This window comes from Bacillus cereus group sp. N11, from assembly GCF_016483605.1.
Taxonomy (GTDB): Bacteria; Bacillota; Bacilli; order Bacillales; family Bacillaceae_G; genus Bacillus_A; species Bacillus_A toyonensis.
The window spans coordinates 461,373-508,310 of the sequence record NZ_JAEHBN010000002.1; the positions used below are offsets into that span (position 1 = coordinate 461,373).

The following is a 46,938-nucleotide window of genomic DNA, read 5'->3' on the forward strand; positions in this document are numbered from 1 at the left end:
TGACACAGCCTGCTGTCAGTCATGCCATTTCAAGTATTGAGTCAGAATTAGATATTACGATTCTTATACGTGATAAGAGAGAAGGTTTAATTGTTACTGACGTAGGAGAGAGAATTCTTGTTCATATTAGAGAAATATTGAATGGAATTGAGAAAATTGAGCAAGAAGTTGCGATGGAGAAAGGACACGAAGTTGGGACGATTCGAATTGGGAGTTTTCCGAGCGCTTCTGCACATTTCTTACCCAAAATGATAAACCTTTTTAAGGAGAAGTATCCGAACTTAGAAGTCGTTCTTTGTGAAGGAACGATTAAAGAAGTTGAAGATTGGTTAGTATCGAGGGTTATTGATATAGGAATTGTTATTTTGCCTAATAAAGATATGGAGATTGTTCCATTAGCGAAGGGGAAAATGGTTGTTATCTTAAGAGAGGATCATCCTCTCTGTAAGAAGGACGCTATTACAATTAGTGATTTAGAGAATGAACCGATCATATTATGTAAGGGTGGATACGAACCACCCATTATTGATATGTTTAAACAAGCAAACGTACCACTTCGGGCTGAGTATGTAATTTCGACAGTTACTACAGCTTTAAATATGATTCAAGAAGGATTAGGCATTGCAATATTGGCTGAATTATCTTTAACGAATTTACCAAAAAATGTGCAAACGAGAGAATTGGAACCACAAGTATGGAGAGAAATTGCTTTAGCTGCTCCTTCATTAAAGGATTCTTCAATCGCTGTGCAGCTATTTATTGAAGAATTTCAAGCGCTATTTGCAGAATAAAAAGAGGTGTCTCATATATCATAATGGGACACTTTTTAATTTACTTATAAAAAATCTGTGAAAAGGATTGACTTATTTTTTAGTTGTAACTATAATGATTACATCGAGGTGGTGATGACGATGAAAATTAGTAGCCGCTTTTCTATAGCTGTTCATATTTTATCTATTTTGAAAAACAATCCATCTTCACTTTGTACTTCAGACTATATGGCTGAAAGTGTAAATACAAATCCGGTAGTAATCCGTAAAATTATGTCGTACTTGAAACAAGCTGGATTTGTTTACGTAAATCGCGGGCCAGGTGGTGCGGGATTATTAAAGGATTTACATGAAATCACATTGTTAGATGTGTATCATGCAGTGAACGTAGTCGAAGAAGACAAGCTATTTCATATTCACGAGCAACCGAATCCAGATTGTCCAATTGGGGCGAATATTCAAGTGGTGTTAGAAGTTATATTAATTCAAGCACAATCCGCGATGGAAGAAGTTTTGAAAAATATTTCGATGGGGCAGTTGTTTGAATCTTTACAAGAGAAAATGAATGCTTAAAATATTATCTATATTTTTTTATTATCGATGTAACTATATTGATTACAACTATAAAGGTAAGGTGTAAAAATTATGACTGTAAAAATGAAAGTATACTCAGACTTTATATGTCCGTTTTGTTTTTTAGCAAAAGGTCCATTAGATGAGGTAGTGAAAGAGAAAGATGTAGAGATTGAATGGATGCCATTTGAATTACGTCCAAGTCCATATTCAAAAATAGACCCATGGAATGAGCCAGAAAAATTAGGTTCATGGGATGCTTTCATTCTTCCGACAGCGAAGAAGTTAGGAATTGATATGCGTTTGCCACGTGTTTCCCCACATCCATATACGCATTTAGCTTTCGAAGGATGTCAATTTGCGAAAGAACGTGGACTAGGTAATGAGTATCATCACCGCGTATTCACAGCATTTTTCCAAGAAGAGCAAAACATTGAAGATATTGATGTGTTAACAAAATTAGCGGTAGAAGTAGGACTTCCTGAGGCGGAATTTAAAGATGCTTTAGTAACTCGTAAATATAAAGAAAAGCATCAAGAAGCAATTCAGCACGCATATGATGAAGCGAATATTATGGCTGTTCCAACTGTCATGATTGGAGATGAAGTCATTCAAGGGCTTGCTAGTAAAGAAACACTAGAAAGGGTCATTGATAAAGAAATTGAAAAGGATAAAACAAATTCATTTGAAGGTGTGCAATGTAATACCGATGGATATTGCTAATTCGATTGTTATGAAATAACAAAATAAATAATAAAACAAATATTTGGAGGAATTAAAATGTCAGCAACTACAACAAATTTAAAAGAAGCAATCGTGAACCGTCGTTCAATTCGTAAAGTAACAAAAAACGATGCGATTACGAAAGAAAGAATTGAAGAAGTGTTAAAAACAGCTTTACACGCACCAACATCTTTTAATATGCAAAGTGGCCGTATGGTTGTATTAATGGATGGAGAGCATGAAAAGTTTTGGGATATCGTAAAAGAAACGCTTAGATCACGCGTACCAGCAGAAAACTTTGAAGCGACTGTAGAAAGACTAAAAGGTTTCCATACAGGTGTAGGTACAGTTTTATTCTTTGAAGACCAAGCAACTGTAGAAAAAATGCAAGAAAATGCACCGTTATATAAAGATCAATTCCCATTCTGGTCTCATCAAGGTAATGCAATGTTACAACATACTGTGTGGATGCTATTATCTGATGAAGGAATTGGCGCATCACTGCAACATTACAACCCAATCGTAGATGCTGAAGTAAAAGAAACTTGGAACATTCCAGCAGAGTGGAGCTTAGTAGGTCAAATGCCATTTGGTGAACCAAATGAACAGCCAGCAGAAAGAACATTCTTACCTACTGAAGATGTAGTGAAATTTTATTAAGAAATACAATATGTAACGAGAAGGAAGCTGTGCTTAGAAACAGCTTCCTTTTTTGTATTAGTGTTAATTTATAAGCATTTAGGGAAGGAATATAACAAATAGTCAGGTGAGAAAGGAAGTAGGAAAATGAATGACGAGAAAAAATATACAGTGGTAGGTACTGATGTCGAGGAAGTAAAACGTTTAAATAAAAATTCAGGATTAACGTATAATCAAGTGAAAGAAATGTTAGCGAAGCAAATGCAAAAAAAGAAGTGATTAGATTGAAATCATTCATTTTTTCATTTAACATTTTGATTGGAGAGAGTTAAGTAAAAGATAACTCTCTTTTTTATATAACTGAGCAACTGTAAGAGTGGAGGAAGCTGGTCTCATCAAGGTAATGCAATGTTACAACATACTGTGTGGATGCTATTATCTGATGAAGGAATTGGCGCATCACTGCAACATTACAACCCAATCGTAGATGCTGAAGTAAAAGAAACTTGGAACATTCCAGCAGAGTGGAGCTTAGTAGGTCAAATGCCATTTGGTGAACCAAATGAACAGCCAGCAGAAAGAACATTCTTACCTACTGAAGATGTAGTGAAATTTTATTAAGAAATACAATATGTAACGAGAAGGAAGCTGTGCTTAGAAACAGCTTCCTTTTTTGTATTAGTGTTAATTTATAAGCATTTAGGGAAGGAATATAACAAATAGTCAGGTGAGAAAGGAAGTAGGAAAATGAATGACGAGAAAAAATATACAGTGGTAGGTACTGATGTCGAGGAAGTAAAACGTTTAAATAAAAATTCAGGATTAACGTATAATCAAGTGAAAGAAATGTTAGCGAAGCAAATGCAAAAAAAGAAGTGATTAGATTGAAATCATTCATTTTTTCATTTAACATTTTGATTGGAGAGAGTTAAGTAAAAGATAACTCTCTTTTTTATATAACTGAGCAACTGTAAGAGTGGAGGAAGCAACATGAAAAAGTGGGTAAAGATAACGTTGTCTATCGCCGGAGGTATTGTCCTATTGGTATGTGCCGGTGGATATTACGTGTATAAAAATTATTTTCCAAAGGAACCAGAGCGTATTGTATATGATAAAGACAGAGTGTTAAAGCCGATACATAAGCAGCTTAAAGGAATCAACATAGATAATGTAAAGATAAAAGAAAAAGCAGTTGTAAATGCAACTGTGGATGAACTTCAAAATATGGTCGATGATGGAAAATTATCATATGAAGAATTAACGAGTATTTATCTCTTTAGAATACAAGAACATGACCAAAATGGAATATCATTAAATGCTGTTACAGAGATTAATCCAAATGCAATAGAGCAAGCACGAAAGTTAGATAAAGAGAGGTCGTTAAATAAAAAATCGAACTTATACGGCATTCCTGTCATCGTAAAAGATAATGTACAAACTGCAAAAGTGATGCCGACAAGCGCAGGCACTTTTGTATTAAAAGATTGGGTTGCAGATGAAGATGCGACGATTGTGAAGAAGTTGAAAGAAGAGGGGGCATTTGTTTTAGGTAAAGCAAATATGTCTGAATGGGCGAATTATTTATCTTTTACAATGCCAAGTGGATATAGCGGGAAGAAAGGGCAAAATTTAAATCCGTACGGTCCAATTACATTTGATACATCAGGATCGAGTTCGGGGTCTGCTACAGTGGTTGCGGCAGATTTTGCACCGCTTGCAATTGGGACAGAAACGACGGGGTCTATTGTCGCACCAGCGACGCAGCAATCTGTAGTTGGGTTACGTCCATCGTTAGGTATGGTTAGCAGAGCTGGCATTATCCCATTAGCTGAAGCACTTGATACTGCAGGGCCAATGGCAAGAACGGTAAAAGACGCGGCAACGTTATTTAATACAATGGTAGGTTATGATGAAAAAGATGCTATGACAGAAAAAATGAAAGATAGAGATAGAATAGATTATACGAATGATTTATCAATAGATGGATTAAAAGGAAAAAAGATAGGGATTCTTTTTTCTGTAGATCAACAAGATGAAAATAGAAAAGCAGTAGCAGAAAAGATTAGAAAAGACATTCAAGATGCCGGTGCGATATTGACTGATGATATTCAGTTAAGTAGCGAGGGTGTAGATAATCTGCAAACATTAGAATATGAGTTCAAACATAATGTTAACGACTATCTTTCGAAGCAAAAAAATGTGCCTGTAAAATCGTTAGAAGAGATTATAGCGTTTAATAAAAAAGATAGTAAAAGAAGAATGAAATATGGACAAACATTAATTGAGGGCTCTGAAAAATCTGCTATAACGAAAGATGAATTTGAAAAAGTAGTTCAAACGAGTCAAGAAAATGCAAGGAAAGAGCTAGATAGATATTTAGTAGAAAAAGGATTGGACGCTTTAGTCATGATTAATAACGATGAAGTTCTTTTATCAGCTGTAGCTGGTTATCCTGAATTAGCGGTACCAGCAGGTTATGATAAAAATGGAGAGCCAGTAGGTGTTGTATTTGTCGGGAGGCAGTTTGGTGAAAAAGAACTTTTCAATATTGGATATGCGTATGAACAACAGTCTAAAAATAGACGTTCTCCTAAAATATAGAATTTAAAAATAGTTTTTAGGAAAGGATTAGATTAAAAATCAGACATTAAAAAAGAAAAAAAGGATTCTTCCAAATTAGTAAGAAAGATTGTCTATAGAAGTTCATAAAATGTAATAGTATTACAATGAATACGTTCGTTTTGTAATATATCAAATTTCCATCCATAGAAGGGGGAGGTTAAATCTTAATGAATGAAGTGAAAAATTTTTTTCGAAGTAGAGGGTTTCAACGGTTTATCGTTTTAATAATATTAGCGTTTGTATTATATGGATTAAAAAGTATGATCAATTTAATATTAATTACGTTTATACTGACATTTTTAATGGATCGGTTTCAACGTTTTATTTCAAAGAAATTGAAAGTGAATCGAAAAATTGTTATCGCATGTTTGTATATAATATTAGTTTCCTTTATCGGCACAACATTGTATAAATATTTGCCTGTGCTAACGATACAAATTTCACAATTGATTTATCAATTTAAACTGTTTTTTCAAAATCCACCGGATAATGAGATCATTAAATATGCACTTTCGACAATTAATGGAATGGAAGTATCAAAATATATAGAACAAGGTGTAGACGTCATCTATCAATCGATAGCGAATATAGGAAAGGTGAGTTTACAAATATTATTGTCTTTAATATTAAGCTTATTTTTCTTATTAGAAAAAGAGCGTATTATTACATTTACTTCTAAGTTTAAAGAGAGTAAGCTAAAGATTTTTTATGAGGAGATTGCATATTTTGGTGAAAGGTTTGCAAGGTCGTTCGGTAAAGTAATTGAAGCACAATTTTTAATTGCAGTTGTAAATTGTATCCTGACTGTCATTGCATTAATCGTTTTAGGATTTCCACAGCTTCTCGTATTAGCTGTTATGATTTTCTTATTAGGGTTGATTCCTGTTGCCGGCGTAATCATTTCACTGTTTCCACTTTGTATCATTGCCTATAACGTAGGTGGGGTTATGTACGTTTTGTACATACTAGTGTTCATTACAGTGATTCACGCTCTTGAAAGTTATTTTTTAAATCCAAAATTTATGTCTGCAAAAACGAATTTGCCTGTCTTTTATACATTTATGATTCTCATCTTTTCAGAGCATTTCCTCGGAATATGGGGGCTTATTATCGGGATACCGATCTTTATCTTTTTATTAGATGTACTTGACGTAAATAATGATAAATTGATTAAAAGCAATAAGTGATAGAAATAACCGATGTTGTCTTTTTGAAAACATCGGTTATTTCTTATTTTTTTTTTGAGGAGGTAGTTTTATAAATTTATTTGCAATTAAAGCTATAATAACAGCAGTAAAAATAAGGACCGCGATTATGCCAATCCCCATACCTGCCCATCCTCCTATAAGGAACATACTTATCGGTATTGCTAATAAGCTTAAAATAATAAGGATCAACCCGAGATTCTTATCATATTTTTTAGTTGGAAATAGCGTTCTGATGATTAAAAAGAGAAAAAGTATTAATGACGCTACAGCTAGTAAGAGGATGACAATTGTCCAAGAATCATCCATAAAATCACTCCTTTCTATTATGGATCATATTACGGTTTAGATTGAGGATGAACAATAAAAATATAAAAAAGCAATCCAATATGAATTGGATTGCTTTTTTGAATGAAATATACGATTAAAGAACGGGAGCCATTGTTTCTTTCAACACTTGAACAGAGTGATCGAATTTTAATTCTTCGTCTTCACTTAATTCTACTTCTAAAATTTCACGAACACCGCCGCGATTTAAAACAGCAGGTACGCCGATATAAACATCTTTTTGACCGTATTGACCTTCTAAGTATGCTGAAACTGTTAATACGCTATTTTCGTCGTTTAAAATAGCTTTTGTAACACGCAGAAGTGACATACCAATACCATAATAAGTTGCACCTTTGCGCTCAATAATATGGTAGGCTGCATCACGAACATTTATGAAAATTTTGTCTAAATCTTCTTGTGTGTATGTGTTGTCTTTATCAAGAAGCGTTTGTAGTTTTTGAATACCAACTGATACGTGACTCCATACTGGAAGTTCTGTATCGCCATGTTCTCCGATAATATAAGCATGAATGTTGTGTGGACCAATGTCGAAGTACTCACCTAACATATAGCGGAAACGAGCAGAGTCAAGCGTTGTACCAGAACCGATTACTCGTTCTTTTGGTAAACCAGATTCTTTCCAAGTAACGTACGTTAAAATATCTACAGGGTTTGTTGCGATTAAGAAGATGCCATCAAATCCGCTATCCATAATACTGCGAACGATTTGTTTAAAGATTTTAGCGTTTTTCTCAACTAAATCTAAACGTGTTTCACCTGGCTTTTGTGGTAATCCAGCTGTAATGACTACAAGATCAGCATCTTTACAATCTTCGTAGCTGCCTTTCCATACTCTAGTTGGAGCTGGTGCAAATGGAACAGCGTGACTTAAATCCATTGCTTCTCCTTCAGCTTTTGCTTCATTTACATCAACTAAAACAAATTCTTCAGCTACAGCTTGGTTAATCATGCAGTAAGCATAGCTACATCCAACTGCACCTGTTCCTACTAATACAACACGGTTAATACCTTTTTTCATTTCACAATTCCTCGCAATTTCATTGATTTTATTATGTAAGATAATACGTCCTACTTCTATAGATTCATATCTAGTTTATTACATTTTATAAAAGATATTCAAGTATTTGAAAATGTATCCGTTCAAATTTGCGAACAAAACATAGGAATTCAGTTAACTGAATATAATTCAGTAAAATCCTTTTTAAAAGGGGAAATGGTATGGGGAATCCATTATCGATGGAACAAATGCTTCAAATTGTTCATGAAGGGCTTGCCAAAACGAATAACCCCAAACAAATTACAGTTGCCGGTGCAGGGATTTCTGGATTAGTTGCAGGTTCTTTATTAAAAGAGGCTGGACATGAAGTAACGATTATAGAAGCAAATAATAGAATAGGTGGCAGGGTGTATACGATTCGTGAACCGTTTAGTGCGGGTTTATACTTTAATGCAGGACCGATGAGAATTCCTGATACGCATGAGTTAACTTTAGCGTATATTCGTAAATTTAAACTACCGTTAAACCTTTTTATAAATAAAACTTTTGCAGATATCATTTATACGAATCATATTCAAACGAGATTGAATGTGTTTGAAAATGATCCAAGTATACTTGAATATCCGGTTTTGGATAAAGAAAGAGGAAAAACGGCAGAAGAGCTAATGCTTGAGGTATTAGAACCAATACTAAATTATATTAAGAAGGATCCTAATAAAAACTGGTTTATCGTTGAAAAAAAGTATAAAACGTATTCGCTTGGTTCATTTTTAATGGAGTATTATTCGGATGGAGCAATAGATATGATTGGTGTACTTCTTGATATGGAAGCATATATGGGAATGTCTTTAATTGAAGTATTACGGGAAATGATTTTTTTTACTTCAACGGCGAAATATTACGAGATAACGGGCGGGATGGATGCATTACCAAATGCATTTTTGCCACAGCTAAAGGATAATATTTTTATGTCCTATAAAGTAGAAAAAATAATACAAGAAGATAATAAAGTGATGCTGCAAGTAAACCATGAACAAACGTTAGATCCATTTACAATAACAAGTGATATTGCTATTATCACAATTCCGTTTTCGGCGTTACGATTTGTAGAAGTTCAGCCATTTCATTTATTCACTTATTTTAAAAGACGAGCAATTCGTGAATTAAATTATATTGCTGCAACTAAAATTGCGATAGAGTTCAAAAGTAGATTTTGGGAAAGAGTCGGGCAGTATGGTGGGAAATCTATTACGGATTTACCGATACGTTTTACATATTATCCGAGCTATGGCATTCAGTCACCAGGGGCAGCTATCGTTATAGCAAGTTATACGTGGGCGGATGAGGCTTTAACATGGGATAGTCTCCCGCATAGAGAGCGTATTCGTTACGCATTGAAAAATTTAGCGCAAATATATGGGAATGTAGTCTATAGTGAGTTTATAACAGGGGAATCTTTTAGCTGGAGTAAGAATACGTATTCTTGCGGAGCATTTACAGCTTTTGAACCAGGCCAAGAGCTAGAATTATTTCCTTATATTGCGTCGCCGGCTGGAAACGTACACTTTGCAGGAGAACATACAACGTTGACACATGGGTGGATGCAGGGAGCGATTGAGTCTGGAATTAGAGTTGCTCATGAAGTAAATGAAAAGTGAAGATAGAAGATATATTTACAAATTGTTATTCTTTTAATAAAATGATAAATATAAATCGTAATTATTACGCTTTGAATACGTTTGAAATAAAGAAATGGATGGTTGATCAAATGAATAAAGTGGAAATTCATATATTAGGTGGTTTTTTAGGTAGTGGAAAATCAACATTATTACAAAATTTATTATTAGCGGAGAAGAAGAAGAATAGAAAAGTTGCTGTTTTAATGAATGAAATTGGTGAATACTCAGTAGATACAGATATTATTGGTAAAGAGAATGTGTTAAGAGAATTACTAAAAGGATGTATTTGTTGTACGTTAAAGGAAGAACTTGAAATACAATTGCATTCATTATATCAGCAAGAAAGACCAGATGTAATTTACATAGAAACAACAGGCGTCGCACATCCAATTGAAGTATTAGATGCATGTGTATCACCAATTTTAGCACCTTTCTTAGAAGTGAAATCAATTGTAGTCGTTTTAGATGCAGTAAGATGGTTAAATCGAAGTATATTAAGTGCAAATGTGCAACAGTTACTGCATGAGCAAATGAAATTTAGTAGTCACCTTCTTATTAATAAATCAGATTTACTAACAGAAGAAGATAAGAACAAAGTACTTGAAGAAGTGAAAGCAATAAATAATCATGCGAAATTGTTTGAAACAAAATATTGTAATATATCTTTAGATGATATAGAAGAAGCTGAATTTGTGAGTGCTGGGGAACACGAGACACTTCATGTTAAACAGCATTTACATATACAAACGATGACGTATCAATTTACGAAATCGATTGATCAAGACAAATTATATGAATGGCTTTCGAATTTACCAGATAGTATTTATCGAGTGAAAGGTTTTGTGAAATTCCATGGAGATAAATACCCTCATCTATTCCAATATTCGTTTGGCGTACCAACTTTACTGGAGCAAGATTTTGGTTTCCCGACAAACTTGGTAGTAATCGGGGAAGGGCTAGATAAGAAACAATTGGTTGAAGGGTTAGAAAGGGTAGAAAATAATTAAGTGCTTTTTATGTAGGCTGCAATAATTAACTTAAGTTAATTATTGCAGCTTTTTTTCGTGATGAATACTGTAATGAAACAGTATTTTCAATTGGATAACGGAATATATATTGATTGTATGTCCGTTTCCATTTAATAGGAAGGTGATTATAGATTTGTGCCGAATGTAGAGGATACTACAACAGTTTTCCATTATCTATCTTATAGTTTAAAAGTCATGATTACGGGCAGGGGAATTTGGCGTGTTTGATTCTATCAGAAAGTAAAGTATGGGGAGGATCACAATGTCGATGAAAAAACGTAAGTGGCTAAAAACAATGTTTACTGGTTGTGTTTTAGGTTCGTTATTAATAACGGCAGCTTGTTCAGGAAAGAAAACAAGTACAGAGGATGAAAAAACGATTAAGGTAGGGGTTCTTGCATCATTAACAGGTCCATTAGAATCGTATGGAAAGCAAACAGTGAACGGATTTGAATTAGGGTTAGACTATGCAACTGGTGGAACAGGGAAAGTGGAAGGGAAAAAAATTAAGTTTGTAGTAGAAGATACAGAAACGAAAGCCGATGTAGCGGTAAAGAAAGCTACGAAATTATTAGAAGAAGAGAAAGTTGATTTCTTAGTCGGATCGTCTAGTTCAAGTGATACGTTAGCGGTTTTACCACTTGCTGAAGAATATGAAAAAATTATGGTTGTAGAACCGGCAGTTGCTGATAGTATTACCGGGAAGAACTGGAATAAATATATTTTTAGAACTGGAAGAAGTTCCTCACAAGATGCGATTGCAGGAGCAGCAGCAATTGCGAAAAAAGATGTAAAGATTGCGACGTTTGCTCCAGATAACGCTTTTGGTCGTGAAGGGATTGCGGCATTTAAAGCGGGTGCGAAAAAATTAGGAGCAAACATTGTAAACGAGCAATACGCTGACACGAATTCAACAGATTTTACGGCAAATATTCAAAATATCATTAGCTCAAAACCAGATTACTTATTTATCGTTTGGGCAGGGGCAAATTCACCTTGGAAACAGTTGAAAGATATGAATGTGGAAGCGCAAGGTATTAAAGTCTCTACTGGTGCACCGGATATACCAGCATTAAAAACGATGGATGCATTAGTAGGAATGCAAGGTTTTTCTGTTTATTATCATGCACTTCCAAAAAATAAGGTGAATGACTGGTTAGTTGAAGAACATAAAAAAAGATTTAATGGTGCAGTACCAGATTTATTTACAGCAGGAGGAATGTCAGCGGCAATTTCCATTGTGGAAGCATTAAAGAAAACAAATGGTGATACAGATGTAAATACATTGATTAAGAAAATGGAAGGAATGGAATTTGATACACCGAAAGGAAAGATGAAATTTAGAGAGAAAGACCACCAAGCGATGCAGACGCTATATTCTATCACGTTGAAAAAGCAAGATGGTGTTGATTATCCGGTACCAGTGTTAGAGCGAGAATTAACGATGAAAGAGACAGAACCACCAGTTCAAAATAAATAGACTGAATTTTCTGTTGTTTTTGTATAAAGAGGGGATACCCTCTTTATACGTATTTCTTTCATACTGAAAGCTTTAAAGGGAGGGATTTCGTGACACATTTGTTAGAGACGAAAAATCTTTGTGTATCTTTTGGTGACCATCATGTTATTAAAGATGTTAATTTAACGGTACAAAAGGGAAAGCTCATTTCAATTATTGGACCGAATGGTGCCGGCAAGACAACGTTATTTAACTTACTAAGTGGACAAATTTCTCCGACGAAAGGTGAAGTGTATTTTAAAGGAAAAGAGATTACAAAATTATCGATTTCAGACCGAACAAGATTAGGAATCGGGCGCTCTTTTCAGCTTACAAATATATTCCCAGAGTTAACGGTACTTGAAAATGTACGTTTAAGTGTTCAATCATTCGTTCAAGATTATTACAGTTTTTTCCCGAATGTAGCTAAGTTAAAGCAGCAAACTGGAGAGGCGAGACGTCTTTTAAAAACAGTGCTACTTCATGAGAAAGAGGGGGTATTAGCAAAAGATTTAGCTCACGGGGAAAAAAGAAAGTTAGAGCTTGCTATGTTATTAGCATTAAAGACAGATGTATTACTGCTTGATGAGCCAACTGCGGGTATTTCAGTTGAGGAAGTTCCGGCTATTTTACAAGTGATTGAAAATATTAAAAAACATCCAGAGAGCACAATCGTACTCATCGAACACAAAATGGATATGGTACTAGGTTTGTCGGACCATCTTATCGTTTTATTTCATGGCGAGTTATTAGCGGAAGGGTTACCAGAAGAAATGATGAAAGATGAGCGTGTACAAAGTGCTTATTTAGGGGGATTATATAGTGGCTCTATTACAAGTGAATAATATAGAGACGTATTTAGATCAGTTTCATATTTTACAAGGGGTATCACTCACTGTTGAGAAAGGGACGATTACTGTACTGTTTGGAAGAAACGGGGCGGGAAAAACAACAACGTTGCGATCGGTTATGGGATTTCATCGGATAGCAAATGGTGAGATTTATTATGATAGTACGCAGGTCAATGGATTATCTACACATTTAATTTCAAGAAAAGGAATAGGCTATGTACCAGAAAATCAAGGGATTTTTCATGATTTAACAGTAGAAGAGACGTTCGCACTTGCGAGTGGAAAAGGAGAAGAAGTTCACGAGAAAATAGATTGGATGCTCGAGCTATTTCCTGATTTAAAGCAGTTTTGGAATAAGAAAAGTGGGCTTTTAAGCGGGGGACAAAAACAAATGTTGGCTATTTCAAGAGCATTTATTAATAGTGATGGACTATTGCTTATTGACGAGCCAAGTAAGGGGCTATCACCAATTATGATAGAAAAATTAATGGTAGCAATTTTGAAAATGAAGGAGAAAACGACTGTTTTACTTGTTGAACAAAATTTTATGATGGCTAGTCAAATCGGTGATTATTTTTACATTATGGATAATGGGCGTATTGTGCATAAAGGTTTTATGAATGAGCTGCGAGAGGATAAAGAAACATGTCATAAATATTTAGGTATTTCTTAACATTGATACGGGGGGATAGAACGTGGATGTGTTAATTAACTTATTTGTAAACGGCGTTTCAACCGGGATGCTTATTTTTTTATTAGCATCAGGTCTTTCACTTATTTTCGGCCTAATGAGCGTTTTAAACTTTGCACATGGTGGTTTATTTGCATGGGGAGCTTTTACAGGCGTTTGGTTATTTAATATGACAGGTAGTTATGTGTTAGCGTTAGTTGGAGCGGTTGCTATGGGAATGTTGCTTGGTTTTATTTTAGAACGATTTCTTATTAGGCCAGTGTATGGAAACCATGTTCGCCAGCTACTCGTTACACTCGGAGGAATGCTCGTTCTTAGTGAGTGTATAAAAATATTTTGGGGACCGAATCCAATTAGTGCAAAGTTACCGATATGGTTACAAGGTAGCTATACATTTGGAGGGGTTATATTAATAAAATACCGGTTGTTCGTTATTTTAGTTGGGATACTAATTTACATTGCTCTACTATTACTACTCAAAAAAACAAAGATAGGTCTTATGATCCGCGCTGGTGTAATGGATAAGGAGATGGTTCAAGCACTCGGCATTAACGTGAAAGCTATATTTTCGTTCGTCTTTCTATTAGGAGCAGGAATGGCAGCGTTAGGTGGATTCTTATTTGCACCATATTCAGGCGTTGTTTTCGCCGAAATGGGTATGCAATATGCAATTTTAGCTTTCATTGTAGTAATAATTGGAGGGTTAGGTAGCGTCCAAGGTTCAGCTATCGCTTCTTTAATTGTCGGATTAGCCGGAGCTTTTACAGCATATTTCATGCCAGATTTATCACTTGCAATCAATATGTTAATGTTACTGTTTTTCTTAATAGTGAAGCCAACTGGACTTGTTGGTGAAAAGGGGTGAAATGGTGAACAACACATCGAATCGAATTAAAGTATACTTCGGAGTATTTATGCTCATTTGTTTAAGTGTATTTCCGTTCGTAAATGATTCACGGAGCTTGTTAATTTTGTTCACTCAAATCTTCATCTTTGCTATTTTTGCAATGAGTTTTGATATATTGCTTGGTTATACAGGAATTGTATCGTTCGGCCACTGTATGTTCTTTGGAATAGGAGCATATGGGGTAGCACTTTTATTCGATCGGCAAGGTGTATCAATAACAAACTTTTTCATCGGTATAATAGCGGCAATTATCGTTTCAGCAATCGTTAGTTATATAATCGGCTTGCTTTCTTTACGGTTGAAAAGTCATTTTTATGCAATGTTAACGCTCGCTATTTCACAGTTGTTTTTCGTACTTGCTGAAAAATGGCGTGGGCTAACTCACGGAGGAGATGGATTTACATTTGGAGTACCAGAAATATTCCGTGATCGTTTTACATTTTATTATGTAACGTTTATATGTTTAATCAATATTTTCATTTTGCTACGTCTTTTCACAAAATCTTCAATTGGGAAAGTATTAAAGGCAATTTCACAAAATGAACAAAGAGTTGAAGCACTTGGTTATAAAGTTCTTCATTATAAAATTATCGCAAGTGTAGTGGCAGGAATAGTTGCAGCGATTAGCGGTGGTCTATTCGTCATCACATTACGCTTTGTAAATACGACTGTATTTTCAATTGAAATGACGTTAAATGCATTATTAATGACAATGATTGGAGGGGTTGGAACGTTAATCGGAGCCATTGCAGGAGCTGGTATCATTGAATCACTAAAATATTATTTATCAGAATTAGCGACGGAGTATCCGATTTTTGAAAGATGGACGATTATTCTAGGGTTATTGTATATAATCGTGTTACTAGTTTTTCCGAAAGGATTAGTTGGAACGGTTAAGCAGTTGAAGAGTGTTAAAAGGAGTAAGAAGGAGAAAAGCGCAGGTGTGGAGCAGAACGTGTGAAAAATCGATTGTATATAAAAAAAATCCCTCTTTTATATACGTTCAAGAGGGGTTTTTATTTTGAAAAAAGTTTGTAAACAAAGTCATTCTATTACTCAAATAGTTCATCAGGGGTATGCTTAATAAAGTTTCGATTCGTAAAAAAATGAACAGCTAATTTCTCTATTGGAACATTTTCAATTGTTACTAACTTATCATTTTTAATCGGTAAAAAAGCTATCCCATTTCCCTCAACGATAAATTCTTCCATAAGCGAATAAGAATCTAACTGTTGAAGTTGGCGCTGAGATAGATTGTTTTCTTTTAAAAATTGTATTGTCTTATTTCTAAAAGGGCACTTCTTGTCATTACTAACGAAGAAAAGTTCTTTTGAATAGTCAATGGTACACTTTTCTTTCGCTTTTAATAAACCTACAGAAATTGAAGTGGTGAATACTTTTTTAAACGCTGCGTCAGGATAATCCTCATAAGTTATGACCATATCAACTTTTTGTTGCTGTAACAGTGTTTGTAAGTGGCTACTACTTTCAATGTATAGTTGGTAACTCCTAAAATTTTCTTTAATGCGCATACTTAAATAATTTGTTAAAATAGATTGTGATGTCGCAATTACATAAGAAGAACCACTCGTTTTAATTTCATTTTTTGCTTCTTCTAACAGAGTTAATATTCTATTCGTGTAGTCTAATAAAATGTCACCAGAAGGTAACAATGAAACACCTTTGTTATCTCTATGTAGTAATGGTGTTTCTAACTCTTGTTCTAATTTTTTTATTCGCTCCGTTATATTCGGTTGCACATAACCTAGCTCTTTAGCAGCTTTACTAATAGAGCCTTCATTCGCTACAGTTTTAAATATGATAAGATCATTTATTTCCATTCATTTCAGCCCCTTATACGGTATCATTATAAATGATACCAAACATAATTTATACCTATTTTACGTTAGTTAGCCATCGGTTTATCATTATGTATATAAGATTGAAAGTGAGTGATAAACATGATTGGAATGCAATATAAGGTTATTTTGCCAAAGGATTATGATATAAGGATTATTAGAGAAAGGGTAAAAAAGAATGGTCATAAAACAGATGGTTTTCAAGAGTTGAATTTTAAGGCCTATTTAATTACTGAGGCAGGTAAGGACGGGAATTTCTATAATTGCTATGCACCTTTATATATTTGGAATGGTCATGAAGGGATGAACAAATTTATCTTTGAAGGGTATTACGATAATATTTTACAATCGTTCGGGTGGCAACAAATAAATATAGGTGTTCCATTCGTTGTTAATGTAAGTAATGACTTTAGAAAAAGTAGATATGTTGTTGAATATGTAGGGAGTATTTCTCAAATGGATTCATTGATTGGGGCTCAATTTAATATTTCGAATCAGAATGTCCAGAATACAGAAAATTGTATAGGGAATGTAATAGTCTATAACCCAGATAAGTGGGGATATAGTCATTTTGATTTTTATGAAGAAAAGCCTGAAATTGAAGCAATGAAGGATATTACAATATATGAAGTTCTACACATTTCACAGTAGATGTGGAATTGAAATATAGATTAATTATTTATAAAAAATCCATTTTGATTCAAGTAAAAAGGTTCAAAATGGATTTTTCTTGGTTATCTTATGTATACTCAAAACAAATTACTGCTTTTCTTAATTCTTTATTGAAGAATAAGTATATACGATCTGCACCATAAGCTTGAAAATAATATCCTGTAACAAATCCAACATACGTAAATGGATGACCATATTCATCTTTTGGCACATATAGAAAATTAGTATAGTCAAAAGATTCAAATCTTCAATTAATTTATAGACCTGATGTTATGTCTAAGGAGGAAGTAAAAGTGGAACTTAAGTAATTTATCCCGTAAAAGCCCGATGGGTGTAAACAAGGGTCTCTTATCCAAACCTATACAAGTTTTACATGAAGACGGTAATCTTGAATGAATTTACGGTACGATAAAAGAAAATAATAGGTTAGATGGTGTGAATTTCAAACATACCGTTTTGGAAAACAAAAATAAATGCATGATAAGGATTAGGCGTTGGAGCTTAATCCTTTTTTTTATGGAGATGTAGAGTATGGTAAGTAGACCTAATACTACACGAGTAATACCTTTGGTTAAGTTCAAGTAAGTTGAGTTATATAAAAAAATGTAATTATCACTTGCATTAACATCACTTGCGTAGTAAAGTGATAATAAGATAAACGCTAGGAAGTGATAAAACATGCGTGATAATACGATAGGATCGTTAATATGGTTACGTTTAATACGATTTACGAATCAAAGTAATCAAATGTCAAACGAATTTTTAAAACGGTTTGATTTAACGACAGCCCAATTTGATGTCCTTTTGCAAATACGGACATACCAGCCGTTGACACAAATGGAGTTAGCTGAAAAGGTTACTGTTACGCAAGGCGGTATTTCTCGAATGTTAACTCGTCTTGAAAAAGAAGGATATATTGTACGAAAGCAAGATTGGAAAACGAAAACCATTAGTCTTACAGAGCAAGGGGAAGCAGCTTTAGAAAAAGCATTGCCAGAGCAACTTGCATTTCAATCATCATTTTTTGATGATGTATTGAACGAGGAAGAACAGAAAATACTATACGAGTTAATGACAAAAGTTCATAAGCATAGTGAAAAAAAAGAATTACCGCAAGAGTAATTTTTTTTACAGAATCAATTGACTAATCAAGTGATAAAAGGAGGAAGCTTTATGTATACAATTCCAGGACACCACCACATTTCTATGGTAACAAAAAATGCGAAAACGAATAATGATTTTTATCGAGATGTTTTAGGACTACGACGAGTGAAAAAGACAGTCAATCAAGATAATCCTTTTATGTATCATTTGTTTTACGGGGATTTGACAGGTAGTGCAGGGACTGAACTATCATTTTTTGAAATGCCGAATGTTGGGAGAACAATTCATGGTACGAATGCGATAACACAAATAGGATTACTCGTACCTTCAATAGAGAGCCTTACATTTTGGCAGGAGCGTTTTAAATCACTTCAAGTGACACATGGAGAAATTACAACATATGCCAAGCGAGATGCACTGCATTTTGAAGATCCAGACGGTCTCCGCTTAGTACTGTTAAATAATAACGGCGAAGAAGTACCAGAATATTGGACTGCATGGAATGAATCTTCTGTAAAGCAAAATCATCGTATTTTAGGCATGGGTACAGTTGAAATGACTGTAAGGGACTTAAATAAATTATCAAAAACGTTAACAGATTTGTTTGGGTATAAAGAAGTATCTCTCTCTGAGGGTGAAGGGATATATCAATCTGTCCTAGGTCAGTCTTTCGGAGAAATTTTAGTGAAAGAGCAAGAGGGAGAAAATGAAAGACCTGGAAAGGGAAGTATTCATCATGTAGCAATTCGTGTGAAAAATGATGAAGAGCTAAACTATTGGAATGAAGCAGTGAAAGAAAAAGGTTTTGAAACGACGGGGATTATTGATCGTTTTTACTTTAAAAGTGTATATTTCCGTGAACCCAATGGGATTTTATTTGAAATTGCGACTGACGGACCAGGTTTTACTATAGATTCAGCAGTTGAAGAATTAGGAAAAGAACTTGATTTACCATCATTTTTAGAAGAGAGAAGACAAGAGATAGAAGAGAAGTTAACACCACTTGATTAAGGGAGAGAGCAACTATGGAAAAATACCGTATGGATACAAGTAAAGGAATTGAGTTTGGATTATATTCAATTGGGGATCATATTTTAAATCCACATAATGGAGAGAAAATTACTCCAGAGAAAAGAATTCATGAACTAATTGAAACAGCTAAGATAGCAGATGAAGCCGGGCTTGATGTGTTTGCTGTCGGTGAAAGCCATCAAACGCATTTTACAACGCAAGCACATACAGTTATTTTAGGAGCTATTGCGCAAGCAACGAAAAATATAAAAATTGCAAGTTCAGCAACGATATTAAGTACATCAGATCCAGTTCGAGTATATGAAGACTTTGCAACAATTGATTTAATTTCTAATGGGCGTGCTGAAATCGTAGCTGGTCGAGGTTCTCGTATTGGAGGATATAGTTTACTTGGTTATGATGTAAATGATTATGAAGAGCTATTTGAGGAGAAGATGGATCTTTTATTAAAGATTAATAAAGAGGAACATGTCACATGGAATGGGCAGTTCAGAGCACCACTTGAGCACGCTTCGATTATTCCAAGAGCTAAAAATAATAACTTACCAATTTGGCGTGCTGTAGGTGGTCCGCCAGCAAGTGCGATTAAAGCAGGACGCGCAGGTGTTCCAATGATGATAACAACACTTGGCGGACCAGCTATTAATTTTAAAGTTTCAGTAGATGCTTATCGTGAGGCGGCTGCGCAAAATGGATTTGATCCAGCGAGTTTACCGATTGCAACAACGAGTTTATTCTATACAGCAGAAAATTCACAAGATGCGCTTAGTGAATATTATCCTCATATTAATGCTGGAATGATTGCATTGCGTGGTGGTGGGTATCCGAAGCAACAATTTACAAATGCGTTAGATTACCGTGATGCGTTAATGATTGGTAGCCCGCAGCAAATCATTGAAAAAATGCTTTATCAATATGAATTGTTCGGACAGCAACGTTTTATGGCACAAATTGATTTCGGCGGTGTGCCATTTAATAAAATTGAGAAAAACATTGAATTAATTGCTACTGAAATTTTACCAGCTGTTAGAAAACATACAGCGAAATAATTTGAAAATACCGAGAATCCATTGGATTCTCGGTATTTTTTTATGTATTTATCTCGCTATTTGCGGGAAGTAAAACTCCCACCTCAAAATTAGGCTGAAGCAAAGAGGTTACATCGTCCATAAACGCTCGATTGGCGAGGGCTAATAATCAGTGGGGATGAACAAATCCCCCACTGATTAAAGTTTCACTTTATTTCGTTTGAAAAAATGACAAAGAAATGAACTTTTAGTTTAGAGAGAAGAGCCTTATTTTCTATTTTTGAATAGCAAAATGATAGGATTGAATTTTGGAAATGCATTTTTCTCTTGACAAAAATTTAGCGTTTTTTCTGGTTAGTTTCAAGGACATTTTTTGGAATAAAAGTCAAGTGTACAAAGAGGGAAGGGATACTTTTATTGATAAAAGAGTAAGTCTTACATTCGAAAAATGCATTTTAATAACGTGAAAAATATAATTCAAAAAAATACCAAAAGACATATTTCAGACAAAATGATGTCAATAATACGTCAAAAATCATCTGAATTTATTATGTAAGTATATTATACAATTCGATTAACGAATCAAAACACTACAGAAATAGTGAAAAGATAAAAAATAGCATTGAAATAGTTTGAAAAACTGAAATTTTGCATTTTTCGACAATACATACAAGATGTTTTTGTCTTTTCGCATTTCTTAATAATTGAGTTTTTTTAGATTGCTCAATTAATTTTAATTATAAAAACTATGAAGGAAGTGATTTTAGTATGGAAACGCTCGAATTGGCACGAATACAGTTCGCATCAACAACGATTTTCCATTACTTTTTTGTTCCGCTGTCAATTGGTTTAGCTTTTATTATTGCGATAATGCAAACGTTGTATGTGGTAAAAGGACAAGAAGTATATAAGAAGATGGCGAAGTTTTGGACGCAATTATTCCTTATTAACTTTGCAGTAGGTGTAGTAACAGGTATTTTACAAGAATTTCAGTTTGGTATGAACTGGTCCACATATTCACGTTTCGTAGGTGATGTATTTGGTCCATCACTTGCAATTGAAGGATTACTAGCATTTTTCATTGAGTCTACATTTTTAGGTTTATGGGTATTCGGTGAAGATAAACTACCGAAGCGAATTCACTTACTATGTATTTGGCTCCTTTCAATTGGAACAATGTTATCAGCGTTTTGGATTTTAACTGCAAGTGCATTTATGCAGTCACCTGTAGGGTATGAAATGGCAGCAGATGGTCGAGCGCAAATGAATGACTTTTTAGCGATTATTCAAAATCCACAATTATGGGTACAGTTCCCGCATACAATTACAGCAGCAATTGCAACAGGTGCATTCTTTATTGCGGGTGTAAGTGCATGGAAAATTACAAAAGGACAAGAAACTGTAGTATTTAAAAAATCGTTCCGAATTTCTATCATTGTTGGAACGATTACAACAGCGCTTGTATTGTTCTTCGGTCATGCACAAGCACAACAATTAATTAAGACACATCCAATGAAAATGGCTGCAGCTGAAGCGCTATGGAATACGAGTGAGGATCCAGCGCCATTTACAGCATTTGCGAAAATTGATACAGAGAAGAAAGAAAATTCATTTGAAATTCAAATCCCTTATATGCTAAGTCTATTGTCGTATGATAAGTTTAGCGGTCAAGTTGAAGGGATGAATCAAATTCAAAAACAATATGAAGAAAAATATGGACCTGGAGATTATATTCCTCCAGTGCATACGATGTTTTGGAGTTTTAGAGCAATGGTAATGAGTGGAACATTCATGTTACTTCTAGGAGCTTACGGATGGTTCTTATCAAGAAAAGATCGTTTAGCTGAAAAAACGTGGTATTTAAAAGTAATGGTGTATGCAATTTCTCTTCCGTTCATTGGTAATACAGTAGGGTGGATTATGACTGAAATGGGTCGTCAGCCTTGGGTAGTATTTGGTGTAATGAAAACAGAAGATGCTGTATCACCAAATGTAACATTCGGTGAAGTACTATTCTCACTTATTTCATTCACATCAATGTATTTAATTATGGGTGGAATTTGTGTGTACTTATTTGTTCGTACTATTAAGGGACATACGAATAAGAAAACGAAAAAGGATTATCAAAGCCATGATCCATTTGATAAGGAGGAAGAGTATGTTATCTCTTAATGAGTTGTGGTTTTTAGTTATTGCAATCTTATTTGTTGGATTCTTCGTACTGGAAGGTTTCGATTTTGGTGTAGGAATGGTTTCAAGGTTTTTAGGAAAGAATGATTTTGAAAAACGAGTTTACTTGAATACAATAGGACCGTTCTGGCACGCGAATGAAGTATGGCTTGTTTGTGCTGGTGGCGCTATGTTTGCGGCATTTCCGCACTGGTATGCAACTTTATTTAGTGGTTTTTATGTTCCCTTTGTATTTATGCTACTTGCTTTAATTTTAAGAGGTGTTTCCTTTAAATTCAGGGCGAAAATAGATAATCATAAATGGAAGAGTGCATGGGATTGGGGTATGTTTATTGGAAGTATGCTACCTCCTATCCTTTGGGGAGTTGCGATTGCAAACTTTATGGTAGGTGTACCTATCGATGAGAGTAAAAATGTTGTAGGTGGATTCTTACAATTACTTCATCCATTTGCGTTACTTGGTGGAGTAATGTTCCTTCTGCTATGTATTGTTCATGGACTACAATTCCTTACAATACGTACAACTGGTAAATTGAGAGAACGTGCACGAATTGCTGCAATAAAAATTGCACCATTTTCATTAATAACACTTCTTATTTTTGCTGGTATAGGGTTATGGAAAACCGATATTTTCACTGCCCATGGTACAGAATGGATTATGGTACCAATTGGAGCTTTTGTAGCACTATTAGCGTCCACTTTATTAAATAAAAGAAGAAGAGATGGTTGGGCTTTCTTTATGACGAGTTTAACAATCATTTTACTAAGTGCGAGTGTATTTATCGGTATGTTCCCACGTGTTATGATTAGCTCTTTAGGAGCAATGAATGATTTGACAATTTACAATGCAGCATCAGGAGCTTATGCATTAAAACTTATGACTTACTTTGCGATTGCTATTTTGCCTTTCGTTATTGGAAGCCAAATATGGAGTTATTATGTATTTAGACAACCTGTTAAGTCAGACAACGATTTGGAGTACTAATGAAAAGAAAAAGAGGACTTCCGTCTTATCCCGGTAGCCGTATGTTATATGTAGAGTTAACGATTATTAGTATTTTAGAAGCTTTTAGTATTATTGCGCAAACAGTGTTTTTAGCGAGAGCTATTACGTTTTTATTTAATGGAGAAACAGTGCAATCTGTGTTGAATGAAACTGTTTATTTTGGGGTCATGTTTGCAGCGCGCCACATGTTGGTTCGAATATCACAAATTTTAGTGGAACGTTTCGCTGAAAAAACAGGATCGTTGCTAAGAAAGCAATTAATAGAGGCATATTTCACGTTAGGCCCAAGATATGTTCAAACTGTCGGAACAGGTCATCTGGTTACCTTATCGATTGAAGGGATTGAAAAATTTAAAACATATATTGAATTGACAATCCCTAAAATGATTAGAAGTAGTATCGTTCCGGGATTAATTGTTCTATATGTTTTTACGCTGGATATTAAGTCTGGAATCATTTTAGTTGTAACGATTCCTATTGTAATCATATTTATGATTCTTTTAGGATTAGCAGCGCAGAAAATGGCTGATAGTCAATATGAAACATATCGTGTACTTTCTAATCATTTTGTAGATACGTTAAAAGGATTAGAAACATTAAAGTATTTAGGGAAAAGTAAACAGCACGAAGGAAAGATTGAAAAAGTAAGTAAAAGGTATAGAAAAGCAACGATGCGTACTTTGCGAGTTGCTTTTCTTTCTTCTTTTGCATTAGATTTCTTTACGAGTTTATCAATTGCATTTGTGGCGGTCGGATTAGGGATACGTTTAATAGACGGGACAATTATACTATTACCAGCCCTTACGATTTTAATTTTAGCTCCGGAATATTTTCTGCCGATTAAACAAGTTGGAGCGAATTATCATGCTACGTTAGATGGACAACTTGCAATGGAGCAAATAGAAGAGATTTTACAGCAACAAAAAGAAATAGGAAAAAAAGAATCAAATGTAGGTCTAATATGGAATTCCTCTAGTAACTTGAATTTACAAGATGTAAAAGTAAAGAGTGATGAATCTGAAAAAGCTATATTAGAGGGAATTGATTTTACTTGGAAAGGCACCGGCGCTATAGGTGTAATTGGTGAAAGTGGAGCAGGAAAATCAACGTTAATCGACGTATTAGCGGGATTTTTAACTCCTTCGGGTGGCAAGATGATTGTAAATGGTGTGGAAATTGACGGGGCTACTCGTGAAGAGTGGCAAAAGAATATTGCTTATATTCCGCAGCAACCTTATATTTTCCCGCTTTCATTAAAAGATAACATTTGTTTTTATGAAACAAATACAACTGATGAAGAAGTGGAAAGAGTTATTAATGAAGTTGGTCTTCGTTCACTCGTTACATCCCTTCCGAACGGGATGTACGAAAGAATCGGAGAAGGTGGACGTATGCTTAGTGGCGGGCAAGAACAACGTGTCGCTATGGCGCGTGCACTTTTAAGTAAAAAACCAATCATTTTATTAGATGAACCTACGGCGCATCTTGATAATGAAACTGAATTTGAAATAAAGCAATCGATGTTACGTCTGTTTGAAGGTAAGTTAGTATTTCTTGCAACACATCGTCTGCATTGGATGAAACAAATGGATCATATTTTTATTTTAAATAAAGGGAAAATTAAAGAAAGTGGAACGTATGAAGAACTGTTAAAGAAAGAGACATTACATTTTCATAGGGAAGAGAGGAGAGAGAAATGAGTAACTGGGTTAAACCTTATATACAGCAAAATAAAGGTAGAATGACTTTAACTATTTTCCTTGGGCTTCTTGGAGTTAGTTCAGGTGCGATGTTACTTTTTATTTCAGGTTATTTAATCTCTAAATCTGCTCTTAGACCAGAAAATGTAATGGCTGTATATGTTCCGATTGTTGCAACACGTGCGTTTAGTATAGGGCAAGCTGTTTTCCATTATATAGAGCGTTTAGTGGGACATGATGTCGTACTACGCATATTAGAACGAATGAGAACGAAACTATACAGAATAGTAGAACCACAGGCGTTATTTTTCCGTTCGCGATTTCAAACGGGTGATGTGTTAGGCGTACTATCCGAAGATATAGAGCATTTGCAAAACCTATATTTACGTACAATATTCCCTAGTATATTAGCACTAGTTGTATATATCATTTTCGTACTTGTTATCGGTACATTTGACTTCGTATTTGCACTGATTGCTGGTTGTATGTTAGCTATTATCGTTTTTCTTCTTCCATTCGTATCATTACTATTGATGAGGCGACATCATGTTACTTTAAAGCAGGGAAGAAGCCGTTTGTATCAACAACTAACAGATGCAGTCTTTGGATTATCGGATTGGCAGGCAAGTGGTCGAAAAGATGAATTTATTAATGAGTATGTAGAGCAAAATGATCGATTGTTAAAAACAGAGAAGAGATTGAAACGCTGGTATCATATTCGAGACAGTCTCATTCATTTAGTAGTAGGTATTGTAGTTATTTCAATGATTATATGGACTGGGAATGAAGCGGCAAGTGAACAGATTGCACCTACAGTTATCGCGGCCTTCGTATTAATGACTTTATCTGTAACGAATGCGCTTATTCCGATTTCAGATGCCGTCGATCGAATCCCATCTTATGTAGAATCTGCTCATCGTCTGAATCGTGTAGAAAGTGATAGTGTTTTACATGATGAAATGGATTTGCATGAAGATAAGGATTACGGTGCACCAAAACATGTAGATATTGAACTGAATCATGTATCGTATAGTTATCCAGACAGTAACGAGACTGTATTAAAAGATATATCGTTACAAATAAAAGCAGGAAAAAAAATTGCCATTTTAGGTAGAAGTGGGACAGGGAAATCTACTTTACTAAAATTGTTAACAGGGGCGTTAAGTCCGGTACATGGACAAGTTTTATTGAATGGTGAACAAGCGCATACGAATCTTTTATCCAAATATATTTCCGTATTAAATCAAAAACCGCATTTGTTCGATACGACAATTGGAAACAATGTGCGAATCGGTAAACCAGAGGCTAATGATGAAGAGATATGGAACGCTTTAGAGAAAGCACAATTAGCTTTGCATATCGCTTCTCTTCCAGATGGATTACAAACAAAAATGCATGAAATGGGGAAGAGATTTTCTGGTGGAGAAAGACAAAGGGTTGCTTTTGCTAGAACGCTTATGCAAGAAGCGCCGATTATTGTACTTGATGAACCTACTATCGGGTTAGATCCAAAGACAGAGTTATCTTTAATAGAAACAATGTTTTCTGCAACGGAAGAAAATACAGTCATTTGGATTACGCATCATCTTGTAGGAATTGAACATGTAGATGAAGTTATATTCCTTGATCATGGTCAAATTGTAATGCAAGGAAGTCATGAGCAATTACTTAAAGAAAATGAGAGATATCGTATGCTTTATGAGCTAGATAAAGGAATATAATTTGATTAAGTACTTATCGTAAAAATAGCTGCACCTTATGGTGTAGCTGTTTTTTGTTAAGAAATATATATTCATTTCAACGTATAGATTTATTTGGCTCAATACTGTTTTAGGATGGTAATCATTATGAATGGAAAGCTGTAAATCAAATGTCTGTATTATTGAATGTGTATATATAGGAGTGAAAAGTAGGATATTTTGTTACGAGCTTGCATAAAAGTATAAAGGTTCCATACGGTTTTAGTCATGTGATTTTGTGTCGCGTATATAAATAATATGCGAAAAGGTGGAGGAATAAGATGAGAGGTCCTTTTGAAAAAAGTAAAGAGGCGATAGATCGAATGCCATTGGTGAGTGTATTAATTCCTACTTATAATCGTCCTCACTACTTTGAAAAAGCATTATGTAGTGTGTTAGAACAAACATATCCTAACATAGAAATTATTATTGGAGATGATAGTACGAATGACGAAACAGAAAAGGTATTACAAAAATATTTGTGTAAGTATTCAAATATTAATTATATAAAAAATAGCTCAACTCTAGGGCAATTTGAAAATGCACTTATGTTATGTAATGAGGCGAACGGCGAGTATATTAACTTTTTAATGGATGATGATATATTTCATGTTAATAAAATTGAAAAAATGATGAAATATTATGTCAATGATTTAAATCATGAAATTAAGCTCGTAACATCCCATCGTCAAGTAATTGATGATGAAGAGAACGAATTAAGACATATTTATTCAACAGTACGTCTATTTGAAAATGACACAATAGTAGATGGGGTGGAATTAGCAAATAGGGTAATTGTAAATCAAAAGAATTATATAGGAGAACCTACAACGGTATTATTTCGTAAAAATGATTTGAAAGAACCGTATGGTATGTTTGATAAAAGGAGGTATCTATGCAACGTAGATATCGCCTCATGGTTATCCTTATTAAGTAAAGGAAAAGCAGTATATATAGCGGAGACACTTAGTTACTTCCGATTACATCCAGGTCAACAGTTAAATGAATCTAATAAACTTATGGATGGATTAGAAGATTTTTCACATAGTATTATAGTTGGAGAAAAATATGGTTTTTTAGCTAATGAAACAGAGTTAGACAAAGCAATAACTAATTTTCTAGACTATGCAAGAAGAATAGTTCCATCATCACTATTATATACATTAGATTTTTATCAACAAATTAAGCTAAAGAAAATTAATATAGAAAAGAAAAAACAATATATGAATTATAACTCTCATTTACCGAAAGTTAGCATACTTATTCCTGCCTACAATAAACCTCATTATTTGGAATTAGCTCTCAAAAGTGCTTTGAATCAAACATATGAAAATATTGAAATAATAATTTCTGACGACAGTACGAACGTTGAAGTTCACGCGATGATCCAACCATATTTACGTGAATATGAATGCATTACATATGTTAAAAGTGAAACCCCATTAGAAGCTGAGAACTTTAATAAATGTATAGAACTTGCAACTGGAGAGTATATAAACTTTTTATTAGATGATGACTTGTTTCATCCTGAAAAGATTAAAAGAATGATGAATTGTTTTTTTAGAATAGAAAACATTTCGTTTGTGACATCATATCGGGAACTAATTGATGAGAATGGAGAGGTTTTACCACCATCAACATTGAATATGAAAATTGCCAAAGAAACTACACTTTTTGAAGGGAAAGAATTAGGGAATTATATGTTAAAAAACTTGAAAAATGTAGTTGGTGAACCTACAACAGTTCTGTTTAATCGGAAGTTTTTTGGAGGGGAGTTTGGTTGTTTTAAGGGGAAAGCTTATTCTGCTATTCATGACATTGCAACATGGCTCGATATGATGAAGAAAGGTAGAGTCGTTTATATACAGGAACCTCTTAGTTATTTTAGACAGTATAGTGGACGAAAGCAAAAGCAGTTTATATTCATGACAATTGAGGAATGGATTGAATTAATAATAGATGCATATAATAGTGGATTTTTAAATGATGAGCAAGATTATAAAGAGTGCTTGACTTATTGTTTGGAAAATGCGGTGTTCATAATGAAAGATGCAGTAAGAGGTGGGCAATTAAATGAAATTGATAATGGAAAGATAGAGAAGGCACTAAATAAGGTAGTTACTCGTATATTTGAGAAAGAAGTATGTTATTGTCAATATTGCAATCAACAATTTGCAAAATTTTCCCCTTGGCCAGCACATTACGATTTTCCAAAATATAAATTCGAGATGTGGAATAAAGATACGGGGATTTGTCCGGTATGTGATTCGATGGATCGTGAACGGTTATATCGTGTTTATATTGAAATGGAAACTGATTTATTAAGTGGAAATGATACTGTACTTCATATTGCACCGGAAGCAAAGGTAAGAGGATGGTTTAGTCAGTATAAAAACATTACATATGTATGTGGAGATATTGAACCGAAGGATCCGTTAATGAAAGAAATAGATGTTACAAGAATTGTATATGAAAATAACACATTTGATGTGATTTTATGTAACCATGTATTAGAACGCGTTTTCGATGATGAAAAAGCGATGCGAGAGTTATATAGAATATTAAAGCCAAATGGATGGGGAATTATTCAAGTGCCAATCGTAATGAATGTAGATTCTATTATAGAGAATGAATTAATTGTAACACCGAAATTAAGAAAATTAGCTTTTGGTCATGAAGATCATGTAAGAATTTATAATCAATCAGGATTTATTCAACGATTAATGAATGCAGGATTTAAGGTGGAACTGTATAACGTAGCTGAAAAACAAGGAATGAAAAGCGCTAAGAAATTTGGGTTATCTGAAACAGATATGCTCTATATTGTCCGAAAATGATAGGCAAGAGATGTGTATTGAGGGGGAGTGATATCCCCCATCTACAGGGGGAAAGGACCTTTAAAACAACGTTTTGAAGAAGCGTTCATTCTTTAAAAAAAGAATGAATGCTTCTTATTTTAATTATAGAGCAGCGTGTATCGTATTTTTAGGTTTTAAATTTAGTTGACCAAGGCAATACTGAGCCATAGTGAATGTAAAGTTGGAGGGCGAGTGTATATGTTTGATGAGGATGGGATTGTTTTAATTATGGAACCAGCTGATGAAAGAAACTTGAGGAGATTTATTTTTACAGTGCCAAAGTCAGTTTATGAAAAGAAGGGGCTGTCATTACACTATGGAACAGCTATAGGACAAGGATATATGGATATAATTGAAGATATTATTAGCGTACATATAGAAATTGATGTTGTAACAATAATAGGGCATGTAAGTGGGTAAATTGCTATTTGAAAAAAGGTTATAAGCAATTAAGCTAGAAGTTATGAAGGGAAGCTTACAGACAATTATAAAGACGAAGGGAGTCTAAAATGAAAATAAAATCAATTTTATTAGTATTGATAGTTTCAATTGGTTTAATAGGTTGTTCGATAGTAGAGGAAGGAAAGAACTCATTAGATTATGCTCAAAAGGCAACAGACTATGTGAATGAAATAAGCGCATTTGCAAATGAAGCTCCGGCGTTAGCGGAAAAGGCTGTTAATGATAAAGAAGCCCGAAAAGAATTGGAAGCGAAGCTAAATGAAATTAAACAAGATATACCAGCTTTTAATGAATTAACACCACCAGATGTTGCGAAGGATCTTCACCAACAAATCGTCGGATATAATGAAAAGTTAAATACATTAATTGATACGTCTATGAAGAAGGTAGAGGAAGGGAAAATTGATGTAGAGCAATTTAAAAACTCTGAGCTTATGCAGACGATGGATCAAGTGCGAGATTTGAAAGATAAGATACAAAATTTAGGTCAATAATGAAAAGCTCCGTTTTTCATAAACGGAGCTTTTCATTGTTTTCTAACGGTAAGTTCATTATATTTTCTTCCTATAATATAAGTGTGCTTAGACCGTCCATTTTTCTAAAATATGTATCGTTTTATTGGTCGCATCCAGCTTAATTGGAATACCTATGGGCATAGTGATCATTGGATGCGTATGACAACAATCAAAGTCAGCTAGAAAAGGGATTCTTTGATTTTGTAGTACTTCTAATAGTATTTCGTAAGGTTTTCGATTCGTACCGCAATCATCAAATTGCTCATGTTTTCCAAGAATGATACCAGAAACTTTATCAAATACTCCGTTAAGTTTAAGTAAGGAAAAGCTTCTTTCAATAGTAGCTGCATCTTTTGAGCTATCTTCAATAAATAGAATATCACCTTCTTGAATAGATGGCATATAAGGACTGCCCCAAATTCCTTGTATTGTATTTAAGTTCCCGCCAATCATACGCCCAGTAGCTTGTCCATTCGTTATAGAAATCCAATTATTTGGTCTAAGTTCTTTTTCTTTCACTTTTTCTTCCCAATTAATAAATTCATCTGACCAAAATAACGGTTGCTTTATATTGTAAGGAAGAGGTTGATCGTTTAGTAATGTTTCTGAAAAATATTTGTATGTGTCATCTACAAAAGGCTCAAATTCTCCAAAAGAAGGAACGAGTGCAGGACCGTAAAATGTAGGAGTTCCTGTTTTTGCATAAATTCCTAGTAATAAAGCTGTTACGTCTGAATAGCCAATCATTATTTTAGGGTTATTATGAAAAGCATCATAATCGATATAAGGTAATAATGAATTGGAATTCATCCCACCAATTGTTGACATGATACAAGAAATATTTGGATTTCTTATCAAATCATTTAGTTCATCAGCACGCTCTTGTATGCTGCCAGAACGATAATAATCATATTGATTTGTAAGTGAACCTTCCAATATATGAAACCCTTTCTGTTTTAAGTAAGATTTTGCTCGTTCAAACCTTTTTGGGGAAGTGTAGGTTGCTGGTGAAGAGGGCGAATAAATCCCAATAGTATCACCGTATTTTAATGGTTTTGGAAGTATCATTTGTATGAATCCTTTCTATTAAATAGTTTGTTTATGGATTTATCATTGAATATTCTTATATTTCAGTATTCATAGTGTAACATAAATAGATTGAAATAATAATTGTTGTATATGAATAAATATACTTTTTACCTTGACGATATGCAGGAATTGTTGTTATGGTTGACTGTGAGTGTATAAAAGGTTTGCTAAAGGAGTTTTGAAATGAATCGGTTGAAATGGGGAAGAGTAACAATCCTATTAGTCATTATTTTAGGGATATGTTGGTTCTTATTCCAAGGAACTCAAAAGAGTACAACAAATGTAGAGGGACCACCTTTACAAGTGGCAGAGCTACCTAAAACTGGGTTAACTGAAAAAGTAGTTCCGTCAAAGTACATCCCACCAAAAGTTGATGCAAAAGCAGCTATGATTATCGATGCGAGTAATGGAGATGTTATTTATCAACATAACGAAAATGAAGCTTTTGCGCCAGCTAGTATGTCTAAGATGATGACAGCGTACCTTTTATTAGAGAGTGTACATAATGGGAAAGTTCGCTGGGAAGATCCGGTGAAAATGAGTGAGAAAGCAGCGCAAACAGAGGGTGCGAGAATCCCAGTCCAAGTGAATGACACATTGACTGTGAAAGACTTGTACCATGCATTAATGATTGAATCAGCAAATAATTCGGCGGTGGCGTTAGCAGAACATATGGCAAAGACGGAGAAAGATTTCGTTCAACTTATGAATGCAAAAGCGAAACAGTTAGAAATGTCGGAACATGCTAAATTCGCAAATGCATCAGGGCTACAAGAGCCTGATGGAAGTGAGACTAAGATGACAGCTGCCGATGTAGCAAAACTGGCGTATCATCTTATAAAAGATTATCCGGAGATATTAGAAGTGACTCACTTACGTCAAAGTCAGTTAGCATTTAATAATATTAATGTTATCAGTACAAATGACATGCTAAACAAAAATAATAAAAGTTTATATATAGAAGGAATAGACGGATTAAAAACAGGATTTACAGATAGTGCAGGGTACTGTTTTACAGGTACTGCAAAACAAGGAGATACTCGAATTATTACAGTAGTCATGGGGACTTCAAGTAAAACAAAACGTTTTACAGAGACGAATAAGTTAATGTCATATACATTTGGATTAGTTAATTAAGTAAAATGCTAAGTTAGAACATTACATGAGGAAGGCAGTTTATTGTTACTTATTTTTAGTAACGATAAACTGCTTTTTTATTTAAAACACGGGAAGTAAAAAGGTAAAAAATGTGAGAGTTATTATTTGAGTTTATCAATGTTTGTTGATAGTATAAAGTTATAAACTTATTAATAATAAGTTTGAAGGGGCGTTGTATGATGTATACATATGAAATAGCCTCAATTGAAAATTGGAGGGAATTATGATGGCAAAAGATTTTTACTCAGCAATTGAAGACAGAAGATCTATTTATGCAATTAGTAAAGAGCAAGTAGTTTCTGATGAGAAAATTCAAGAAGTGATTTATCATGCTGTAAAACATACACCTTCAGCTTTTAATTCTCAAAGTGCTCGTGTTGTTGTTTTATTAGGAGAACAACATGATAAATTATGGGATCTTACGAAAGAAATGTTACGGAAAATTGTACCTGAAAATAACTTTGCACCTACAGAAGAAAAAATGAATGCATTTAAAAGTGGTTATGGAACAGTTTTATACTTTGAAGACAGTGAAGTAGTGGAAGGGCTTCAAGAAAAATTTGCACTATATAAAGAGAACTTTCCAACTTGGTCACAGCAATCCTCAGGGATGTTACAATTTGCAATTTGGACAGCTTTAGAAATTGAAGGATTTGGTGCTACATTGCAACATTATAATCCGTTAATTGATGAAGAAGTAAGAAAAGAATGGGATGTTCCAGAAAACTGGAAACTAACTGCGCAAATGCCATTTGGTAAACCAGTAGTACTTGCTGGCGAAAAAGAGTTCCAACCATTAGAAAATCGTGTGAAAATTTATAAATAAGGTAGAAATAATAAAAGGTGAACAGGGATACGACCTGTTCACCTTTTATTATCCCGCATTAACGGCGCGCAAACGCCCGATTGATGAAGGATAATAATTAGTGGGAGATGCAAAAAATCCTTACTACTTATAAAGTTTCACTTTATAAGTAGTAAGGATTTTTTTGTTGGCTATTTTTCATCTGATTTTTCAATTCTTTTTTACGTGTTTCAATAGTTGATATTTTTTGTAATGTTATAAATGAAACGAACTGAATAGAGGCGTAGTATAGTTCTATATTTTTGTTTATGTGATCGTCTATTATGTTTTTCACAAATGCACCTCCTTGTTCATTATTAGTAAGAATACAATTTGGAATGGTGGAAGTCGGCAGTCCTTAAATTCCCATTGTACATCTCTTTGTTGATAAGAGTTTCATATTATATGGCTATATAAATAATAACGGAAATATTTCGAAAATTCCATAGTTAGTAAAAAATAGTCAATGGAGTGTGTAATTTCTTTAACATAGAATGAGGTTTTGAGAACCAAATCTTACAATTCGTCAAATTATTTAAAAAACATAAATCGTATAGGGAATTAGTTTTCTGAAAATATTATACTATTGATTAATTAAGTAATTTTTGCCATGATAAGAGTACGCTTCATGTAATTCATTTTATCAAGAAAACACATAGTTTGTTTTGTATTCGTTAATAAATTTTTTTATTGGATAGAAAATAAGTATTCTATATTGAGATAATGAATGGAATGTCGAATTTTCATGCAATACATAAGAAATTTGAAGAAAATCGTTGCAAAATTACTATGTTTAATGATAAAGTTCACATGAAGTTCACACGGAATTCACTTCATGCATTTAAAATGAACTACGTGTGAAAAATAAAACTCTTGTTAAAAAATGGAACTTGATGAATATTTTACTTTGATAATATTGTAAAGTATTAAGTTTATATGTTTTTTTAAGAGGATAGTAGGGAAAGGAAGTAAAGACAACTTATGAAAAAAGTAATTGCAGGTTTAGCAGCAGCTTCAGTAGCAGGTGTTGCAGTTCCAGGTATGGATTCTGCTCATGCACAAGTTTCGAACGAAGCGCTAAAAGAAATTAATGGACAAACTCAAACACAAACTCAAACGACTGTAACTGAAACAAAAAAAGTAGAAACAACTTCTGAATTAAAATACACAGTAACTGCTGATGTATTAAATGTTCGTTCAGGTGCTGGTACAGGACATAACGTTATTTCTAAAGTAAAACAAGGTCAAGTACTACAAGTAATTGGACAAGAAAACGGTTGGTTCAAAGTAAGTGTAAACGGCCAAACAGGTTATGTAAGTGGTGACTTCGTAACAACTGGTGGTAACAAAGGAACAACTGTTCAACAAGGAACAGGTACTTACACAGTAAACGTTTCTTCACTTAACGTACGTACAGGCCCAAGTACTTCTCATACAGTATTAGGTTCTGTAAATAAAGGGAAAACAGTACAAGTTGTAGGTGAAGTACAAGATTGGTTTAAAATCAACTTCAACGGTGGAACTGGATACGTAAGCAAAGACTTCGTAACAAAAGGTGGTTCTGCTGTATCTAACGAAACACAAAAACCAACTACAAACAACAACAACAATACTACTACAGTTCAAACTGGTGGTTCTTATGTTGTTAACACTGGTGCTTTAAAAGTACGTACAGGCCCAGCTACATACAATGCTGTAATTGGTGGGGTAACAAATGGTAAAGTATTAAACGTTACTGGCGCAGAAAATGGTTGGTACAAGATTAACCATAATGGCCGCACAGGTTACGTAAGTGCAGACTATGTTAAGTTTGTAAAAGGTGGAGTGACTGGTGGTAACCAAGGTTCTAACCAAGGTTCTAACCAAGGTTCTAACCAAGGTTCTAACCAAGTACAAAAACCAACAGCACCTACAGGTGGAGATACGTCTTCAATCGCTGGATTCGCTAGATCTTTAAATGGTTCACCATACAGAACTGCTGGTACAACACCTGCTGGTTTTGACTGCAGTGGATTCATTCACTACGTATTAAATCAAACTGGTCATAAAGGCGCTCGTCAAACAGTTGCTGGATACTGGAGCTCTAAAACAAAAACTAGTAATCCACAACCAGGTGATTTAGTATACTTCCAAAATACTTATAAATCAGGTCCTTCTCACATGGGTGTTTACTTAGGAAACGGTCAGTTCATTAGTGCAGAAACTGATGCAACTGGTGTACGTATTAGTTCTGTAAGCAACTCTTACTGGAGCAAGCACATTTTAGGTTACACAAAAGCATACTAAGAAAAAGTATTTTATACTTTTCGTATAGAGAAAAGGCTTTCCAAGGAAACTTGGGAAGCCTTTTTATAGTTGAATAAATTGGAAGTTTAGTAGTTTTTATTTTAACTTTCCATTTAAAAATCGATCATATAAGTCATGAAAATAGTTAGGACGAAATAAGTTTGCAGCATGTCCTGCTAAAGGTATTTCCTTATATAGAACGTTTGGCAAAATAGATTTTAAATCAAATAGGCAAGATTTATAGAGATGATCTTGTTCACCCATTACCCATAATATAGGGTGGGGAAGTGATTTTAATTTAGATTTTAAATCGAATTCTAACCGGTGTCGTAATGATTGGGCAATTATGGATGAATGTAATTGTAATCCGAAACGGTAGTAAATATTTCTTGAAATGACTGCGAACGGATTCGCTTTTAATATGCCGCTTGGAAAAATAGTATTTGCGTATTGAGAGAGCCATTTAGAGTATTCGTCTCCTCGCTTCTCCCAAAATTTTTGAAATACGTTATATAAAAGGGATGGATTATTATAATGTCCACCAATATGACAAATGCTTAATACCTTTTCCGGGTGCATTTGTGCAAAAATAGTGGAGATATAACAGCCATAGCTTAAAGCGCAAATATGAGCCTCTGTAATACCTTCTTTTTCATATAATTTCAATAATTGATCTACGAGGCGCTGTAATGAAAATTCAATAGCTTCTCCTTTATCGTCGCCGTGACCTAATAAGTCATAAGTTATAATGTTGTAGGAGGCAGAAAATCGTTTATGCTCTTTTTTGAAGGCGCGACGATTGCCAACTAAGCCGTGAATAAAAATGATTGTTTCCTTTTCAGAATGTATATTTGTTTGCAAAAAGGATACTCCTTTCAATAACTGGAGATTTATATAGTATTTTAAATTAGTTATCTATAATTCACATACAATAATATTAAGTACCAGGTAATAATATCAGATGTTTATATCTGTTGTAAAGATGAGTTTTTATGTATATTTTGTAAAACTAGAAAAAGTGTGTTTACATTCAGTTTACATTTGTACTGTATTCTAGTTTTAGAAAGAGCAGTTTGGCTTAACACGAGGAGATGAACAGGAATGGAAGTTAGAAATGAAATGAAGAAAAAAGGAAGTTGGAGGCAGTTTTTACGCCTTATTCGAGATACAAATCCTCCGAAAGGGATTCTTGTTTTTGCATTGTTAATGAGTTTGCTTTCTACAGGAGCGAGTTTATTTATTCCGATGTTAACAAAAGGATTAGTAGATAATTTTTCGCTTTCGTCAATTAGTACAGGACAAATTGTTGGGCTAGTTGCCTTCTTTGTCATGCAAACCATTGCTGCAGGATTGTCTATTTATTTACTAAATTATATTGGGCAGAAGATTGTAGCTGGACTGAGAGAACGTTTGTGGAAAAAGGTGCTTGTTTTACCAGTATCTTATTATGATCAAAATAGAACAGGCGATACGATTAGCCGTATGACAAATGATACAGGTGTTGTGAAAACATTAATTTCTGAGCACTTGTCAAATTTATTAACAGGCGGTATTTCAATTGTTGGATCATTAATTGTATTATTTGTTTTAGATTGGAAAATGACAGCTTTACTCTTAACGGTTATTCCGTTATCTGTATTAATTTTAGTTCCTCTTGGACGAAAAATGTATAAGATTTCAAAAGCGCTTCAAGATGAAACAGCATCTTTTACAAGTGTGTTAACACAGGTGTTATCAGAAATTCGTTTAGTGAAATCTTCAAATACAGAAAAAAGAGAATATGAGACAGGTAATACAGGGATACAAAAGTTATTGCAATTTGGTTTAAAAGAAGGAAAAGTACAAGCATTAATTTCACCAGTTATGTCGTTTGTTTTAATGGCACTGCTTGTTATTATCGTAGGCTATGGTGGAATGCGAGTTTCTAGTGGTGCATTAACAACAGGTGAACTTGTAGCATTTATTTTATATTTAGTTCAAATTATTATGCCAATGAGCCAGTTATCTATGTTCTTTACACAATTCCAAAAGGCAATTGGTGCAACGGAAAGAATTAATGCGATTTTAGAATATGAAGTAGAAGATCATGAAACTGGTGTGAAGGTTTCGAATGCTAAGCAGTCGATAGTTCTTGAAAATGTACATTTTGAGTATAACGAAGATGAGAAAGTATTGAACAATATTGATTTCACAATTGAATCTGGAAAAGTAACAGCGATTGTAGGTCCAAGTGGTAGCGGAAAAACAACTTTATTTTCATTATTAGAACGTTTTTATGAGCCAACTGGTGGTGCTATTAAATTAGGAAAAGAATCAATTACGAGCTATTCATTGCAGTCATGGCGACGTCAAATTGGTTATGTATCACAAGATAGTCCGTTAATCGATGGAACGATTCGTGATAATATTTGTTACGGTGTTGAGGGCGAAGTGACGGATGCAGAAATTGAAAAAGTAGCAGCTATGGCATATGTTGATGCATTTATTCATGATTTACCAAATGGATATGCAACAGAAGTCGGAGAACGCGGTGTGAAGCTTTCTGGAGGACAAAGACAGCGAATTGCGATTGCCCGAGCATTACTTCGAAATCCGCAAATTCTTATGTTAGATGAAGCAACTTCAAGTCTAGATAGTAAATCCGAGTCTGTCGTCCAAAAGGCATTAAATAACTTAATGAAAGGCAGAACAACTTTGGTTATTGCACATAGGCTTTCTACGGTTGTAGATGCAGATAAAATTATCTTTATTGAAAAAGGGAACCTTACAGGAAGCGGTACGCACGATGAATTATTACGTACACATGACATGTATCGTGAGTTTGCAACGCAACAATTGAAAATTAAAGAGGGTGCATTATAAAATGAATAATCAGTGGAGGTTGTACTCCGCTGATTATTCATTTTTAAAAAATATAAAAGATGCTTAGTAGAAAGGAAATGGTTCCTTTGATACCTAAAATTTTAATAGTAGACGACGATCCACATATTAGAGAACTCGTTTCTGTTTTTTTAGAGCGGGAAGGCTTTCAAACATATGAGGCAATTGATGGCATAGATGCACTTAGGAAAATGGACGAAGTAAAAGTCGATATGGTTATTCTTGATATCATGATGCCAAATATGGATGGATTTGATGTATGTTTTGAATTAAGAAAATACTATGATATCCCGGTTCTGATGCTAACTGCCAAAGGAGAAACATCACAAAAAGTAAAAGGATTTCACCTTGGGACAGATGATTATCTCGTAAAACCATTTGATCCTATAGAATTAGTAGTGAGAGTAAAAGCGTTACTGAAACGTTACCAAATTACAGTATCGCAATCGATTCAAGTTGGAAATGTACTGTTAAACCGTAAAACGTTTGAAGTGACACTGGGGGAACAAACGGTTACGTTACCGCTAAAAGAATTCGAGTTACTTTTTACATTAGGATCTAAGGCGGGAAGAACTTGTTCGAGAGAGCAATTAATTGAAGAAATATGGGGATATGATTTTGAAGGGAATGAACGTACACTAGACGTTCATATTAATCGGTTACGTGAGAAGTTTCAAGAAGAGAAGTCGAAATTTAGTATTAAAACAATAAGAGGTTTAGGGTATCGCTTAGAGATAAGTAAATGAGAAAAAGAAAACGAATGAGTAAGTTGAAGATGCTGAAAGTATTTGGAGCGGTATTAGCTCTCTTTACTTTTCTTACTATCATTTGGTCTATCGCATTTTATGTAGCAACTAGTTTATTGAATGCTTTTGACGTAAATGTATCGCCGTTTGTTGCCTTTCTAATTAGTGATATGGTCGGTTTTGTATTTATTATTCTTATTTGGACATTAATTGGAATATTAATGAGGCCAAAACGAGAGGCAATGATTTGGACTATTATTGAACCGATACAAAAAATTGCAAAAGGAGACTTCTCCGTAAAAATACGAAATGAAGAAAAGTATGATGGAGAAATTGGCGTGCTCGTAAAAAGTATAAATGATATGACAGATGAACTGAATACGATGGAGAAAATGAGACAAGAGTTTGTATCAAATGTTTCTCATGAAATACAGTCACCATTAACTTCTATAAAAGGATTTGCTAGAGCACTACAAGATGATAATCTTTCTGAGGAAAAAAGAAAGCATTATCTTACCATTATTGAAACTGAAACAACGAGATTATCTAAACTAAGTCAAAACTTATTGAAGCTAACTCTTTTAGAATCCGAAGAGTATACACCAGAAAGAGTGAGCTATCGATTAGATCAACAGTTAAAGCAAATTGTATTAAATAGTGAACCACTCTGGGCTGAAAAAGAAATTGAATTAGATCTTGATTTAGAGAAAGTCCATGTAACTGCAGACCAAGAAAGTATGAGTCAAGTGTGGATTAATTTAATTCATAATAGCATTAAATTTACTCCAAGCGGTGGTACGATCACTATTCAGTTAAAGGAACATGAGACAGTAGTGGAAGTGCGTATCTGTGATTCAGGAATTGGTATATCAGAAGAACAGAAACAACATATTTTTGAGCGTTTTTATAAAGCGGATTCTTCACGAAATCGTGCCTATGGAGGAAGTGGCTTAGGTTTAGCTATTGTAAAAAAAGTACTTGATCTTCATGAAGGAGAAATAAAAGTCGAGAGTGAGGAAGGAAATGGTACAGAATTTATTGTGTGTATTCCTAAATATGAAGAAAAGTAGTGTTAGGTGGAAAGATTTCTAACACTATTTTTCTTTAAAAAGGCATATATAGCTACTATAGTTACCTACAAGTAACCTACGCACATGAAAGTGCATCATTGCCTTTTTACATAAACATAGATACACTTTTAATATGATAAACAACAGAGAAGATTAAGGAGTGTTATACTTGGCAGAATTATTACAAGGTAAAAATGCTTTAATTACAGGAGCAGGTAGAGGTATTGGTCGTGCTGTAGCGATCGCATTAGCGAAAGAAGGCGTAAATGTAGGTCTTTTAGCTCGTTCAGAAGAAAACTTAAAAGCTGTAGCGAAAGAAGTGGAAGCAGAAGGCGTAAAAGCTGTTATTGCGACTGCTGATGTATCTTCGTATGAAGAGGTAACGACTGCAATTGAAACGTTAAAAAACGGTTTAGGGTCTATCGATATTTTAATTAATAACGCTGGTATTTCTAAATTTGGTAAGTTTTTAGAATTAGACGTTGCTGATTGGGAAAAAATCATTCAAGTAAACTTAATGGGTGTATACTATGCAACTCGTGCCGCTTTACCAAGCATGATTGAACAACAATCTGGTGATATTATTAATATTTCATCTACAGCAGGACAAAAAGGCGCGCCTGTAACAAGTGCATATAGTGCTTCTAAATTTGGTGTTCTTGGCTTAACAGAATCGTTAGCGATGGAAGTTCGTAAACATAACATTCGTGTAACAGCTTTAACTCCAAGTACAGTAGCAACTGATATGGCTGTAGGTTTAGGGTTAACTGATGGAAATCCTGATAAAGTAATGCAAGCAGAAGATATTGCAGAGTTTATCGTAGCACAGCTGAAATTAAATAAACGTACATTTATTAAATCAGCAGGACTTTGGTCTACTAATCCGTAAGGGCTACATGTATTAACAAAGAAGGGACATCTATTCTGTAATGGAGTGGGTGTTCCTTCTTTATTTTTTGTATATAAAACGGAATTTTCGGTATAATCAAGTGTGAATGGTAGAAAAGCATAAAAAAACTTTAAGGGGATGGTATATACATGAGTACAATTGAGAAATGGACGGCTGTTGATCAATATGTGAGTGATGTATTAATACCGAAAGATTCTACATTAGAAAGGGTCCTTCAAGCAAACGCTGCAGCTAATTTACCGGCACATGATGTATCGCCAACGCAAGGGAAGTTTTTGCAACTATTAGTACAAATTCAAGGAGCTCGAAACATTTTGGAAATTGGTACTCTAGGCGGATATAGCACGATATGGATTGCAAGGGGCTTACCATCTGAAGGACAAGTTGTTACATTTGAAGCAAATGAAAAACATGCAGAAATTGCACGTAGCAATATTGAACGTGCTAATTTGAATGATAAAATTGAAATACGAACAGGATTAGCGTTAGATTCTTTACAACAAATAAAAAATGAGCAGTATGAACCTTTTGATTTTATTTTCATAGATGCTGATAAACAAAATAACCCTGCTTATTTTGAATGGGCACTAAAACTATCACGACCGGGTACTGTAATTATTGGTGATAACGTAGTACGTGAAGGAGAAGTTATTGACAATACTAGTAGCGATCCTCGTGTACAAGGAATACGCCGTTTCTATGAATTAATAGCTGCTGAGCCACGTGTTAGTGCTACAGCGCTTCAAACTGTAGGAAGTAAGGGATACGATGGGTTTGTGATGGCAGTTGTAAAAGAGTGATGTAAGGAGGAAAAAGGGATGAAAAAGAAGTTTCAAAAATTATAACATGTATCGTGTATAACGAAATTAGCTCGTGGACCTCCAGTATACATAACACTATATTATATATTAAAAAATTGGAGGCTATAAGTAGATGAGAACTGAAAAAGAAATGTTAGACTTAATTATAAATACAGCAAAAGAGGATGAAAGAATCCGAGCAGTCATCATGAATGGATCACGTGTAAATCCAAATGTGAAAAGAGATTGTTTTCAAGACTATGATATTATGTATGTTGTAAAAGATATGCAGTCGTTTACGTCTAATCATAATTGGATTCATAGATTTGGAGAAATAATGATTGTCCAAATGCCGGAAGAAATGTCGTTACTTCCAGCAGATGAAGACGGGAAGTTTCCGTATTTAATGCAGTTCATGGATGGGAATCGGATTGATTTAACACTAGTTCCAGTTGAGTTAATAAAAAAGTTCGTTGGAAAAGATAGTTTAAGTAAACTGCTTCTTGATAAAGATAATTGTCTGGAAGAATTCCCACCAGCAAGCGATAAAGATTACTTAGTAAAAAAGCCTAGGGAAAAAGAGTTTTTAGATTGCTGTAATGAATTTTGGTGGTGCAGTACAAATGTAGGAAAAGGGTTATGGCGCGAGGAGCTTACTTATGCGAAAGGAATGCTTGAAGGCCCAATGCGAGATATGTTAGTTGTAATGCTAGGAGTGGCATATTGGTATGAAAACAAAGTTTACAGCTAATGCTGGGAAGTTTGGGAAGTATTTCGAACAATATGTTGAAAAAGATGTCTGGGAGCAGTTTAAAAGGACATTTTCAAATGCAGAGTATGAAAATATTTGGGATTCATTTTTTATAATGGGTAATTTATTTAGGAAAGTTGCGAACGAAATTGCTAACACTTATGAATATCAATATCCGCAAGATGATGATGACAAAGTGACGAGTTATTTAAAGCATGTAAGAAAATTACCGAAAGATAGTAAAGTAATTTATTAAGTATATAAATCAGTAAGACTGTCCTAATTACGGACAGTCTTATTTTTGTTCAGGAATCAGAATTTCTCTAACAAAGTACAGATGAAACACATATGAAATTTTAGGGAGGTTTTTATCATGTATTATTTTTATTCACCAGAAATGTTCGTTCCATTTCCTTTAGGGCTAGAACGTAATATTTCGTACGCTTATATGCCATATCATTCATTTTATTATGGAGACTATGTAAATGCGCTACCATACGCATTACATGTTCCTCAAAATTATGAAGCACAAATGAAAGAAGAGGATCGTGGATCATGGACACCATTTTCATGGGTCGAAAAATATGCGTATGCATTTTCAGGACCATACAATAAAGCGGAAGTAGCTCTTACATTTGATGATGGACCAGATTTAGTATTTACGCCAAAAATTTTAGATAAGTTAAAACAACATAATGTGAAAGCTACTTTTTTCTTGCTCGGTGAAAATGCAGAAAAGTTTCCGAACGTAGTAAAGCGTATTGCAAATGAAGGGCATGTAATTGGTAATCATACGTATAGTCATCCAAATTTAGCGAAAGTAAATGAGGCTGAGTACCATAATCAAATTATAAAAACGGAAGAAATATTAAATCGGTTAGCTGGTTATGCACCGAAGTTTATACGTCCGCCGTACGGTGAAATACTTGAAAATCAATTGAAGTGGGCAACAGAGCAAAATTTTATGATTGTACAGTGGAGTGTCGATACAGTTGATTGGAAAGGGGTAAGTGCTGATACAATTACAAATAATGTGTTAGGGAATTCATTTCCAGGTAGTGTCATACTTCAGCATTCAACTCCAGGTGGACATTTGCAAGGATCTGTAGATGCGCTAGACAAAATCATTCCACAGTTGAAAACGAAAGGAGCACGCTTTGTAACACTTCCAAGTATGTTCCAGACATCTAAAGAGAGAAAATGAAAATGTTAATAATTGGAATATTGATAATTGTATAGTATAATGAAGGTGTAAATTAGGGGGTGGATATAATTGATGTATGCACTAGTAAACATAGGAATAAGCATGTTGATCGGTATTATATTTATATTTGCTGCACGTATTCTTCAAAAGAATCCACCGACAGATATTAACGCAGCGTATGGTTATCGGACGAAACGGTCTATGAAAAATAAGAAGTTATGGGATGCAGGTAACAGGTATAGTGCAGAAGTGATGAAACAAAATGGGTTCATTATGATGTTGATAGGAAGTGTTATTAGTATACTGTTTAGATATCCCCATACAACGTTAGCGATAATGATCTTTATGTTAGTACTAATCATTCGCTTATTCATACGAGTAGAGAAAAGTTTGAAGACACTTGAGCAATAATGAAAAATAGGACTCCCGGCCAATATGGGTAGGGAGTCCTATTCTATTTATTAATCATTATTTTTTAGTAATTCTTTTCCTTTTTCAACAACAAATTCATAGTATGTAAGATCATACGGATAAATATCTTCAAATGTTATTGTAATTGGTTTATTGTTTAAAACAGAAATAGCCGAAAAAGATGAAATCTCTCTTTTTAATAGTTGTAGAAAAGCAGTTGCATGTACTTTCATCACATCGTCTACTTCATCACCTGGTGCAAATGGAAGAGGCTTTATTACGTTGTGAAAATACATATGACAAAACTCACGATCAGTAAGATCTGAAATTTCATAATCTATTTTATAGATTCCTTTGTATGCTAAATCAGTCCTTTGAAAGGAAAGCCCCAATTCTTCTTCAATTTCACGAAGGCCGCCAATTTGTACATCTTCATCATGCATAATATGTCCAGCTGAAGTAATATCCCATATACCCGGAGCTTCTTTTTTATTTTTAGAGCGTAATTGGAAATATAAGAACATATCTTCATCATCTTTTTCTATAAACCAGCAATGGAATGTTTCGTGCCAATCACCGTCACGATGCACTTCATCACGTAATTTCTTTCCAAGTGTATTTTTTTCAGAATCAAATATCGTTAACCACTCTGTCATTTTAATTCCCCTTTCTGCAAATTTTATTATACAATATTTGTATTGGATTTTGGGAAAATAAAGAAAAAAGGGGTGGTTGTAAATGGGGATAGAAAGTAAGGAAATAAAATCGATTATTTCAACAGAGGAAGAATTACGACAAATATTGGGGCAACCAAGTGAGCGAGCTTTGAAAAAAGTTATTTCATCACTTGATCATCATTGTGTAGATTTTCTGTCTAAATCTCCTTTTCTAGTATTATCTACTGCAAATAAATTAGGAGAGTGTGATGCTTCGCCAAGAGGGGATGCACCTGGATTTGTATATGTATTGAATAAAAATAAAATTATCATTCCGGAAAGGCCGGGCAATCGTCGTATAGACTCCATTTTAAATATTATTTCAAATTCGCACGTAGGGTTAATCTTTCTTATTCCTGGTCTTGGGGAAACACTCCGAATAAACGGTAAAGCATATATTACAAACGATGAAGAAATTTTGAAAGAGATGCAGGCGAATGGACGTAATCCGTTACTTGGAATTGTTGTTGAAATAGAAGAATGCTACATTCATTGTGCAAAAGCTTTTATTCGTTCTAAGATGTGGGATCCAGAATCTTGGTTAAATAAAAAAGGGTTACCTTCAGCAGCAAAAATGTTGTTGGAGCATGCGAAAATGAATACTTCAGAAGAAGATGTTGCACGTTCTTTAGAAGAAAGTTATACGAAAAGATTGTATTAAAAATCCTTTATTAGTATAGTTTTAAAAGGAAGAGATCTACTCGTCTTAGAATGGAATACTTTTATGTGAAACATTAATTTACAAGTTGGGAAATTACGAAATAGGTAAATAGATTGGCCGGTATAAAATATTATTGTGAAATATAATAAAAAATGATCTTGAAAATAGTTAATAAAAATAGGCTTGCTTTTTAAAAATTTGATAACTATAATAAGTTAACAAATAGACATGAACGAAAAAGTAATGACAAGGACACGAAATCATTTTTACGGTTTACAGAGAGGGAAGCCAAGGGTGTGAGCTTCCTAACACGAGAAATGATTTTACCACCTTTGAACTTCAATAGTGAACGAGTAATCTAGTAATTATTGACGGTATCAGCCGTTATCTGAACTTGAGCAATCTAGGAGGAGCTACGTCTAGATTGGAACAAGGGTGGAACCACGAAAACACATTCGTCCCTTTCCTAGGGATGAGTGTGTTTTTTTACGGCCTTAGAGATTGAAAATTTAGAATAATTAAAAAATGGTATTGATTTTGTTTTTTATGCGAGTATAATGAGTTAACAAATAAACATGAACGAAAAAGTAACGATAAGGACACGAAATCATTTTTACGGTTTACAGAGAGGGAAGCCAAGGGTGTGAGCTTCCTAACACGAGAAATGATTTTACCACCTTTGAACTTCAATAGTGAACGAGTAATCTAGTAAT

Annotated in this window: 44 protein-coding genes, 4 pseudogenes and 1 other annotated feature (1 of these 49 cut by a window edge); of the genes and pseudogenes, 40 read left to right on the forward strand and 8 right to left on the reverse strand. The window is 34.2% G+C overall.

Going from position 1 to position 46,938, the window contains the following annotated elements; genetic code table 11:
* The 9 genes and pseudogenes from JDS98_RS06095 to JDS98_RS06125 all read left to right on the forward strand — a co-directional run.
* Positions 1-791, forward strand: the 3' portion of a protein-coding gene (locus JDS98_RS06095; protein ID WP_000156755.1) for a LysR family transcriptional regulator. Its footprint begins 79 nt before the window's first position; the window shows 791 of its 870 coding nt (coding positions 80-870); the start codon falls outside the window, past its left edge; the stop codon is at positions 789-791.
* 120 nt (positions 792-911) lie between these two features.
* Complete coding sequence (locus JDS98_RS06100; protein WP_087970027.1) at positions 912-1,343, forward strand: Rrf2 family transcriptional regulator; 432 nt, start codon at positions 912-914, stop codon at positions 1,341-1,343.
* Between the two features lie 72 nt (positions 1,344-1,415).
* Positions 1,416-2,066, forward strand: coding sequence for a DsbA family oxidoreductase (locus JDS98_RS06105; RefSeq protein WP_000216688.1), 651 nt, complete (start codon positions 1,416-1,418; stop codon positions 2,064-2,066).
* Positions 2,067-2,123: 57 nt separating this feature from the next.
* The gene (locus tag JDS98_RS06110; protein ID WP_097959115.1) at positions 2,124-2,726 is read left to right on the forward strand and encodes a nitroreductase family protein; all 603 of its coding nucleotides are present in this window, start codon (positions 2,124-2,126) and stop codon (positions 2,724-2,726) included.
* 126 nt (positions 2,727-2,852) lie between these two features.
* Complete coding sequence (locus JDS98_RS30440) at positions 2,853-2,984, forward strand: hypothetical protein (protein WP_000997344.1); 132 nt, start codon at positions 2,853-2,855, stop codon at positions 2,982-2,984.
* 108 nt (positions 2,985-3,092) lie between these two features.
* Positions 3,093-3,326 (forward strand): annotated as a pseudogene (locus JDS98_RS06115) (nitroreductase family protein); the annotation flags it as partial.
* A gap of 126 nt (positions 3,327-3,452) precedes the next feature.
* The gene (locus JDS98_RS30445) at positions 3,453-3,584 is read left to right on the forward strand and encodes a hypothetical protein (protein ID WP_000997344.1); all 132 of its coding nucleotides are present in this window, start codon (positions 3,453-3,455) and stop codon (positions 3,582-3,584) included.
* Positions 3,585-3,695: 111 nt separating this feature from the next.
* Complete coding sequence (locus JDS98_RS06120) at positions 3,696-5,306, forward strand: amidase family protein (RefSeq protein ID WP_199631560.1); 1,611 nt, start codon at positions 3,696-3,698, stop codon at positions 5,304-5,306.
* A 188-nt stretch (positions 5,307-5,494) separates the two neighbouring features.
* Positions 5,495-6,514: an AI-2E family transporter gene (locus tag JDS98_RS06125; protein WP_001006567.1), complete on the forward strand. Its 1,020-nt coding sequence runs from the start codon at positions 5,495-5,497 to the stop codon at positions 6,512-6,514.
* Positions 6,515-6,550: 36 nt separating this feature from the next.
* Here JDS98_RS06125 and JDS98_RS06130 read toward each other — a convergent pair whose 3' ends face one another.
* The gene (locus JDS98_RS06130; protein WP_199631559.1) at positions 6,551-6,841 is read right to left on the reverse strand and encodes a YesK family protein; all 291 of its coding nucleotides are present in this window, start codon (positions 6,839-6,841) and stop codon (positions 6,551-6,553) included.
* Positions 6,842-6,956: 115 nt separating this feature from the next.
* Positions 6,957-7,901, reverse strand: a complete 945-nt coding sequence (locus JDS98_RS06135; RefSeq protein ID WP_000715319.1) for an L-lactate dehydrogenase — start codon at positions 7,899-7,901, stop codon at positions 6,957-6,959.
* Positions 7,902-8,101: 200 nt separating this feature from the next.
* Between JDS98_RS06135 and JDS98_RS06140 the strand changes: the two genes are divergently transcribed.
* The 7 genes from JDS98_RS06140 to JDS98_RS06170 all read left to right on the forward strand — a co-directional run bounded on the left by JDS98_RS06140 (position 8,102) and on the right by JDS98_RS06170 (position 15,495).
* Positions 8,102-9,538: a flavin monoamine oxidase family protein gene (locus tag JDS98_RS06140; RefSeq protein WP_000528020.1), complete on the forward strand. Its 1,437-nt coding sequence runs from the start codon at positions 8,102-8,104 to the stop codon at positions 9,536-9,538.
* 110 nt (positions 9,539-9,648) lie between these two features.
* A complete protein-coding gene (locus JDS98_RS06145) occupies positions 9,649-10,566 on the forward strand; it encodes a CobW family GTP-binding protein (RefSeq protein ID WP_199633646.1) in 918 nt (305 codons plus the stop codon).
* A gap of 283 nt (positions 10,567-10,849) precedes the next feature.
* Complete coding sequence (locus JDS98_RS06150) at positions 10,850-12,067, forward strand: substrate-binding domain-containing protein (protein ID WP_000062008.1); 1,218 nt, start codon at positions 10,850-10,852, stop codon at positions 12,065-12,067.
* 89 nt (positions 12,068-12,156) lie between these two features.
* A complete protein-coding gene (locus JDS98_RS06155; protein WP_000149304.1) occupies positions 12,157-12,930 on the forward strand; it encodes an ABC transporter ATP-binding protein in 774 nt (257 codons plus the stop codon).
* The gene (locus tag JDS98_RS06160) at positions 12,908-13,609 is read left to right on the forward strand and encodes a branched-chain amino acid ABC transporter ATP-binding protein (RefSeq protein WP_001196711.1); all 702 of its coding nucleotides are present in this window, start codon (positions 12,908-12,910) and stop codon (positions 13,607-13,609) included. Before JDS98_RS06155 ends, JDS98_RS06160 begins: the two co-directional genes overlap by 23 nt.
* 22 nt (positions 13,610-13,631) lie before the next feature.
* Positions 13,632-14,492, forward strand: a complete 861-nt coding sequence (locus tag JDS98_RS06165) for a branched-chain amino acid ABC transporter permease (protein ID WP_000382809.1) — start codon at positions 13,632-13,634, stop codon at positions 14,490-14,492.
* A 49-nt stretch (positions 14,493-14,541) separates the two neighbouring features.
* Positions 14,542-15,495: a branched-chain amino acid ABC transporter permease gene (locus tag JDS98_RS06170; protein ID WP_002093784.1), complete on the forward strand. Its 954-nt coding sequence runs from the start codon at positions 14,542-14,544 to the stop codon at positions 15,493-15,495.
* Between the two features lie 91 nt (positions 15,496-15,586).
* On the opposite strand, the gene JDS98_RS06175 is transcribed toward JDS98_RS06170, so the two are convergent.
* Positions 15,587-16,375 carry a LysR family transcriptional regulator gene (locus tag JDS98_RS06175; RefSeq protein WP_000404971.1) on the reverse strand — a complete coding sequence of 263 codons (789 nt, stop codon included), beginning with the start codon at positions 16,373-16,375 and terminating at the stop codon, positions 15,587-15,589.
* A gap of 120 nt (positions 16,376-16,495) precedes the next feature.
* On the opposite strand from JDS98_RS06175, the gene JDS98_RS06180 reads away from it, so the two are divergent.
* Complete coding sequence (locus tag JDS98_RS06180; protein ID WP_000579878.1) at positions 16,496-17,044, forward strand: DUF4865 family protein; 549 nt, start codon at positions 16,496-16,498, stop codon at positions 17,042-17,044.
* Between the two features lie 88 nt (positions 17,045-17,132).
* On the opposite strand, the pseudogene JDS98_RS06185 reads toward JDS98_RS06180, so the two are convergent.
* Positions 17,133-17,306: pseudogene (locus JDS98_RS06185) on the reverse strand (siderophore biosynthesis protein); the annotation flags it as partial.
* Between JDS98_RS06185 and JDS98_RS30555 the strand changes: the two are divergent.
* The 11 genes and pseudogenes from JDS98_RS30555 to JDS98_RS06235 all read left to right on the forward strand — a co-directional run.
* Positions 17,302-17,373 (forward strand): annotated as a pseudogene (locus JDS98_RS30555) (DUF4352 domain-containing protein); the annotation flags it as partial. The pseudogenes JDS98_RS06185 and JDS98_RS30555 sit on opposite strands and share 5 nt — an antisense overlap.
* Positions 17,374-17,743: 370 nt before the next feature.
* Positions 17,744-18,187 carry a MarR family winged helix-turn-helix transcriptional regulator gene (locus JDS98_RS06190; protein WP_001205517.1) on the forward strand — a complete coding sequence of 148 codons (444 nt, stop codon included), beginning with the start codon at positions 17,744-17,746 and terminating at the stop codon, positions 18,185-18,187.
* Between the two features lie 51 nt (positions 18,188-18,238).
* Positions 18,239-19,180: a ring-cleaving dioxygenase gene (locus tag JDS98_RS06195; protein WP_098000830.1), complete on the forward strand. Its 942-nt coding sequence runs from the start codon at positions 18,239-18,241 to the stop codon at positions 19,178-19,180.
* Positions 19,181-19,194: 14 nt separating this feature from the next.
* Complete coding sequence (locus tag JDS98_RS06200) at positions 19,195-20,250, forward strand: LLM class flavin-dependent oxidoreductase (RefSeq protein WP_097953325.1); 1,056 nt, start codon at positions 19,195-19,197, stop codon at positions 20,248-20,250.
* Positions 20,251-20,997: 747 nt separating this feature from the next.
* Positions 20,998-22,401 carry a cytochrome ubiquinol oxidase subunit I gene (gene cydA, locus JDS98_RS06205; RefSeq protein WP_016108204.1) on the forward strand — a complete coding sequence of 468 codons (1,404 nt, stop codon included), beginning with the start codon at positions 20,998-21,000 and terminating at the stop codon, positions 22,399-22,401.
* Positions 22,388-23,404, forward strand: coding sequence for a cytochrome d ubiquinol oxidase subunit II (gene cydB, locus JDS98_RS06210; RefSeq protein ID WP_000950090.1), 1,017 nt, complete (start codon positions 22,388-22,390; stop codon positions 23,402-23,404). The genes cydA and cydB overlap by 14 nt, the downstream gene beginning before the upstream one ends.
* Entirely contained in the window at positions 23,404-25,125 is a 1,722-nt protein-coding gene (gene cydD, locus JDS98_RS06215) for a thiol reductant ABC exporter subunit CydD (RefSeq protein ID WP_199633641.1), read from the forward strand. The genes cydB and cydD overlap by 1 nt, the downstream gene beginning before the upstream one ends.
* A complete protein-coding gene (cydC, locus tag JDS98_RS06220; RefSeq protein WP_199633642.1) occupies positions 25,122-26,846 on the forward strand; it encodes a thiol reductant ABC exporter subunit CydC in 1,725 nt (574 codons plus the stop codon). Before cydD ends, cydC begins: the two co-directional genes overlap by 4 nt.
* A 299-nt stretch (positions 26,847-27,145) precedes the next feature.
* Entirely contained in the window at positions 27,146-29,701 is a 2,556-nt protein-coding gene (locus JDS98_RS06225; protein WP_199631554.1) for a glycosyltransferase, read from the forward strand.
* 219 nt (positions 29,702-29,920) lie between these two features.
* Positions 29,921-30,142 carry a hypothetical protein gene (locus JDS98_RS06230; protein WP_000459109.1) on the forward strand — a complete coding sequence of 74 codons (222 nt, stop codon included), beginning with the start codon at positions 29,921-29,923 and terminating at the stop codon, positions 30,140-30,142.
* Between the two features lie 89 nt (positions 30,143-30,231).
* Positions 30,232-30,678 carry a DUF6376 family protein gene (locus JDS98_RS06235; RefSeq protein ID WP_000695210.1) on the forward strand — a complete coding sequence of 149 codons (447 nt, stop codon included), beginning with the start codon at positions 30,232-30,234 and terminating at the stop codon, positions 30,676-30,678.
* 87 nt (positions 30,679-30,765) lie between these two features.
* On the opposite strand, the gene JDS98_RS06240 is transcribed toward JDS98_RS06235, so the two are convergent.
* Positions 30,766-31,767: a S66 family peptidase gene (locus JDS98_RS06240; RefSeq protein ID WP_199631552.1), complete on the reverse strand. Its 1,002-nt coding sequence runs from the start codon at positions 31,765-31,767 to the stop codon at positions 30,766-30,768.
* 204 nt (positions 31,768-31,971) lie between these two features.
* On the opposite strand from JDS98_RS06240, the gene JDS98_RS06245 reads away from it, so the two are divergent.
* Positions 31,972-32,925, forward strand: a complete 954-nt coding sequence (locus tag JDS98_RS06245) for a D-alanyl-D-alanine carboxypeptidase family protein (RefSeq protein ID WP_001080885.1) — start codon at positions 31,972-31,974, stop codon at positions 32,923-32,925.
* 244 nt (positions 32,926-33,169) lie between these two features.
* On the forward strand, positions 33,170-33,772 hold the full coding sequence (locus JDS98_RS06250) for a nitroreductase family protein (protein WP_199633643.1): 603 nt from the start codon (positions 33,170-33,172) through the stop codon (positions 33,770-33,772).
* 142 nt (positions 33,773-33,914) lie between these two features.
* Here the strand turns inward: JDS98_RS06250 and JDS98_RS06255 are convergent, their stop codons facing one another.
* Positions 33,915-34,085, reverse strand: coding sequence for a hypothetical protein (locus tag JDS98_RS06255; RefSeq protein WP_000789338.1), 171 nt, complete (start codon positions 34,083-34,085; stop codon positions 33,915-33,917).
* 686 nt (positions 34,086-34,771) lie between these two features.
* On the opposite strand from JDS98_RS06255, the gene entFM reads away from it, so the two are divergent.
* A complete protein-coding gene (entFM, locus tag JDS98_RS06260) occupies positions 34,772-36,076 on the forward strand; it encodes an enterotoxin EntFM (RefSeq protein ID WP_199633644.1) in 1,305 nt (434 codons plus the stop codon).
* A 96-nt stretch (positions 36,077-36,172) separates the two neighbouring features.
* Here the strand turns inward: entFM and JDS98_RS06265 are convergent, their stop codons facing one another.
* The gene (locus JDS98_RS06265) at positions 36,173-36,937 is read right to left on the reverse strand and encodes an alpha/beta fold hydrolase (protein WP_001194291.1); all 765 of its coding nucleotides are present in this window, start codon (positions 36,935-36,937) and stop codon (positions 36,173-36,175) included.
* 240 nt (positions 36,938-37,177) lie between these two features.
* Here JDS98_RS06265 and JDS98_RS06270 point away from each other — a divergent pair, with 240 nt between their 5' ends.
* From JDS98_RS06270 to JDS98_RS06305, 8 genes and pseudogenes are all read left to right on the forward strand, one after another.
* The gene (locus tag JDS98_RS06270; RefSeq protein ID WP_000453895.1) at positions 37,178-38,938 is read left to right on the forward strand and encodes an ABC transporter ATP-binding protein; all 1,761 of its coding nucleotides are present in this window, start codon (positions 37,178-37,180) and stop codon (positions 38,936-38,938) included.
* Positions 38,939-39,024: 86 nt separating this feature from the next.
* Entirely contained in the window at positions 39,025-39,702 is a 678-nt protein-coding gene (gene hitR / locus JDS98_RS06275; protein WP_199633645.1) for an envelope stress response regulator transcription factor HitR, read from the forward strand.
* The gene (gene hitS, locus JDS98_RS06280; RefSeq protein ID WP_001231633.1) at positions 39,699-40,772 is read left to right on the forward strand and encodes an envelope stress sensor histidine kinase HitS; all 1,074 of its coding nucleotides are present in this window, start codon (positions 39,699-39,701) and stop codon (positions 40,770-40,772) included. The genes hitR and hitS overlap by 4 nt, the downstream gene beginning before the upstream one ends.
* 169 nt (positions 40,773-40,941) lie before the next feature.
* Positions 40,942-41,661: a 3-ketoacyl-ACP reductase gene (locus tag JDS98_RS06285; RefSeq protein ID WP_140158528.1), complete on the forward strand. Its 720-nt coding sequence runs from the start codon at positions 40,942-40,944 to the stop codon at positions 41,659-41,661.
* Positions 41,662-41,810: 149 nt separating this feature from the next.
* Positions 41,811-42,482: an O-methyltransferase gene (locus tag JDS98_RS06290; RefSeq protein ID WP_087970046.1), complete on the forward strand. Its 672-nt coding sequence runs from the start codon at positions 41,811-41,813 to the stop codon at positions 42,480-42,482.
* A gap of 133 nt (positions 42,483-42,615) precedes the next feature.
* Positions 42,616-43,489, forward strand: a pseudogene (locus JDS98_RS06295) (aminoglycoside 6-adenylyltransferase).
* A gap of 117 nt (positions 43,490-43,606) precedes the next feature.
* Complete coding sequence (locus JDS98_RS06300; RefSeq protein WP_000291210.1) at positions 43,607-44,437, forward strand: peptidoglycan-N-acetylglucosamine deacetylase; 831 nt, start codon at positions 43,607-43,609, stop codon at positions 44,435-44,437.
* 72 nt (positions 44,438-44,509) lie between these two features.
* Positions 44,510-44,848 (forward strand): SdpI family protein, encoded by a 339-nt coding sequence (locus tag JDS98_RS06305; RefSeq protein ID WP_141556005.1) that lies wholly within the window; start codon positions 44,510-44,512, stop codon positions 44,846-44,848.
* A gap of 50 nt (positions 44,849-44,898) precedes the next feature.
* On the opposite strand, the gene JDS98_RS06310 is transcribed toward JDS98_RS06305, so the two are convergent.
* A complete protein-coding gene (locus JDS98_RS06310) occupies positions 44,899-45,504 on the reverse strand; it encodes an NUDIX hydrolase (protein ID WP_097959146.1) in 606 nt (201 codons plus the stop codon).
* Between the two features lie 82 nt (positions 45,505-45,586).
* On the opposite strand from JDS98_RS06310, the gene JDS98_RS06315 reads away from it, so the two are divergent.
* Positions 45,587-46,225, forward strand: coding sequence for a pyridoxamine 5'-phosphate oxidase family protein (locus tag JDS98_RS06315; RefSeq protein ID WP_098711831.1), 639 nt, complete (start codon positions 45,587-45,589; stop codon positions 46,223-46,225).
* 234 nt (positions 46,226-46,459) lie between these two features.
* Positions 46,460-46,691, forward strand: a binding site (T-box leader).
* Positions 46,692-46,938: the final 247 nt, after the last annotated feature.

Coding starts and splice junctions, on each gene's coding strand:
- JDS98_RS06100 (WP_087970027.1), top strand. CDS start 912: ATGAAAATTAGTAGCCGCTTTTCTATAGCTGTTCATATTTTATCTATT.
- JDS98_RS06105 (WP_000216688.1), top strand. CDS start 1,416: ATGACTGTAAAAATGAAAGTATACTCAGACTTTATATGTCCGTTTTGT.
- JDS98_RS06110 (WP_097959115.1), top strand. CDS start 2,124: ATGTCAGCAACTACAACAAATTTAAAAGAAGCAATCGTGAACCGTCGT.
- JDS98_RS30440 (WP_000997344.1), top strand. CDS start 2,853: ATGAATGACGAGAAAAAATATACAGTGGTAGGTACTGATGTCGAGGAA.
- JDS98_RS30445 (WP_000997344.1), top strand. CDS start 3,453: ATGAATGACGAGAAAAAATATACAGTGGTAGGTACTGATGTCGAGGAA.
- JDS98_RS06120 (WP_199631560.1), top strand. CDS start 3,696: ATGAAAAAGTGGGTAAAGATAACGTTGTCTATCGCCGGAGGTATTGTC.
- JDS98_RS06125 (WP_001006567.1), top strand. CDS start 5,495: ATGAATGAAGTGAAAAATTTTTTTCGAAGTAGAGGGTTTCAACGGTTT.
- JDS98_RS06130 (WP_199631559.1), bottom strand. CDS start 6,841: ATGGATGATTCTTGGACAATTGTCATCCTCTTACTAGCTGTAGCGTCA.
- JDS98_RS06135 (WP_000715319.1), bottom strand. CDS start 7,901: ATGAAAAAAGGTATTAACCGTGTTGTATTAGTAGGAACAGGTGCAGTT.
- JDS98_RS06140 (WP_000528020.1), top strand. CDS start 8,102: ATGGGGAATCCATTATCGATGGAACAAATGCTTCAAATTGTTCATGAA.
- JDS98_RS06145 (WP_199633646.1), top strand. CDS start 9,649: ATGAATAAAGTGGAAATTCATATATTAGGTGGTTTTTTAGGTAGTGGA.
- JDS98_RS06150 (WP_000062008.1), top strand. CDS start 10,850: ATGTCGATGAAAAAACGTAAGTGGCTAAAAACAATGTTTACTGGTTGT.
- JDS98_RS06170 (WP_002093784.1), top strand. CDS start 14,542: ATGCTCATTTGTTTAAGTGTATTTCCGTTCGTAAATGATTCACGGAGC.
- JDS98_RS06175 (WP_000404971.1), bottom strand. CDS start 16,375: ATGGAAATAAATGATCTTATCATATTTAAAACTGTAGCGAATGAAGGC.
- JDS98_RS06180 (WP_000579878.1), top strand. CDS start 16,496: ATGATTGGAATGCAATATAAGGTTATTTTGCCAAAGGATTATGATATA.
- JDS98_RS06190 (WP_001205517.1), top strand. CDS start 17,744: ATGCGTGATAATACGATAGGATCGTTAATATGGTTACGTTTAATACGA.
- JDS98_RS06195 (WP_098000830.1), top strand. CDS start 18,239: ATGTATACAATTCCAGGACACCACCACATTTCTATGGTAACAAAAAAT.
- JDS98_RS06200 (WP_097953325.1), top strand. CDS start 19,195: ATGGAAAAATACCGTATGGATACAAGTAAAGGAATTGAGTTTGGATTA.
- cydA (WP_016108204.1), top strand. CDS start 20,998: ATGGAAACGCTCGAATTGGCACGAATACAGTTCGCATCAACAACGATT.
- cydB (WP_000950090.1), top strand. CDS start 22,388: ATGTTATCTCTTAATGAGTTGTGGTTTTTAGTTATTGCAATCTTATTT.
- cydD (WP_199633641.1), top strand. CDS start 23,404: ATGAAAAGAAAAAGAGGACTTCCGTCTTATCCCGGTAGCCGTATGTTA.
- cydC (WP_199633642.1), top strand. CDS start 25,122: ATGAGTAACTGGGTTAAACCTTATATACAGCAAAATAAAGGTAGAATG.
- JDS98_RS06225 (WP_199631554.1), top strand. CDS start 27,146: ATGAGAGGTCCTTTTGAAAAAAGTAAAGAGGCGATAGATCGAATGCCA.
- JDS98_RS06230 (WP_000459109.1), top strand. CDS start 29,921: ATGTTTGATGAGGATGGGATTGTTTTAATTATGGAACCAGCTGATGAA.
- JDS98_RS06235 (WP_000695210.1), top strand. CDS start 30,232: ATGAAAATAAAATCAATTTTATTAGTATTGATAGTTTCAATTGGTTTA.
- JDS98_RS06240 (WP_199631552.1), bottom strand. CDS start 31,767: ATGATACTTCCAAAACCATTAAAATACGGTGATACTATTGGGATTTAT.
- JDS98_RS06245 (WP_001080885.1), top strand. CDS start 31,972: ATGAATCGGTTGAAATGGGGAAGAGTAACAATCCTATTAGTCATTATT.
- JDS98_RS06250 (WP_199633643.1), top strand. CDS start 33,170: ATGATGGCAAAAGATTTTTACTCAGCAATTGAAGACAGAAGATCTATT.
- entFM (WP_199633644.1), top strand. CDS start 34,772: ATGAAAAAAGTAATTGCAGGTTTAGCAGCAGCTTCAGTAGCAGGTGTT.
- JDS98_RS06270 (WP_000453895.1), top strand. CDS start 37,178: ATGGAAGTTAGAAATGAAATGAAGAAAAAAGGAAGTTGGAGGCAGTTT.
- hitS (WP_001231633.1), top strand. CDS start 39,699: ATGAGAAAAAGAAAACGAATGAGTAAGTTGAAGATGCTGAAAGTATTT.
- JDS98_RS06290 (WP_087970046.1), top strand. CDS start 41,811: ATGAGTACAATTGAGAAATGGACGGCTGTTGATCAATATGTGAGTGAT.
- JDS98_RS06300 (WP_000291210.1), top strand. CDS start 43,607: ATGTATTATTTTTATTCACCAGAAATGTTCGTTCCATTTCCTTTAGGG.
- JDS98_RS06305 (WP_141556005.1), top strand. CDS start 44,510: ATGTATGCACTAGTAAACATAGGAATAAGCATGTTGATCGGTATTATA.
- JDS98_RS06310 (WP_097959146.1), bottom strand. CDS start 45,504: ATGACAGAGTGGTTAACGATATTTGATTCTGAAAAAAATACACTTGGA.
- JDS98_RS06315 (WP_098711831.1), top strand. CDS start 45,587: ATGGGGATAGAAAGTAAGGAAATAAAATCGATTATTTCAACAGAGGAA.